Source organism: Mycolicibacterium mageritense (genome assembly GCF_010727475.1).
Taxonomy (GTDB): Bacteria; Actinomycetota; Actinomycetes; order Mycobacteriales; family Mycobacteriaceae; genus Mycobacterium; species Mycobacterium mageritense.
The window spans coordinates 4,879,040-4,936,011 of record NZ_AP022567.1; the positions used below are offsets into that span (position 1 = coordinate 4,879,040).

Here is a 56,972-nt window from a genome sequence, read left to right on the forward strand (position 1 = left end):
CATGATCGTCGCCGATGGAACGCGAATCATGTACCGCAGCACCGATGCTCGCGGAAACCCGATGGCCGTCACGGGTACCTACTTCGAGCCGCACAACGTATGGCCGGGGCAAGGCCCGCGCCCGTTGATCGTGTACGGGCCGGGCACCCAGGGGCAGGGCGACCAGTGCGCACCGTCACGGCAGTTCAATCAGGGCATCCATTGGTCACCGTGGCTGGACATCGCGTTCAACTACGAGGAGATGTTCGTCGCGACCATGGTGGCGCGCGGCTTCGCGATCGTGATGACCGACTATCAGGGGCTCGGCACGCCCGGGTTGCACACCTACGTCAACCGTGTCGCCGAGGGCAATGCGATGCTCGACGCGGGCCGCGCCGCACTCAAGCTTCCGGGAACCTCGCTGGATCCGCATGGGCCCGTGGCATTTTGGGGCTACTCACAAGGCGGGGGAGCGGCCGCGTCGGCCGCCGAACTGGCATCGTCGTACGCGCCCGAGCTGCACATCGTGGGCACCTACGCCGGCGCGCCACCGGCCGATCTCAAGGAGCTGTTCCCGTATGCCGACGGTAGTGCGCTGGTCGGCGTCGTGGGCTACGCACTGAATTCCGTCATCACCAGCTATCCGGAATTCGAGGACGTCATCCGTTCGAAGCTCACGCTCCGCGGCACGGACCTGCTGCAGAAAGTCCAGGATCAGTGCATCGCCGAGACGATCACCAAGTTCATGTTCCGCCACCTGCAGCCCTACTTCAACGTCGACATCTACCAGGCCGTGAACGAGGAACCGTTCAGCACGCTGTTCGACATGCAAAAAATCGGGAAGTACAAACCCGATGCGCCGGTGCTGATCCTGAGCAATCGGTACGACCCGCTCGTACCGTGGACCGCGGCCAACCAATTGGGACGTGATTGGTGTGCCCAGGGCGCCGACGTGCAGTTCTGGACCAACGAAGAGCCGCCGTTTCTGAACAAGCTGGTGATCAACCATGCGTTGCCGATGCTCGTCGACGGTGAGCGGGCCATGCAGTGGATCGCCGACCGGTTCAACGGATTACCGACGACGCCGAACTGCGGGGAGTTCTGACGATTTTGGTCGAATTCTACGAATATGCTGCAATCGCTCGCTCCGAGCGACACTTTCGTCGAGTTCGCGGATTTGCTGGGAAACGGGGTATCGCACGGTGCAGACGATCACCATTGCCTTCGACATCGACGGAACCTTGCGCGACAACACGATCACCGACGCGTACGTCGCCAACGAGCGCATCCGCACGCTGCTGATCACCCTCGCCGGCATGAAGAACACCCGCATCATGTTGTGGTCCGGCGGCGGTGCGGCGTACGCGCGGCGGGCCGCCGACGCCATGGGGATCACGAAGTACGTCGACGAATACGGCGACAAGGGCTACGGCGGCTACGACGCCGACGGCAAGCCCATCTTCCACACCGATCTCAGGCCCGACATCGCGTTCGACGACATCGAGGAATTCGGGCTCGCCACGTTCAACCTCATCGTGCAGGAGAAGGGATTCACGCCGGGCTACCCGCCGCCGGAGCGTCGCGGCACGTGACGACGGGTTAGGCTCGCCGCGTGCTGATCGTGATCGAAGGCGTCGATGGCGCGGGCAAACGCACTCTGACCAGCGGTCTGCGCTCGGTGTTCGAATCGACCGGCAAGTCCGTTGGCAGCCTGGACTTTCCGCGTTACCACCGTTCGGTGCCCGCTGATCTGGCAGCCGAAGCCCTGCACGGCGCTCACGGTGACCTGGCCGACTCGGTGTACGCGATGGCCACCCTGTTCGCGCTCGACCGGGCCGGCGCCAAGGACGAGATCGAGCATCTGCGCGACGCCTACGACGTCGTCATCCTGGACCGCTACGTGGCGTCCAACGCGGCCTACAGCGCAGCGCGGCTGCACCAGGGCGCCGACGGTGACGTCGTGGCCTGGGTGCGCGCGCTCGAGTTCGACCGGCTCAAGTTGCCCGTGCCGGACTGGCAGATCCTGCTCGACGTGCCGACCGAGCTGGCCGCGCAGCGGGCCGAGCATCGCGCCAACACCGAGGCTGATCGCGCCAAGGACGCCTATGAACGTGACGGCGGCCTGCAGCGGCGCACGGGTGAGGTGTACACGTCCCTGGCCGCCGCGCAGTGGTGCGGCCGATGGGCCGTCGTCGGCCCGGACGTGGATCCCGCGGCGCTGGCTCTGCAGTTGGGCTGAACCGGCCTGCCTGCAGAGAATCCGACGTTAAGGTCGGGCCGTGCCGACTGATCCGCGAGGGTTGCGCTCACACGCCCCGCTGTTGGATGCGTGGTTGCGGTTCCAGGAGGATCCGCCGACACCGTTCACCATCCCCGGCCACAAACAGCGGAGTGATGTCGTCGGCGACGTCGTTGCCGGCGACGTGCCGCTGTACGCCGGTCTGGACACGATGAAGCTGAGTCGCGGTGTGCTCGCCGACGCCGAGGCCAGGGCCGCCCGGCTGTGGGGTGCGGATATCTGCCGCTTTTCCGTGGGCGGCGCAAGCCACGGAAATCAGGCGCTGGCGCTGGCCGTCGCCCACGGTTCGGCCGACTCCGACGGCGGCGGCAACGGTTCGGTGATCGTCAGCCGCACCCTGCACCGGTCGATGCTGCTCGGCCTGGTGCTCGCCGGGCTCACGCCCGTGTGGGTACGCCCGGAGGTCGACCCGTCGATCGGGTTGCCGCGCGGCGTCTCGCCGGCCGGGGTGGCCGAGGCGCTGCGTCGTCATCCGGAGGCGAGGGCGGTGTTCGTCGGCGATCCGTCGTATGTCGGCACGGTCGGCGACGTCGCGGCGCTCGCCGACGTCGCGCATGCCCACGACGTGCCGCTGATCGTGGACTCGGCATGGGCCGCGCACTTCGGTTTTCATCCGCACCTGCCGAGGCATGCACTACAACTCGGCGCCGACGCCATGGTGGTCAGTGCCCACAAGACGCTGCCGGCCTGGAGCCAGGCGGCGCTGGTGTTGGTTCAGGGACGACGGATCGACCCGGCCCGGCTGGACGCGGGCGTGGAGGCGACGCATACGACCAGCCCCGCGGGCGCCATCCTCGCCAGCATCGACGCCTCGCGTGCGCTGTTGGAACGCCACGGGGAGGCGATGCTCGGTGAGGTGCTCACCGCGGTCGGCAAGGCCCGCGGCCGACTGGCAGGCGTCGAGGGGCTCGTCGTGCTCGACGGCCCCGGAGTCGATCCGCTCAAGTTGACGTTGGTGCTGTCGGGAACCGGTGCCGACGGGAACCTCGTCGAGGACGACTTACTCGCCGCGGGACTGCCGGTCGAGGCGGCCGAGCGCGACACGCTCGTCGCGCAGGTGTCGCTGGCCGATTCGGCGCAGACCCTCGACCGGTTCTCCGACGCCGTCGTCGCATCGGTGGAACGGCACCGCGCGGCCCCGCGACCCGTCGTCACCGGCGCCGCATACCAGGTGACCCCGGTGACGGCCATGCCGCCGCGGGCCGCGTTCTTCGCGCCGACCGAAACCGTCGGCCTCGACGAGTCCGTCGGCCGGGTCAGTGTCGAACTCGTCGCGCCCTACCCGCCGGGGATTCCCGTCCTGGCTCCCGGTGAGGAGATCACCGAATCCGTGCTCGCCGCCCTCGGCAAGGCGCGCGCCGACGGTATCCGCATCGCCTACGCCGCCGATCCCACGCTGCGAACGCTCCGCGTCGTCGGTTAGACGGATGCGACGTCGGGGCCGGACGCAGACAAACCCAAGATCACCGCGTGTGGTAGCCGAGTTTTATCGCGATCTGGTGACACCATGGACACCATGAGGCAAAGGATCCTTGTCGTCGACGACGACCCATCGCTGGCCGAGATGCTCACCATCGTGTTGCGTGGTGAGGGTTTCGACACCGCGGTCATCGGCGACGGCAGCCAGGCACTCACCGCGGTCCGGGAACTGCGGCCTGATCTCGTGCTGCTCGACCTGATGCTGCCAGGGATGAACGGCATCGACGTGTGCCGGGTGCTGCGCGCCGACTCCGGTGTGCCGATCGTGATGCTCACGGCCAAGACCGACACGGTCGACGTGGTGCTGGGCCTGGAGTCCGGTGCCGACGACTACGTGATGAAGCCGTTCAAGCCGAAGGAACTCGTCGCGCGGGTGCGGGCCCGGTTGCGCCGCAACGAGGATGAGCCGGCCGAGCTGTTGTCGATCAGCGATGTCGAGATCGATGTGCCCGCCCACAAGGTGACGCGCCAAGGTGAGCAGATTTCGCTGACACCGCTTGAGTTCGACCTGCTGGTGGCGCTGGCACGCAAACCGCGGCAGGTGTTTACTCGTGATGTGCTGCTCGAACAGGTGTGGGGATATCGCCACCCCGCCGACACCCGTTTGGTGAACGTGCATGTCCAGCGGTTGCGGGCCAAGGTCGAGAAGGATCCCGAGAACCCGCAGGTGGTACTGACCGTTCGAGGAGTGGGATACAAGGCCGGACCACCGTGATCTCACGGCTCGCCGTGCTTCCCACCCGACGGCGGTGCCCGTGATCTTCAGCTCCAGACGACGCATCCGTGGGCGCTGGGGAGGTACCGGCCCGCTGTTGCGCGGATTGGGGACGCTGGGCAGGGCCTTGAGTCTGGTGTGGCGTCGCTCGCTGCAATTGCGGGTCGTCAGCCTGACTTTGGGCCTTTCGCTCGCCGTCATCCTGGTGCTGGGTTTCGTGTTGACCAGCCAGATCACCGACCGGGTGCTCGAAGTCAAGGTCAAGGCCGCGACCGAAGAGGTCGAGCGGGCCCGAAACACCGTCAGCGGCATCGTCGGTGGGGAAGAGAGCCGGTCGCTCGACAGCAGCCTGCAGTTGGCCCGCAACACCCTGATCGACCGCAAGGCCGACGTGGGGGCGGATCTCGCCGGCGCGTTCGACGCCGTGCTCGTGGTCCCCGGCGACGGGCCACGTGCGGCGACCGCGGCAGGCCCGGTTCAGCAGGTGCCCAACGCCCTCCGGGATTTCGTCAAGGCGGGGCAGGTCAGCTACCAGTACGCGACCGTGCACACCGAGGGCTTCTCCGGCCCGGCGCTGATCGTGGGCAGTCCGACGTCGTCGTCGGTGCCCAATCTTGAGCTGTACCTGATCTTCCCGCTGAACAACGAGGAGAGCACCATCTCGCTGGTGCGCGGCACCATGCTGACCGGTGGCGTGGTGCTGTTGGGGCTGCTCGCCGCGATCGCCCTGGTTGTCGCGCGCCAGATCGTGCAGCCCGTACGGTCCGCATCGCGCATCGCCGAGCGGTTTGCCGAAGGCCATCTCACCGAACGCATGCCGGTGCGCGGCGAGGACGACATGGCGCGGCTCGCGGTGTCGTTCAACGACATGGCCGAAAGCCTGTCGCGGCAGATCCAGCAGCTCGAGGAATTCGGAAACCTGCAGCGGCGCTTCACGTCTGATGTGAGTCACGAGCTGCGCACGCCGCTGACCACGGTGCGCATGGCGGCCGATCTGATCTACGACCACAGTGAGGATCTCGACCCGGCGTTGCGCCGGTCGACCGAACTCATGGTCAACGAACTCGACCGGTTCGAAACCTTGCTCGCCGACCTGCTGGAGATCTCCCGTCACGACGCCGGTGTCGCGGAACTGTCGGTCGAGTCGGTGGATCTGCGCTCGACCGTGCGCAGCGCGCTCGACAACGTCGGGCACCTGGCGGCCGACGCCGACATCGAACTCGACGTCGACATGCCGACCGACGAGGTGATCGCCGAGGTGGATCCTCGCCGCGTGGAACGGATTCTGCGCAACCTCATCGCCAACGCCATCGACCACGCCGAGCACAAGCCCGTCCAGATCCGCATGGCGGCCGACGAGGACACCGTGGCCGTGACGGTCCGCGACTTCGGCGTCGGGCTGCGGCCCGGCGAGGAGAAGCTGGTGTTCAGCCGGTTCTGGCGCTCGGACCCGTCGCGCGTGCGCCGCTCGGGTGGCACGGGGCTGGGCCTGGCCATCAGCATCGAGGACGCGCGGCTGCACCAGGGCCGACTGGAGGCCTGGGGTGAGCCGGGCAAGGGCGCGTGCTTCCGGCTCACGCTGCCGCTGGTGCGCGGCCACAAGGTGACGACGAGCCCGCTGCCGCTGAACCCGATGTCACCCAAACGTGCTGTGCGGCGGCCGAACAGGGATCGGATTGTGGCGGAGGAGAACGTGTGAAGCGCCTGCTGACGGCGATGATCGTCGGTCTGGTACTGGTGAGCACCGGTTGCGCGGGGATCCCGAATTCGTCGTCGCCGCAAGCCATCGGCACGGTCGACCGGCCAGCACCTCCGAGCCTGCCCAAACCCGCGCCGGGCATGGATCCCGATGTGCTGTTGCGCGAATTCCTCAAGGCCACCGCGGATCCGGCCAACCGTCACCTGGCCGCCCGGCAGTTCCTGACCGAATCGGCCTCCAGTTCGTGGGACGACGCGGGCAGCGCACTGCTGATCGACCGCGTGGTGTTCGTGGAAACCCGCAGTGCCGACCGGGTTTCGGTGACCATGCGGGCCGACATCCTGGGATCGCTCTCCGATCTCGGTGTGTTCGAGACCGGCGAGGGAGCACTGCCGGATCCCGGGCCCATCGAACTGGTCACCACGCCGGGCGGCTGGCGCATCGACCGGCTGCCCAACGGAGTCTTCCTGGACTGGCAGCAGTTCCAGTCCACCTACAAGCGCTACACGCTCTATTTCGTCGACCCGACCGGAACCACCGTGGTGCCCGACCCGCGATACGTCGCGGTGTCCGATCAGGACCAACTGGCCACCGAACTGGTCTCGAAGCTGATCGCCGGACCACGCCCCGAGATGGACAAGTCGGTGCGCAACATGTTGGGCGCGCCCCTCAAACTGCGCGGACCGGTGACCCGGGCCGACGGCGGCAAGACGGGCGTCGGCCGGGGCTACGGTGGTGCCCGTATCGACCTGGAGAACGTCTCGGCCACCGACCCGCACAGCAGGCAACTGCTTGCCGCACAGCTCATCTGGACCCTCGCGCGGGCAGGGATCAGCGGGCCCTACGTCATCAACGCCGACGGCGCGCCCCTCGACGACCGATTCTCCGACGGGTGGGAGACCTCCGACGTGGCTGCCACCGACCCGGGCGCCGCGCCCGGGGCCGCCGCGGGCCTGCACGCGCTGGTGGGCGGTTCGCTGGTGTCGCTCGACGGGCAGCGGAGCACACGGCTGTCCGGCGCGTTCGGGCAGGCGCCCAACCAGGTCTCGGCCTCGGTGTCGCGCAACGGCCAGGATGCCGCTTCGGTGGTGGTGCTGCCCGGCGCACCGGAGCCGACGGCGGCGTCGCTGTGGATCGGGCCGCTCGGCGGCGGAACCGTGCAGGCCTTGGAAGGTCGCAGCCTGTCCCGCCCGAGTTGGTCGCTGGACCAGGCGGTGTGGGTCGTGGTCGACGGCATCAACGTGGTGCGGGCCATCAGGGACGCGTCGGGTGCCCCGGCCCGGATCCCGGTCGACACCACCGCGGTGTCCATCCGTTACCCGGGACCGATCACCGAATTGCAGTTGTCGCGCGACGGCACCCGCGCCGCGATGGTGATCGGCGGGCAGGTCATCCTCGCCGGTGTCGAGCAGACGCCGGACGGCCAGTTCCTGCTCACCTACCCGCGACGGCTCGGGTTCGGGCTCGGCAACACCGTGGTCTCGCTGTCCTGGCGCACCGGTGACGACATCGTCGTGAGCCGTACCGATCCCCAGCATCCGGTCTCCTACGTCAACCTCGACGGCGTGAACTCCGACGGGCCCAGCCGCAACCTGGTCATGCCGGTGACCACCGTGGCCGCCAATCCGTCGACTGTGTATGTGGCCGATCAGCGTGGCGTACTGCAACTTTCGGCCTCGGCGACCGATGACAACCCGGGCTGGTCGGAGGTGCGTCCGCTCATGGTGGCCGGCGCGATCCCGGTGCTGCCGGGCTGACGCGGCACCGGGAAATAGGCGTCCTCGGCTGCCTCGGACCGGTCTTAGGCTGGAGGCCGATAAGGGGGGTGGCATGGCAGACGAGCGCGACACCGCGTATCCGACGATGACGATGGACGAGATGGCGTATCTTCGGCGTCTCACCTTGCAGGCGTTGGCGGCTCGTGGGGTCGAGGCGGTCTTCACCGCCGACGGCACCACGGCGAAGTGTTCCAACGGATCGAGCTACGGTCTCGACAATCTGGCGCGAACGTGTCGCAACGCGGTGCACGAGGATTGGCCTGCGTTGGTGGACAAGCACTTCGCCGACATGCTGGCCGCGCGGGATCGTCCCGGCGTCGAGGACATGGACACGTCCGAACTGCTCGCGCGGGTACGGGCGCGGGTGCTCTCGACCGATCAGGTCGAGTCCGCACCCGGCGGGATGTTGTCGTACGGCTGGCCGATCGCCGACGGTCTGACCGAGGTGCTGTGCGTCGATCACCCCGATGTCGTCGCCTACCTCAACGCCGGCCAGATAGCCACGCGTGACGCAGGCGCACTGCGCGAAGCGGGTCGGCGCAACACCGGCGCCGAGCCGATCGACCAGGTGATCCCACGACAGACCGATGGTGCGGAGTTCCTGATCCTGGCCGGCGAATCGGTGTTCGTCGGCTCGAAGATTCTCGACGTCGGCGCCTTGGTGCCCGTATACCTGCCGGTCGCACCGAACGGCGTGATCGTCGGTGCGCCGTCGCGGAACCTGCTGATTGCTCACCACGTCCAGACCGCGACATCGACCATCGCCGCGGTGAATGCGATGGCTCGGCTGTGCCAGACCCTGAGCTCCGGCAATCCGGGCCCGATCAGCCCGGATCTCTATTACTGGAACGGCGCCCTGCAGCGGGTCACCTCGGTGAACCCGCAGACCCAGGCCATCGCGATCCTGGGTGACGGCGCGTTCGGCGACGTGCTCACCGCGTTGATGCAGTGACGTCGGACATATGCTCGACCTCATCCTGCCGCTGGAGTGCGGCGGTTGCGGGGCACCTTCGACGCGGTGGTGTCCGGACTGCGCCCGGGAATTGGCGGTGCGCCCCGACGAACCCCACGTGATCACGCCGCGCACGGATCCCGGTGTCCCCGTGTTCGCGCTCGGCCGCTACGCGGGTGCCCGACGGCGCGCGATCGTGGCGGCAAAGGAGCAGGGGCGCGCGGACCTGGTGGTTCCGCTCGGTGCCGCGCTGCGGACGGGCCTGGACCGGCTGCTCACGTGGGGCATCGTCACCGCGCCCGCGACCGTGGTCCCCGCGCCGACCCGGCGGCTGGCGGCGCGCCGCCGCGGCGGCGATCCCGTCGCCCGGATGGCCTCGGCGGCTGTCGCCGGACGGCAGGGGATCGGCATGACGCAGGCCCTGCGCACCAGGGCGTGGGTGCGCGACTCGGTCGGCCTGTCCGGCACCGATCGACAGCGCAACATCGCCGGTCGCGTCCGGCTTCTCCGACCGGTCGCCGACGAGGTGGTACTGGTCGACGACATCGTCACGACCGGCGCAACGGCCGCCGAGTCGGTGCGCGTTCTGCGTTCCGCGGGGGCTTGCGTGGTGGCGGTGCTCGCCATCGCCCATACCTGACGGAGCCGGAAATTACTTGTCAATCAAACCGATATGAAGAACTGAAAACACGTCCGCGAAATCGGTGGCACGATCCGGTTAACACGGACTACCGTCGGCACCAACCACCCGTGAACCACTCACGGCGGCGCTGGAGCACACGGCGCCACTTCACCGCACACCGGTAGGAGGTGAGTACTCGACACCTTGCGCCGATGGGCGGAGCGACAAATCTTGGCCCATCGCCGCAATTCGTTAAAGCCCGGCACGCAGACTGCGTGCAACGAGTGAGAGAAACGAGTTGCCAAGTATGTCAACCAATTCCCTGGATTCAGGCCGCACCATGGTGGTCGAGGATCGCGATACGGAAGCCACCCCGGAACCCAACGCAGAGGTCGTGGTCAAGGGGCGCAACGTGGAGGTTCCCGATCACTTCCGCATCTATGTCGCGGAAAAGCTGTCGCGCCTGGAGCGATTCGACCGGACCATATATCTCTTCGACGTCGAACTTGACCACGAACGCAACCGTCGGCAGCGCAAGAACTGCCAGCATGTGGAGATCACCGCCCGCGGGAGAGGCCCTGTCGTGCGCGGTGAGGCCTGCGCTGACAGTTTCTACGCCGCCCTGGAATCAGCAGCGGGCAAACTCGAGGCCAGACTGCGCCGTAGCAAGGACCGGCGCAAGATCCACTATGGCGACAAGACGCCCGTATCGCTGCACGAGGCCACCGCGCAAGATCCGCTGCAGGGCGCTTCGGCGCCGGAGCCGGTGGCGGAGACCGTCGAAACCGACGGCCTCGACGATCACGAACCCGGCCGGGTCGTACGCACCAAGGAACACCCGGCCAAACCCATGACCGTGGATGACGCCCTCTACGAGATGGAGCTCGTCGGCCACGACTTCTTCCTGTTCCATGACAAGGAGAGCGACAAACCTTCGGTGGTGTACCGCCGTCACGCATACGACTACGGCCTCATCCGCCTGGCCTGACCCGCAGGCAGGCACGAACGCACCCCGGAGCGCTCCGGGGTGCGTTTTCGTCTTCTGGGTGCCTTGGCAGGCGAGTGCAACCAGCGATTTCGACCGGTCACCTACGATGGACCTCGACTGAAGCCCGTGCGGTGTCACCCACGGGGTCCATCGATACCCACAGGGGAAATAGCGTGCTCTCGAAGTTGCTCCGTCTCGGTGAAGGCCGCATGGTCAAGCGCCTCAAGAAGGTCGCCGACTATGTCAATACCTTGTCCGACGACGTCGAGAAGCTCACCGACGAGGAGCTGCGGGCCAAGACCGACGAGTTCAAGAAGCGGGTCGCCGACGGCGAGGATCTCGACGACCTGCTGCCCGAGGCATTCGCGGTGGCCCGCGAGGCGGCCTGGCGGGTGCTGAACCAGCGGCACTTCGACGTCCAGGTCATGGGCGGCGCGGCCCTGCACTTCGGCAACGTCGCCGAGATGAAGACCGGTGAGGGCAAGACCCTGACCGCGGTGCTGCCGTCCTACCTCAACGCGCTCAGCGGCAAGGGCGTGCATGTCGTGACCGTCAACGACTACCTGGCCAAACGCGACAGCGAGTGGATGGGCCGCGTGCACCGCTTCCTGGGCCTCGACGTCGGCGTCATCCTGTCCGGGCTCACTCCCGAGGAACGCCGCGCGGCCTACGCCGCCGACATCACCTACGGCACCAACAACGAGTTCGGCTTCGACTACCTGCGCGACAACATGGCGCACTCGGTCGAGGACATGGTGCAGCGGGGCCACAACTTCGCGATCGTCGACGAGGTCGACTCGATCCTGATCGACGAGGCCCGCACGCCGCTGATCATCTCCGGCCCCGCCGACGGTGCCTCGAACTGGTACACCGAGTTCGCGCGCCTGGCTCCCCTGATGAAGAAGGACGTCCACTACGAGGTGGACATCAAGAAGCGCACCATCGGCGTGCACGAGGTCGGCGTCGAGTTCGTCGAAGACCAGCTCGGTATCGAGAACCTGTACGAAGCCGCGAACTCACCGCTGGTCAGCTACCTCAACAACGCGCTCAAGGCCAAGGAGCTGTTCGAGCGCGACAAGGAGTACATCGTCCGCGACGGCGAGGTGCTGATCGTCGACGAGTTCACGGGCCGCGTGCTGCTGGGCCGCCGCTACAACGAGGGCATGCACCAGGCCATCGAGGCCAAGGAACATGTCGAGATCAAGGCCGAGAACCAGACCCTGGCCACGATCACGCTGCAGAACTACTTCCGGCTCTACGACAAGCTCTCGGGCATGACCGGTACGGCCGAGACCGAGGCCGCCGAGCTGCACGAGATCTACAAGCTGGGCGTGGTGCCGATCCCGACCAACAAGCCGATGATCCGCGCCGACCAGTCCGACCTGATCTACAAGACCGAGGAAGCCAAGTACATCGCCGTCGTCGACGATGTCGCCGAACGCTACGAGAAGGGCCAGCCGGTCCTGATCGGCACGACCAGCGTCGAGCGTTCCGAGTACCTGTCGCGGCAGTTCACCAAGCGCAAGATCCCGCACAACGTGCTCAACGCGAAGTACCACGAGCAGGAGGCGAACATCATCGCCGAGGCCGGCCGGCTCGGCGCCATCACGGTCGCCACCAACATGGCAGGCCGTGGTACCGACATCGTGCTCGGCGGCAACGTCGACTTCCTGGCCGACAAGCGCCTGCGCGAGCAGGGCTTGGATCCGGTGGAGACGCCGGAAGAATACGAGGCGGCCTGGGAGGACACCCTCAAGGCCATCAAGGCCGAGGCAGGCAAGGAAGCCGAGAAGGTGGTCGAGGCCGGTGGGCTCTACGTCCTCGGCACCGAACGCCACGAGTCCCGTCGTATCGACAACCAGCTGCGCGGCCGCTCGGGTCGCCAGGGCGACCCGGGCGAATCCCGCTTCTATCTGTCGCTGGGGGACGAGTTGATGCGCCGGTTCAACGGCGCGACGCTGGAGTCGCTGCTGACCCGGCTCAACCTGCCCGACGACGTGCCGATCGAGGCCAAGATGGTCACGCGCGCCATCAAGAGCGCGCAGACGCAGGTCGAGCAGCAGAACTTCGAGGTCCGCAAGAACGTCCTCAAGTACGACGAGGTGATGAACCAGCAGCGCAAGGTCATCTACAAGGAACGCCGGATGATCCTGGAGGGCGAGAACCTTCAGAAGCAGGCGCACGACATGCTGGTCGACGTCATCACGGCATACGTCGACGGCGCCACCGCCGAGGGCTACGCCGAGGACTGGGATCTGGCCAAGCTCTGGGACGCGCTCAAGACGCTGTACCCGGTGGGTATCGATCACCACGATCTGATCGACTCCGACGCGGTCGGCGAGCCGGGCGAGCTGACCCGCGACGAGCTGCTCGACGCATTGATCAAGGACGCCGAGCGGGCCTACGCCGAGCGCGAGAAGCAGCTCGAGGAGATCGCCGGCGAGGGGGCCATGCGTCAGCTCGAACGCAACGTGCTGCTCAACGTGATCGACCGCAAGTGGCGTGAGCACCTCTACGAGATGGATTACCTCAAGGAGGGCATCGGCCTGCGCGCGATGGCGCAGCGTGACCCTCTGGTCGAATACCAGCGCGAGGGCTACGACATGTTCGTGGCCATGCTCGACGGCCTCAAAGAGGAGTCGGTCGGCTTCCTGTTCAACGTCCAGGTCGAGGCCGCGCCGGCCCCGGCGGTGGCCCCGGTGGCCGCACCGCAGGGCCTCGCGGAGTTCGCCGCGGCCGCGGCGGCAAAGGCTTCCGAGGCGTCGGAGCCCGGTGCCGAGCCGGCCGCCGAGCCCGCGGCGGCGGTGGCCACCAAGGAGCGCCCGCCGGCCCTGCGCGCCAAGGGGATCGAGAACGAGTCGCCGCAGCTGACCTACACCGGTCCGTCCGAGGACGGCACCGCCGCGGTGCAGCGGTCGGGCAACGGTGGGGGCCGGCATGCGGCACCAGCGGGTGGCAGTCGGCGCGAGCGGCGCGAAGCTGCCCGGCGGCAGGCCAAGGCGGGCAAGCCCAGCAAGTCGCACCGTAAGGGCTAGCCGAGCTGCAGCGCGGTCAATTGCCAACGGGTGCCGTCGAATTCGACCCTGGCGGCGATGGCGCGGACGCGGGGACCGCGCGTGTAGGTGGCGAACACCTCGGCCGCCGCGGCCGTCTCGGCGGCCCGCAGGCGTACCCGCCGTAGCGTGGCCGTCGTCGCGTGCCGTGCGTGCGTGAACGCGACGACCACGTCGACAAGCGGTGGCCTCATCAACGGCCGCAGTTGGGCGGGCGGGCGGCGCCGGTCGACCACCTCCAGCACGCGGCGCAGCGCCATGTCGGCGAACTGCGTGGCGCCGGTGTGCGGCGGATGCTCGCGCGGTGGTTCGACCAACCGCAACCGGCGCGGATTGTGCCGGTGCAGGTTGGTCGGGGCCGGGCACAATTCCGGCGTGCCGAGCCGGTGCGGCGGCGGTTCGTAGTCGATCACCGGTGAGGTGATCGGCGGTTGCTCGGGCGTTTTCTCGGGCATGGGCACGGCAGACTCCAGCGGGTCACAGGACAGGACACATCTGCTGGAGAGGTGCAGATCACCCCATCCTCGCACGCCCCGGCAGCGCTGGGCGCAGCAATGCTGGGCGGTCGCGGTGTACCCGTGATGCGGGTTGACAGGGCTGACGGTTACCGTGACGGGGTTCAACGCGAGTGAAGGGGAGGTTGGCGCCGCATGGTGAGCAGGCTGTCGGCGTCCGACGCATCGTTTTTCCACCTGGAGAACTCCTCCACGCCGATGTACGTCGGTTCGCTGTCCATCCTGCGTAAGCCGCGCGCCGGGTTGAGTTACGAGACCCTGCTGGCGACCGTCGAACAGCGGTTGCCGCAGATCCCGCGGTACCGGCAGAAGGTCCGCGAGGTCACGTTGGGCCTGGCCCGCCCGGTGTGGGTGGACGACCCGGACTTCGACATCACCTACCACATCCGCCGCTCAGCGCTGCCGTCCCCGGGCAGTGACGCCCAGTTGCACGATCTGGTTGCCCGGCTGGGTTCCCGCCCGCTGGACCGCACCCGGCCGCTGTGGGAGATGTACCTGGTCGAAGGGCTCACCAAGAACCGGATCGCGATCTACACCAAGACGCATCAGGCGCTCGTGAACGGCATGACCGCACTCGAGATCGGCCACGTCATCGCCGACCGGACGCAGAAGCCGCCCGAGTTCGGGGAGGACATCTGGATCCCGGCGCGCGAGCCGAGTGACCGGCAGCTGGTGATGGGCGCGATAGGGGAGTGGATCACCCGCCCGACGAGCCAGCTCGCGGCCGTGCGCGACGCGGTGACCGAGCTTGCCACCAATTCCAGCGAGCTGGCCGCGGTCGGCCGCCGGGTCGCCGACGTGGCCCGTACCGTCGCGCGCGGCACCGCGCCGAGCAGCCCGCTCAACACGAGGGTTTCGCGCAATCGCCGGTTCTCGGTGGCCAACCACCGGCTTGAGGACTACCGGCTGGTGCGGGCGCGCTACGACTGCGACATCAACGACGTCGTACTCGCGGTCGTCGCCGGGGCGTTGCGCAACTGGCTGCTGTCCCGCGGCGAACCGGTGACCCCCAGCACGACGGTGCGTGCGATGGCGCCCATGTCGGTCTATCCCGACGCCGAACTCGACTCGACCGGGCCCGGCCAGGCCATCAGCGAGGTGTCGCCGTTCCTGGTGGATCTACCCGTCGGCGAGGGCAACCCCGTGGTGCGGCTGTCGCAGATCGCCCATGCCACCGAATCCCATTCCACCGCAGCCAGTCTGGTCGACGCCCGGACCATCGTGACGCTGTCGGGGTTCGCGCCGCCGACCTTGCACGCCATGGGGATCCGGGTCGCGACCGGCTTTTCGGCCCGGCTGTTCAACCTGTTGATCACCAACGTGCCCGGCGCGCAGAAACAGATGTACGTCGCGGGCACCAAGCTGCTGGAAACGTATGCGGTGCCGCCGCTGCTGCACAACCAGGTGCTGGCGATCGGTGTCACGTCCTACAACGGGATGCTGTACTACGGCATCAACGCCGACCGTGACGCCATGAGCGATGTCGACGTGGTTCCGAGCCTGCTGAGGGAGTCGCTCGACGAGGTGTTGGAAGCGGCGCGGTGAGCGGCCGAACCGGTGCCGGCAAACGTCACGCCTATTTGACCTGAGGCCCGACTCGCGGTCTGATGAATTCACCATGACCGCTGAGATACGAAAAAGTAGATCCGCCAAGAACACGCAAGAAGCCAAGAAAACAGAAAAAGCACTCAAGTCGCCGACCGGTGAAGTGGTGCCGCACCACCCCGTGCTCGACGTACCGGTCGAGCACAAGGCCTACACCCGCTCAGAGGGGCTCGACTGGGTGGTTTTCGGGGTCACGGCCCTGATCGCGTTCGGATTCCTGGTGTGGGGATTCGTCAGCACCGATTCGCTCGCATCGGCATCGACCAGCGCACTGGCGTGGGTGATGGACAAGACGGGTTGGCTGTTCGTCCTGACGGCATCGGGATTCGTGGTGTTCGTGGTGTGGCTTGCGATGAGCCGCTACGGCAACATCCCGCTGGGCCGCGACGACGAGGAACCGGAATTCCGCACCGTGTCGTGGATCGCGATGATGTTCAGTGCCGGTATGGGTATCGGCCTGATGTTCTTCGGGGTCTCCGAACCGCTGTCGCATTTCGCCACCCCGCCGCCGGGAACCGGACCGGCAGGAAATCCTGACGCGGCGCAGACCGCGATGGCCACCACGATGTTCCACTGGACCCTGCATCCGTGGGGCATCTACGCCGTCGTCGGCCTGGCCATCGCCTACGGGGTCTACCGCAAGGGCAGGCTGCAGCTGATCAGCGCGGCGTTCGAGCCGCTGCTGGGGGAGCGCGCCAACGGGCCGTGGGGCAAGGTCATCGACATGCTGGCGATCTTCGCCACGCTGTTCGGGTCGGCGGCCTCACTCGGCCTGGGTGCGTTGCAGATCCGCAGTGGTCTGCACATCGTGGCAGGCGTCGGGGAGACCGGAAACGCCATCCTGATCGTGATCATCTCGGTTCTCACCGTCGCGTTCGTGCTGTCGGCGGTGTCGGGTGTCGCCCGCGGCATCCAGTGGCTGTCCAACATCAACATGGTCCTGGCCGTCACCCTTGCGTTTTTCATCTTCGTGGTCGGGCCGACCGTTTTCATGTTCAACCTGGTGCCCACGTCCATCGGCAGTTACGTGCAAGATCTGGCGATGATGTCGGCCCGCACCGGGGCCGAAGGGCCGGATGTCAACGCGTGGCTGCAGACCTGGACCATCTTCTACTGGGCGTGGTGGATCTCCTGGACCCCGTTCGTCGGCATGTTCATCGCCCGCATCTCACGGGGGCGCACCATCCGGCAGTTCGTCGCGGGTGTGCTGTTGGTGCCGAGTGTGGTGTCGCTGATCTGGTTCTGCGTCTTCGGCGGCGCGGCCATCCACGAGCAGCAGAACGGTGTGGACCTGGCCGGGGAGGGCAGCGTCGAACAGCAGCTGTTCAGCCTGCTCGACCAGTATCCGCTCGCGACGGTGGCAAGCATCCTGGTGATGCTGCTGGTGGCAATCTTCTTCGTGTCGGGTGCCGACGCCGCGTCGATCGTGATGGGCTCGCTGTCCGAGCGGGGCACCATCAAGCCGACGCGGCCGACGGTCATCTTCTGGGGTGTCGCGACCGGTGCGGTCGCGGCGGTCATGTTGCTGGTGGGCGGCGCCGACGCGCTCAACGGCCTGCAGACCATCACGATCATCGCCGCGCTGCCGTTCGTGGTGGTCATGATCGGGCTCGCGGTCGCGTTGGTGCGCGATCTGCGCAGTGACCCGCTGGTGGTGCGGCGGCGCTACGCGGTCGAAGCCGTCAACGACGCGGTGGTCGCGGGCGTGACGCAGCACGGTGACGATTTCGTGATCGCGGTCGAGAAGGATCCAGGCGCCGACAAAACCACGGACGGCTAATCTCGCGGGGTGCGTGTGTACATCCCGACGACCCTGGCCGCCCTGCAGCAACTCGTCGACGACCGGTCGTTGCGGGTGGTGAACGGGACGGCCTTTGCGGTCACCCCGACGCTGCGGGAGGCTTACTCCCACGGCGACGACGACGAGCTCGCCGAGGTCGCGTTGCGCGATGCCGCGCTGGCATCGCTGCGCCTGATCGCGACGGGCGGGCCGTCCGAGCTGCAGCCGCGGCGGGCCGTGGTGGTGGCCGATGCGGACGGTGTCACCGCGCGCCCGGACCTGGACGACGCCGTGGTGCGGCTGTCCGGCCCGGTGCCCATCGATGCGGTGGTCGCCGTCTACGTCGACAACGCCGATGCCGAGCCGGCTGTGCTGGCCGCGGTCGACGTCGTCGACGAAGCGGATCTGGGCGACGAGGATGCCGAGCTCACCGTCGGGGACGCGCAAGATCACGACCTGGCGTGGTACGCGCCGCAAGAGCTGCCGTTCCTGCTCGAGCTGCTCTGACCCGCTACGAGACAAGGGGATTCCGTTGCGGAATCTGCACATCATCGCGGCCCTCTCACTGATGCTCGCCGGCGTCGGATGTTCGCCCGGCGGCGACAGACCCGGAGCGACGAGTGCGCCACCACCGGCCGGATCGAGCCCGTCGGCGCGGACCCCCGGCCCGGGCGGCGACAACGCCGCGGCCGATGGCGATCCGGCGCCCGCGCCGGTGGAGTTCCGCAACGTGCGGATCTTCGACGGCCGCAGCGCCACCCTCTCGGCGCCGTCGAATGTCCTGGTGAAGGGCAACCGCATCGACAAGATCTCGACCGAGCCACTGCCGCCCGAGCCCGGCGCCACGGTCATCGACGGGGGCGGCCGCACGTTGATGCCCGGGCTCATCGACAACCACTGGCACACCATGCTCGTGCGCCCGCCGGTGACCCAGCTGACGACCTTGGATCCCGGATACCTGAACCTGTTGGCGGGCGCCGAGGCCACCGACACGTTGATGCGTGGCTTCACCACGGTCCGCGATCTCGGCGGTCCGAGTTTCGGCCTCAAGCGCGCCATCGACGAGGGCGTCATCGACGGCCCGCGCATCTTCCCGTCGGGCGCCATCATCACGGTCACGAGCGGGCACGGAGATTTCCGGACACCCGCGGACCTGCCGCGCAATCCCGGTGGGAACCTGTCGCATCAGGAGGAACTCGGTGCCGCAATGGTCGCCGACAGCCCAGACGAGGTGCGGATGCGCACGCGCGAGCAGTTGTTTCAGGGCGCGTCGCAGATCAAACTGACCGCGGGCGGCGGGGTGTCGTCGCCGCACAGCCCGCTCGACGTCACGACGTTCACCGAACCCGAGCTGCGGGCGGCCACCGAGGCCGCCGCAAACTGGGGCACGTATGTGACGGTGCACGCGTACACGCCGCAGACCATCCAGCAGGCGATCCGTGCCGGTGTGATGTGCGTCGAGCACGCGCACCTGATGGACGAGGCGACGGCAAAAGAGATGGCGGACAACAACATCTGGCTGAGTACTCAGCCCATCCCGGCCGAGATGATCGGCGCGTTCCCGCCGGGCTCCGATGAGGCCGCCAAGGCCAAGGAAATCGTCGACGGTGTCGCGAACGTCTATCAGTTGGCCCGCAAGTACAAGCTCAAGACGGCGTTCGGCACCGACATCCTGTTCTCGCCGCAACTCGCGCCCAAGCAGGGGGCGCTGCTGGCGGGGCTCGGCAGGTGGTTCTCGCCCGCCGAGACGTTGACGATGGCGACCGCCACCAACGGCGAACTGCTGGCGATGTCGGGCAAGCGCAGCCCGTACCCCGGGAAGCTCGGGGTGGTGGAGCAGGGCGCGCTGGCCGACCTGCTGCTGGTGGACGGGGATCCGCTGAGCAATCTGCAGCTGATCGCCGACCCGGGCCGCAACTTCAAGATCATCATGAAGGACGGAAAGGTGTACAAGAACACCCTGCCGGCGTAGCCCTGCCTCCGTAAGCTCAAGTCAGTACCGTTGATCAGGACCGTGGACTAGCTACGGCACCGTAGGTTACGGTACCGTAGGTTCCCGTGGCCAAGAACTACATCAAGGTCTCGGCCAATGTGGCCGACACCGTCCGACCCACAGTCGCAGGCGCCAAGCAGCGACCGGGTTGGCATGCGCTCCGGACCATCGCGGGACGGATCACCACACCGCTGCTGCCCGACGACTACCTGAAGCTGGCCAACCCGCTGTGGTCGGCCCGCGAGCTGCGCGGCCGCGTGCTGGAGGTCCGGCAGGAGACCGAGGATTCCGCCACGCTGGTGATCAAGCCGGGCTGGGGTTTCTCGTTCGACTACGAACCCGGCCAGTACGTCGGCATCGGTGTCCTGCTCGAGGGGCGCTGGCGCTGGCGGTCGTACTCGCTGACCTCGCCCGCCGAGAAGGGCTCTGCGGGCGGCCCGCGCACCATCACCATCACGGTCAAGGCCATGCCAGAGGGCTTCCTGTCCTCGCATCTGGTCAACGGGCTGGCGCCGGGCACCATCGTGCGGTTGGCCGCTCCGCAGGGCAATTTCGTCATGCCCGACCCGGCGCCCGCCTCGGTGATGTTCTTGACTGCGGGCTCTGGCATCACCCCGGTGATCTCGATGCTGCGTACCCTGGTGCGTCGCGATCAGATCACCGATATCGTCCACTTGCACTCGGCGCCAACGGAATCCGACATGCTGTTCGCCGAGGAACTGGCGGGGCTGGAGAAGTCCCATCCGGGCTACCGGCTACAGTTGCGCACCACACGGACCCAGGGCCGGCTCGACCTGTCCCGGCTGGCCGACGTGGTCGCAGACTGGCGGGACCGCCAGACCTGGGCGTGCGGGCCCGAAGGCATGCTCAACGACGCCGAAAAGGTGTGGGCAGGCGCGGGAATCCCGGACAATCTGCACCTGGAGCGGTTCGCGGTGTCGCGCGCCGCGCCACATGGTGCTGGCGGCACTGTGACCTTCGAGCGCAGCGGCAAGGAGATCGAGGTCGATGGCGCCACGCCGTTGATGGATGCAGGGGAGCAGGTCGGAATCCGGATGCCGTTCGGCTGCCGGATGGGCATCTGCCAATCCTGCGTCGTGGGTCTGGTCGACGGGCACGTGCGTGACTTGCGCACGGGCGTCGAACACGACCCGGGAACCCGGATTCAGACGTGCGTCTCGGCTGCTTCCGGCGACTGTGTACTGGACGTTTAGGTTTTACTGACTGGTAACCTACGCATTCGTAGGTTACGCTACCGTAGGTAGACGAGAGGAGGCTGACGATGGCTATCACCGACGTTCCCGCGTTCGCGCATCTGACCGATGCCGATATCGAGAACCTGGGCATCGAGCTCGATGCGATCCGTCAGGACATCGAAGACTCCCGCGGGGAGCGCGATGCGCGCTACATCCGCCGCACCATCGCCGCCCAGCGCGCCCTTGAGGTGTCCGGCCGGCTGATGTTGGCGGCCAGCTCGCGCCGCTCTGCCTGGTGGGCGGGCACCGTGACTTTGGGCGTGGCCAAGATCATCGAGAACATGGAGATCGGCCACAACGTCATGCACGGCCAGTGGGATTGGATGAACGATCCCGAGATCCACTCCTCGTCGTGGGAGTGGGACATGAGCGGGGCGTCCAAGCACTGGCGCTTCACCCACAACTTCATGCATCACAAGTACACGAACATCCTGGGCATGGACGACGATGTGGGCTACGGGCTCATCCGCGTCACGCGTGATCAGAAGTGGAAGCCGTTCAACCTGCTCAACCTGTTCTACAACACCATGTTGTGCACGTTGTTCGAATGGGGCGTGGGGCTGCAGCACCTGGAGCTCGGCAAGATCTTCAAGGGCCGCGACGATCGCAAGGCCACGTTGATCCGGGTCAAGGAGTTCGGCATCAAGGCGGGCCACCAGGTCGCCAAGGACTACGTGGTGTTCCCCGCGCTGACGTCGCTTTCGCCGGGAGCGACCTACAAGTCGACGCTCAAGGCCAACGCGGTGGCCAACATCATTCGCAACGTGTGGGCCAACGCCGTGATCTTCTGCGGTCATTTCCCCGACGGCGCAGAGAAATTCACCAAGACCGACATGGTCGGCGAGAGCCGCGGTCACTGGTATCTGCGGCAGATGCTGGGCAGCGCGAACTTCGAGAACGGGCCGGTGCTGCGGTTCATGAGCGGCAACCTGTGCCACCAGATCGAGCACCACCTGTACCCGGATCTGCCGAGCAACCGGCTCTACGAGATCTCGATCCGCGTCCGGGCGCTGTGCGACAAGTACGACCTGCCCTACACCACGGGATCGTTCCTGGTGCAGTACGGCAAGGCGTGGCGGACCATCGCCAAGCTGTCGCTGCCGGACCGGTTCCTGCGCGACACCGCCGACGATGCGCCCGAGACCCACAGCGAGCGGATGTTCGATCAGCTCGAGGGTGGTTACGGCATCACCGATCCCGTCACCGGGCGGCGGCGCGGTCTCAAGGCCGCGATGACGTCGGTGCGGGAGTGGCGCCGCGAGCGCACCGCGGCCAAGCGGGTTGCCAAGCGCGCCGCATAATTTCACCTCGAACGTGGGCTTGTGCCGAATCCGGCGCAAGCCCACGTTTTGTCGGTACCGAACCACTGCCACCGGAAGTTGGACCGGACTGTTCGGATTACAGTGAGGTGTGCCGTCCGAACAGGAGTCCACGACGCGGCCGCGGTTGACGTCGCGGGGCGTGGCGACCCGCAATCGCATCGTGGTGGCCGCGGCCGAGTTGATGTATGTGAAAGGCGTCGCGGCAACGACCATCGACGAGGTGCTGGCCGCCGGCGCAGCCAGCAAGTCGCAGTTCTACCAGCACTTCGACGACAAGTCGGAATTGGTGTACGAGGTCATCACGCTGCGTGCGGACGAGATCCTGTCCTGGCAGCGGCTGCGGCTGGAGAAGGTCGACACGCTGCGCGGTTTGGAACAGTGGCGAGACGCCATGGTCCAACGGTGCACCCTGCGCCGTGGCCTGTGGGGATGTGAGCTCGGCTCGCTCGCGGCCGAACTGTCCGACAGCGACGACAAGGCCCGCGTGTCGTTGGCCGAGCACTTCGCGCAGTGGCGGGATCTTCTGGCGGCGGCTCTGGAGCGCATCCGCGACGGCGGCGCGTTGCGCGCTGACATCGACGCGAAGGGGCTCGCCACCGGGTTGCTGGCTGCGGTCGAGGGCGGCTATCTGCTGTCGCAGACCGCCCACGACCCGCGCCTCATGCAGTCCTCACTCAATATGGCGATCGACCACATCAAGTCGTATCAGACTGTCTGACAATCGGTTTAGTGGCCGCCCTTGCCGCCGCCGGTGGGCGGTGCCGGCGTCACGACGTGGGTGGGCGTGAACAGATTGCCGCCGCCCGGGTTGATGCTCTTCTCGGTGGGCGCCACCGTCGGCGCACTGCTGGGCGCAGTCGTGGTCGTAGTGGTCGTCGTGGTCGTGGTCGGAGTGCTCGGCTCCTTCTCGCCGCCGGTGCCGCACGCGGTGAGACCGCCGAGGGTGATCAGTGCGGCCAGGCCTGCGGCCGCGGCGAGGCGGCGAGGTAAGTGATTTGTGGTCATCGTGCATTGTCCTGTCTTGAGCCGCCAAATACGGAATTGAACTTTATCGTCCAGTTTGTATGCCGTCAATTGTGATCGTTGCCGACTGACCTGTGATTTTGGCAATTCACTCGGACTCGAAAGTCCAATCGGGGGCAGTTCCAAGTAATCACCCCACCGACTCCCAGGGCCTTGACAGCCTCCGCTCATAATCTGCAGCTCTCACGAGATCGGAGGAGCGGGATGAGGAAGCTGCTTGGTATGGCTGCGATCGCCGTTGCGGCTGTCCCGGTGGGCATGGCTGCGACAGGTGTGGCTGCGGCAGACGACTACGCGGGCAAGACGTACGCCGACGCGTCCTCGGCCATCGCCGACGCGGGGCAGAAGGCCGTCATCGCGACCCGGTCGGGTGATTCCGAAGAGGACGACAAGTGCGTCGTGACGAGCTCCGAGCAGGCGCCGTGGATCAAGGGCGACGATTTCGCGCCGGTCACCGACACCGTGCTGCTCAATCTCAACTGCAACGCCGGCGTGGCCACTGCCAAGACTCCCGGCAATTCGGCTGCCAGCCCCGAGGGGCGGGCGGCGATCCAGGCGGCCAAGGATCAGGCCGCGCAGGAGCAGGAGCAGGCTGCCGCGGACGAGGCCAAGGGCAAGCACTGACGCGGACTCGTCACCTGTCGAGCTGCCACACCCTGGGCCAGTCCTTGCCGCGGAACGCGGCGTCGGTACCGCCGTCGACGAAGATGACCGAGCCGACGAAGTAACCCGCGTCGGGTCCGAGCAGGTACGCCACCAACGACGCGACCTCCTCCGGGCGGCCGCCGCGCCCGGCCGGGATGGTCTTGAGGAACTGCTCCATCGCCTCGCCCGTGAGGGGGTCTTTGCGGCCCTCCTGGGTCATCGGGGTGTCGATGAGTCCGGGCGCTATCGCGTTGAGCCGGATGCCGTCGGCGATGTACTCGGCCGACCTGGTGCGCGCGTAGTACGCGAGCGCGGCCTTGGTCGCCGGGTACGCCTGCAGGGCGCCGAAATCGCCGAACGAGTCGGCGATGGTGTTCGCGAGCTCCCCGTCGCCCGCCAGGCAGGCCTCCGCCATCTCGATCGGCCAGTTCGGTTGACTGGTCGTCGAATTAGAGCTGATCAGCACGACGGAGGAATTCTCCCCGGCGGCCAGCAGCGGCCGCAGCCCCTCGAGCAGCTCGATCGCACCGAAGTAGTTGACGGCGATCAGCAGCCGTGCCGGGCGTCCGGTCGCCGCGGCCAGGCCGGCGAACGGCACGAAACCGTCGATCCGGCCGTCGGCCATCTCGGTGACCCGTGCGACGGCCTCGGCGCGGCCGTCGGCGGTACTCAGGTCGACCGTCACGTCGGCATCCCTCAGGTCGACGCCGATCACGCGATGGCCGTCGGCCTCCAGTCGGGTCTTGGTAGCCGCGCCGAGTCCCGAGGCGCTGCCGGTGAGAACGTAGGTAGCCACGATCAGCGACCCTAGTGCGGCGTGCCGCCAGGTCGGCCTTCGGTACCGCACACCGGTACCCGGAACGCGATCAAGCGTCCTTGAGTGCCGCCAACAGGCGCCGGGCCGCCGCGACCCGCCCCGCCGCGGGACCGGACAGCGTGTCGAGTGCACATTCCGGGTCGGCGGGCGGGCCCATGTGCCCGCAGCCTCGGGGACAGTCCGCGATGGTCTCGGCCAGGTCGGAGAACGCCAGGAGCACGTCGTCGGGTTCGATGTGCGCCAGCCCGAACGACCGGATGCCCGGCGTGTCGATCACCCAGCCCTCGCCGTCGAGGGGCAGCGCGACCGACTGAGTCGACGTGTGCTTGCCCTTGCCCACACCCGACACTTCACCCGTTGCCCGATCCGCTTCCGGCACAAGGCGGTTCACGAGTGTGGACTTGCCGACGCCCGAATGGCCCAGCAACACCGTGACCTGGTCGGTCAACAACGGCGCGACCGCGTCCAGCGGGTCGTCGCGGCCCGCGGTGACCACGGTGAGATCCAGGTCGGCGAACTGCGCGGCGAACGGTTCGGGTGGGGCGAGGTCCGATTTCGTCAGGCAAAGAATCGGTTTCAGGCCTCCGGCGTACGCGGCGATCAGCGCGCGCTCGACAAGCCCGGTGCGCGGTGGCGGATCGGCCAGCGCCACCACGATGAGCAACTGGTCGGCGTTGGCGACCACAACGCGTTCGGTGGGGTCGGTGTCGTCGGCGGTGCGGCGCAAAACCGTCCGGCGTTCGCCGCGGCGCACGATGCGGGCCAGGGTGTCGGGTCGGCCGGACAAATCGCCGACCACGTCCACGTCGTCACCCACCACGATCGGCGTGCGGCCCAGTTCGCGGGCGCGCATCGCGGTGACTCGCTGTGCGGGGTCGCCGTCCAGCGCGCAACCCCACCGCCCACGGTCGACGGCGACCACCATCGCCGAACGGGCGTCGGCATGGTCGGGGCGGGTCTTGGTCCGCGGACGCGTGCCCCGACCCGGTCTGATCCGGACGTCGGACTCGTCGTAGTCCCGAGTGCCCCGTGCGCTCAACGTGAGGCGCCCGCCAGCATGTCCGCCCACATCCGCGGGAAATCGGGCAGTGTCTTGGCGGTCGTGGCGATGTTGTCCACCTCGACGCCGGGCGTCCGCAGTCCGACGATGGCGCCCGCGGTCGCCATCCGATGATCGGCGTAGGACCGCCACAGCCCGCCGTGCAGCGGCCGCGCGGTGATCAGCAGCCCGTCCTCGGTTTCGGCGCAATCGCCGCCGAGGCCGTTGATCTCGGCGCTCAACGCCGCGAGCCGGTCGGTCTCGTGGCCGCGCAGATGCGCGATGCCCCGCAGGCGTGACGTCGAGCCGGGGCGGGCCAGGGCCGCGAGCGCTGCCACCGTGGGCGCCAGCTCGCCGACATCGTGCAGGTCGGCCTCGAAGCCTCCGTAGCCCGCCGATCCCGTGACTTCGAGGTGCGAATCATGTTGGTGGACAACGGCGTCGACGGCCCGCACCAGCCCGAGGATGGTGTCGGCGGGCTGGATGCTGTCCTTGGGCCAGCCGGCGATCCGCACGGTTCCCCCGGTCACCAGCGCTGCCGCCAGGAACGGTGTGGCGTTCGACAGATCCGGTTCGATGTGCCACGTGCGGGCCGCCACCGGGCCGGGCGCCACCTGCCAGCGATTGGGTGTGGCGTCGTCGACCTGTACTCCGGCGTCGCGCAGCATGGCCACCGTCATCGCGACGTGCGGGGCCGACGGCACCGACTCGCCCGTGTGCACGACGGTCAGGCCCTCGGTGAACGCCGCACCCGACAGCAGCAGCCCGGAAACGAACTGTGACGACGCCGACGCGTCGATCTCCACCGTGCCGCCGCCGACCGTGCCGCGCCCCCGAACGACGAACGGGAGGCCGGAGCCGTCGATGTGCACGCCCAGACCGCCGAGACCTGCGAGCAGCGGCGTGATCGGCCGGGCGCGAGCCTGCTCGTCGCCGTCGAAGGTCACCGATGCGGTGCCCAATGCGGCCACCGGTGGGACGAACCGCAGCACGGTGCCCGCCAGTCCGCAATCCACGCGCGCACCGGGCGCCGGGTCGATCCGGCCGGCGACCGTCAACTCGGTGCCGTCACCGGTGACCGTCACGCCAAGCGTGCGGATCGCCTCGATCATGAGGTCGGTGTCGCGGCTGCGCAGCGCGCCGGAGACGGTCGAGGTGCCCTGCGGGGTGGCCAGGGCGGCGAGAACCAGGGCCCGGTTGGTCAGCGACTTGGAGCCGGGCACGGTCACGGTCGCATCGACAGGGCTGGTCGTCGACGGGGCAGGCCAGTGTTGTCCTTGCTCCTCGCGTGCGCGTTCGTCCACGTAGTACATCCTGCCTTGTCCGCGGTTTCTGCAAGCATGGGCTCTATGTGTGGACGTTTCGCGGTGACGACCGATCCGGCGCTGCTGGCGCAGAAGATCCAGGCGATCGACGAGAGCACGAGTGCCGGTGGCAATGCCGGTGACAAGGACACGCCGGGCCCCAACTACAACGTGGCGCCGACCACGACCATCAGCAGCGTGGTCAAACGCCACACCGAACCCGACGACGAATCGACACGGCGCGTGCGGTCGATGCGCTGGGGCCTGGTCCCACCGTGGGTCAAGACCGCCGAGGACGGTTCGCCCGACAACAAGGGCCCGCTGCTGATCAACGCCAGGGCCGACAAGGTGACCACGTCGCCGGCGTTCCGGAACTCGGCGAAGAACAAGCGCTGCCTCATTCCGATGGACGGCTGGTACGAGTGGAAGCCCAATCCGGCCGCGGGCACCAAGAAGGTCGCCAAGACGCCGTTCTACATGTACGGCGCCGACGGCGAGCTGTTGTTCATGGCGGGCCTGTGGTCCACGTGGCGGCCTGCCGGCGCGCCGAAGGACTCGACGCCGCTGCTGAGCTGCACGATCATCACCACCGATGCCGCGGGCCCGCTCGCCGACATCCACGACCGCATGCCGCTGACCATCAGCGAGCGCGACTGGGACCGCTGGCTCGACCCCGACGCCCCGATCGACGAAGGCCTGCTGCGGGGCCACGGCGATCTGGACCGCATCGCGATCCGCGAGGTGTCGCGATTGGTCAACAGTGTCCGCAACAACGGCCCCGAACTCATCGAGCCTGCCGAACCCGAGTCGGCACTGTTTTGAGCGAGCTTCTGGAACCCGGCGTGGTCGACGCGCTGGGCACCGACCTTCGGTCGGCGGGCTACTCGGTCGACGGCGTGGCCGAGATGTTGGGTGCCGACGCGAACGCGGCGTTGGGCAGGGGAGTGTGGTGGCCCGCGCTGCGTGCCAGCGGTGGCGCACCCGAGCATCGGCGCAGGCTGGCGACGCTGGTGCGGCTGTTCCTGCTCGGTACCGACGAGCCCGCCGACCGCGTCGAGGCCGCGCTGCCGTCGGTGAGCCTGGCCGCACTCGCGGCCAACGGCGTGGTCGACGTGTCGTCCGGCACTGCTCGCGCGATCCTCGACATCCGTCCGCACAGCGACGGCGAGCGCGATCATCTCGTCGTCTCGGATCAGGACGCCGCGCTGCGCAGCGCGCCGCTGCGCAGCGATCACGTGCTGGGCATCGGCGGAGCGTCGATCTCACTGGCCCGCGCCGTGATCCGTACGCCCGTGCAGCGCGCGCTGGACCTCGGCACGGGCTGCGGCATCCAGGCGTTGCACCTCGACTCTCACTGCGCCGAGGTGGTCGCGACCGACACCAACCAACGCGCGTTGTCGCTCGCCGCGGCGACCGCGCGACTCAACGGCATGTCGTGGGAGCTGCGCCACGGCAGCCTGTTCGAACCGGTGGCCGGTGAACGCTTCGACCTCATAGTGTCCAACCCGCCGTTCGTCGTGGGCTCGGGCACCCGCGACTACATCTATCGCGACTCCGGGGTGGCCGGGGATGGGTTGTGCCGGCAGCTCGTCGAACAGATCGGCGACCACCTGAATCCCGGTGGCACCGCCCAGGTGATGGCCAACTGGATTGTCCGCGAAGGTGATTGGCGCGACCGGATGCGCGGATGGCTGGCAGGCACCGGCCTGCACGCCTGGGTGGTCCAGCGTGAGCTGGCCGACCCGCTGAGCTACGTATCGCTGTGGCTGGCCGATGCCGGCGAGACCCCCGAGGCTGCCGCACGGCGGGGCGGCGAATGGCTGGACTGGTTCGCCGAGCAGGGCATCGTCGGCGTCGGGATGGGGCTGATCTCGTTGCGCGTGCCCCGCCCCGGTGAGGCGCCCGAGCAGATCCTGGAAGAGATCACCGACGAACCGATCACCGGAACCGAAGTCGACGCCTTCTTCGCGCGGCGGGCCTACCTGCGGGACACCACCGATGCCGAGCTGCTGGCGGCGCGACTGTCGACCGCGCCGGTTTTCCTGGAGGAGCAATCGTTGCCAGGGCCCGACGGATGGCAGCAGGTGGGTGCAGCGGTGCGCCGCCCTGGCGGGCCGGGCGCGGTGATCGGGGTCGACGAAGTGCTGCGGGCGCTGCTCGCCGGATGCCGCGGCGAAGTCCCCCTGGGGACGCTCATCGAGCTGCTGGCGACGCACCACGGTGTCGACACCGACGCGCTGGCGGCAGCCGCACTGCCCGAGGTCCGGGAAGCCATCGGGCGCGGGATCCTCTACCAGGCGCAATAAGCCCTTTTAGAGGATTCCTCTGTTTTGTTAGAGTGATCCTCGTGTCGCCGTCGAATGGCAGAAATGCCCGGGACCGGTTGCTGACGGTCGCGCGGCGGCGGTTCGCGGCCGACGGCACGATCGCCCCCACCCTCGACGAGCTGCGTCGCGAAGCCGGTGTCAGCGTCGGATCGCTGTATCACCACTTTCCCGACAAACCGGCGCTGGCGGCCGCGGTCTACGCGCAGGTCATGGCCGAATATCAGGCCGGCTTCGTGGCGATGCTGCGGGCCCAGGACTCCGCCGAGGCCGGGATCCGTGGCGGTGTGCGGCACCACTTGAACTGGGTTGCAGAACACCGCGGCGAGGCCGCGCTGCTTCTGGGTGACCGCCTCGACAGTGCCGCACTGCGGGCCGCCAACCGGGACTTCTTCGCAGCCATCGGCGATTGGTGGCGCCCGCACCACACCTACGGCGTGCTGGTCTCCATCCAGCCCGCCGTCACAGCAGCCCTGTGGTTCGGCGCGGCCCAGGAGTACGCGAGGCACTGGCTGGCGGGCAACGCCGACGAGATGGACCGCACGGTCATCGAGACGTTCGCCGATGCGGCCTGGAACGCATTGCGGGACAACCAGATCGAGGAGACGAGCAGATGAGTGAAGCCCTGTATCGCAGCATGGTGGCCGACGGCGACGATCCGGACGCGCCACGGCGCGTCAGGGTCGAGCACCGCGGCGACCGCGCGCTGGTCACGCTCGACGAACCCGACCGGCTCAACGTGTTGTCCGCGCCGTTGGTCCGTCAGTTGCGCCTGGCGCTGGCGGATCTGGTGGCCGACAACGACATTCGTGCCGTGGTGCTGACCGGAGCGGATCCGGGCTTCAGTGCGGGCGGTGACCTGCGGATGATGCGGGCTGCTATCGACAACCGGTACCGGGCCGAGGGCACGGCAGACGTGTGGCGGTGGATCCGGCGCGAATTCGGCGGTATCGCCCGGTTGATCGCCGGCTCGGACACCATCTTCGTGGCCGCGCTCAACGGCCCCGCGGCGGGCGTCGGGCTGGCCTGGGCGCTGACCTGCGACCTGACCATCGCGAGCGAGCGGGCCGTCATCGTGCCCGCTTTCGCGCGGCTCGGCCTGATTCCGGAGGTCGGTACCAGCTGGGCGCTGACCCGGCGGCTGGGCTACCAGGGAGCGTTGGCCTACTACCTCAAAGGCGAGCACATCGACGCCGAGGCCGCCCGGCGGCTTGGCCTCGTGCACGAGGTGGTTCCCCACGACCGGCTGCTCGCGGCGGCCGACGACTGGTGTTCGCGCGTCGCCGCGCTGCCGCCGCACGCCGTCGCGATGGCGAAACCACTGCTGCGCTCGGCGGCCGACGCCAGCTGGAACGACGCCCTCACGCTCGAGGAGTTCGCGGAACCGACCTGCTTCACCACTGCCGCGTTCGCCGAGAGCGTCGAGACCATGCTGCGGTAGCCGGCCGGGCCGTCACGTGCGCCGCGCGGTCGCCACGAGGTAGGGGCTCGGGAACGACACCCGGCCCGCGCTGTCGGTGTGCTCGCCGAAGGCCCGCTCGAAGGCCTGCACCAGTTGCGTGCGCTGCGGATCCTCTAGGTTGTGCAGCAGGTCGACGTGCATGGGCGACTCGTGCTTGAGAAAGTGCAACGCCGCCGGCAGGGAATCGAATTGCCACGTGTGCACGCGCTTTTCGATCTCGATGCCGTCGAACGCAGCGGCCAGCCGCGCCGCCACGACGTCGGGCTCGCCCCACTGGTCGGGGGAATAACCCGACGCGGGCGGTTGGCCCAGCGTCTCGACGATCGGGTTGTAGAACGGGTTGCCCGCGTCATCACGAATCCACGACGAGAACCCGAACACGCCGCCCGGCCGCACCAGCCGGGCAACCTCGCCGAGAAGGCTCTCCGGTTCGACGAAGATGATGCCCATGTTGGACACCGCGGCATCGAAGCCGGCGTCGGGCAGGCCCGTGTCGGCGGCGTCGGCCACCACCCAGGTGACGGCGTCGGCGCCGGGCCGGGCCGCGGCGATGTCGACGAGTTCGGCGGTCAGGTCGACGCCCGTGACACGCGCGCCCGCACCGGCCGCGGCCAGTGCCGCACTGCCGGTGCCGCACGCCAGGTCGATGACAGCGGCGTCGCGCACCGTCTTGCGCCGGTCGACCGCGGCGACGACCTCGGCCGCGATGGACGCAATGCGTTCCGCGACAGCTTCATAGCGGCCGGTGGCCCAGAGGGTCGGCTTGGAGTCAGGCACACACCGAGTATGCCTGTTGGCCGGTTACGGCTGGACGTATCCCGGCGGGTTGGGGGTGTCCACCCACAGGTCGACGCCGAGATCCGAGCCGGGCACGCAGTCGTACACCGACAGATCGGTCACGCCGGAATCCAGCAGCACGTCTTCGCACAGCAGGCTCTGGCCCGTGTATTCGCGCGCGGGCCTGTTGAAGATCGCGTACGCGGCATCGGCGTACACGGCGGGCTTGCGGGCCCGGGCCATGGCCTCGTCGCCGCCCAGCAGGTTCTGCACCGCGGCGGTGGCGACCAGGGTGCGCGGCCACAGCGTGTTCGACGCGATGCCGGCATCGCGCATCTCTTCGGCAATGCCCAACGCGCACAGCGTCATCCCGTACTTGGCCATCATGTAGGCGGTCGGCTTGAGCCACTTCGATTCCATCCGGATCGGCGGCGAGAGCGTCAGGATGTGCGGGTTCTCGCGGCCCTTCATGTGGGGGATGCAGGCCTGCGAGACGGCGTAGGTACCGCGGATCTGGATGCCGTTCATCAGGTCGAAGCGCTTGAGCGGCACCTCCTCGATCGAGCCGAGGTTGATGGCCGAGGCGTTGTTGACGCACAGGTCGATCCCGCCGAACTGCTCGACGGCCTTGGCCACGGCGGCGGCCACAGAGTCACCGTCACGGACGTCGCCGACGATGGGCAGGGCCTGTCCGCCGGCCTCCTCGATCTCCTTGGCGGCCGTGTAGATGGTGCCTTCGAGTTTGGGATGGGGCTCGGCGGTCTTGGCGACCAGAGCGATGTTGGCGCCGTCGGCAGCGGCCTTCTTGGCGATCGCCAGGCCGATACCGCGGCTGGCACCGGAGATGAACATGGTCTTCCCAGAGAGCGACATGGCTCACACCCTATGCGCGACGTCTCGCAAGACCGCAAGCACGTTGTCGATCAGTGGCGAGCGTTGCGCGCCGGCGGCCACCAGGTCGATGCCGAGCGCGGCGGGTGCCAACGGCACGTAGCGGACCCCGGCGATGTCGAGCGCCGCTGTCGGGTCGGGCACGATCGCGACGCCGAGGCCGGCCGCCACCAAGGTGACCAAGGTCGACGTCTCTGAGACCTCTTGCCGCACGCGCGGCACGAATCCGGCATCGGCGCAGATGTTCTCGACGAGGTTGCTCATCGTCGACCGGCCGTGTCCGGCATGCACGACGAAATCCTCGTCGCGCAGCGCGGCCACGGTCAGTTCGGTCTGGCCCGCCAGGCTGTGGTTCGTGGGCAGCGCGACCAACAGCCGGTCGCGGCGCACGGTCTCGGTGAAAATGCCTTCGCCGACGACCGGCGGGCGCAACAACGCGAGGTCGAGGGCGCCCGACCGGAGGGCCTCGAGCTGCGCGGGGGCCAGCATCTCGCCGCGCAGGCCGACCTCCACGCCCGGCAACGATTCGCCGAGGGCCCGCACGAGTTGCGGCAGCAGCGAGTAGGTGGCCGAGCCGACACAACCGATCACCAGGCGGCCCTCCACGCCTGCGGCGATACGCCGGGCCTGGCCGCCCGCGTCGCCCACGGCGTCGAGGATTTCGATCGCGCGCTGCAGGTAGGCGCGACCGGCCGGGGTGAGTTCGACGCTGCGGGTCGTGCGCGTCAGCAGCGATACGCCGAGCTCGCGCTCGAGCTGACGGATCTGTTGGGACAGTGGCGGCTGGGCGATGTGCAGCCGGTCGGCGGCCCGGCCGAAGTGCAACTCCTCGCCGACCGCGACGAAGTAGCGCAGATGACGCAACTCCACGATTAGAACTCTACAGATATCAATGTCCGCGATCTAAGTATTTCAAAATATCTGTGTGGGTATCTAACGTCGAAGGCATGACTTCTCCGGTCGTGATCTGCAGCCCCGTCCGAACCCCGGTCGGGCGGATGGGCGGGGCCTTGGCAGCGCTCACCGCGGCCGACCTCGCCACCGTGACGCTGCGCGCGCTCGCCGACCGCGTTGGACTGCGCGAAGGCGACGTCGACGACGTCGTCCTCGGCCATGGGTATCCCAGTGGCGAGGCCCCGGCCATCGGCCGCATCGCCGCACTCGACGCCGGTCTGGGCACCGGTGTGCCCGGACTGCAGATCGACCGGCGCTGCGGCTCCGGTCTGCAAGCGGTGCTGTACGCCGCGGGTCAGGTGGCCACCGGTGCGGCCCGCGTCGTGGTCGCAGGCGGCGCCGAGTCGATGTCCAATGTCGAGCACTACGCACTGGGCCTGCGCACCGGTGTGCGCCAGGGCGCCATCGCGTTGCAGGACCGGCTCGACCGGGCTCGCGAAACCGCGGGCGGCACAAACCATCCCATTGCGGGCGGCATGATCGAGACCGCCGAGAACCTGCGCAGGGAGTACGGCATCAGCCGGGATGAGCAGGACGAGCTCGCGGTGCGGTCACATCAGCGCGCGGTCGCCGCGCACGACGCCGGCCGGTTCGCCGACGAGATCGTCCCCGTCACGGTGCCCGGCAGGCGCGGCAAGCCCGACACCGTCATCGACCGTGACGAGCACCCACGCGCTGACATCACCGCCGAACAACTCGCCGCGCTGCGTGCCATCCGGCTCAAGGTCGACGCCGAGTCCACCGTCACCGCGGGCAACGCCTCGGGCCAGAACGACGGTGCGGCGATGTGCATCGTCACGACCCGCTCGGAGGCCGAAAAGCGGGGACTCACACCGGTTCTGGCGCTGCGGTCATGGGCCGTCACCGGATGCGCGCCCGAGACCATGGGCATCGGACCGGTCGGCGCCACCGCGACCGCGCTCGACCGCGCGGGTTTGACGCTCGACGATATCGACCTCATCGAACTCAACGAGGCGTTCGCCGCGCAGGTGCTGGCAGTTCTGGCCGAATGGAAGATCGACCCGCTCGACGAGCGCGTCAATCCGAACGGTTCCGGCATCTCACTGGGCCACCCGATCGGCGCGACCGGAGCGCGGATCCTGGCGACCGCCGCCTATGAGGCCGTGCGCCGGGACGCGCGATATGTACTGGAAACCATGTGTATCGGCGGGGGACAGGGCCTCGCCGCTGTTTTGGAGGTAATTCGATGAGTGTCCAGCGAGTAGTGAAGGTGGATCGCGCGTGAGCACCGTTGCCGTCCACCACGTCGTCACCGGGCGTGCCGACGGACCCGTTGTCGTGCTGTCCAATTCGCTGGGCTCCACCCATCGCATGTGGGACGCACAACTTTCCGCGCTCGAAGAGCGGTTCCGGGTCGTGCGGTACGACACGCGCGGCCACGGCGGGTCACCGGTGCCGGAAGGTCCGTACTCGATCGACGATCTCGCCGACGACGTCGTCGCGCTGCTCGACGCCCTCGGCGTGGAACGCGCCCACATCGTCGGGCTGTCGCTGGGCGGTATGACCGCGATGCGCGTGGCGGCCCGTAATCCAGAGCGGGTCGACCGGTTGGTCCTGTTGTGCACGGGGGCGCAGTTGCCGCCGGCCTCGGCATGGACCGACCGCGCCGCGGCTGTACGCGCCGACGGCAGCGAAGCCGTCGCGGAAGCCGTTGTGGCACGGTGGTTCACCCCCGAATTCCTCACCCGGAATCTCGACGCCAAGGCCGCCCACGAGGCGATGGTCGCCGCCACCCCGGCCGAGGGCTACGCGGGATGCTGCGAGGCGATCGCCGCGCTCGACCTGCGCGCCGACCTCCCGCTCATCAAGGCGCGCACGCTGACCATCGCCGGGGCCGACGATCCCGCGACCCCGCCGGCCAAGCTCGCCGAGATCACCGAGAACGTGCCGGATGCCCGGATGCTCGAGGTGCCTCACGCCGCGCATTTGGCCAACGCCGAACAGCCCGCGATCGTCACGCCCGCGCTGATCGACCATTTGGAGCAGCCATGACCCTCGACAAGGTGGTCGGCTCGGCCGCCGAAGCCGTCGCCGACATCCCCAGTGGCGCAAGCCTTGCCGTCGGGGGATTCGGCCTCGCCGGTATCCCGTGGTTCCTGATCGGAGCCCTGCTGGAGCAGGGTGCCGACGATCTCACGATCGTGTCCAACAACTGCGGTGTCGACGGCGCGGGCCTCGGCCTGTTGTTGGAAGCGGGCCGGATCAGCCGGGTCATCGCGTCCTACGTCGGCGAGAACAAGGAATTCGCCCGTCAGTACCTGGCCGGTGAACTGACCGTCGAACTCACACCGCAGGGCACGCTGGCCGAACGGATGCGGGCCGGCGGCAGCGGAATCGGCGCGTTCTTCACGCCGACCGGAGTGGGCACCATGGTGGCCGAAGGCGGTCTGCCGTGGCGGTACCACCCCGACGGCACCGTCGCACTCGCCTCACCGGCCAAGGAGGTGCGCACGTTCGGGGGCAAGGAGATGGTGCTCGAGGAGTCCATCGTCACCGACTACGCGCTGGTCCGCGCCGCGGTCGCCGACAAGGCCGGCAACTGCAAATTCCACGCCGCCGCACGCAATTTCAACCCGCCGGCCGCGATGTCGGGCCGGGTCACCGTGGTCGAGGCCGAGCAGGTGGTCGAGGTCGGCGAGCTGCATCCCGACGAAATCCATCTGCCGGGCATCTTCGTGCAGCGCGTCGTCGAACTCACCCCGGAACAGGCCGCGCACAAGGACATCGAGAAGCGCACCACCCGAGCCCGAGGAGCAGCCCGATGAGCTGGACCCGCGAACAGATGGCCGCCAGGGCCGCCGCCGAACTGCGCGACGGTGACTACGTCAACCTCGGCATCGGCCTGCCCACCCTGATTCCCGACTATCTGCCCGAGGGCTCGGACGTCACCCTGCACGCCGAGAACGGCATCCTGGGTGTCGGCCCCTTCCCGTACGACGACGAAGTGGATCCCGACCTGATCAACGCGGGCAAGCAGACCGTGTCGGTGGTTCCCGGCGCGTCGTTCTTCGACTCGGCGACGAGTTTCGCGATGATCCGCGGCGGCCACGTCGACGTCGCGGTGCTGGGCGGCATGCAGGTCGCGGCCAACGGCGACCTGGCCAACTGGATGGTGCCGGGCACCATGGTCAAGGGTATGGGCGGCGCGATGGATCTGGTCAACGGCGCGGGCCGGGTCATCGTGCTGATGGATCATGTCGCCAAAAACGGTGCGGCCAAGCTGGTCTCGTCGTGCGACCTGCCGCTCACGGGCAAGGCCGTGATCAGCCGCGTGATCACCGACCTCGGGGTCTTCGACGTCACCGGTGACGGGTTCCGCGTCATCGAACTGGCACCTGAGGTGGGCTACGACGACGTCGTGGCCAAGACCGGCGCGGCCCTCACCGACGGCCGGATGCCCAGCCTGGTCTAGCGCCGCAGCGCAGCCAACTCGGCGCGTGAGCGCACCCCGAGCTTCGCGTACACCCGCGTGAGGTGGTACTGCACGGTCTTGGGGGAGACGAACAGCTCGGCGGCTACCTCACGGTTGGACATGCCCTGCGCCACCAGGGCCGTCACGGCGTCCTCCTGCGGCGTGAGCTCGACGCTGTCGCGGGATCCCCGGAGTTGATGCAGGCCACCGGCTTTCAGCTCGCGCTCACACCGCGCCACGAGCGTCTGCGCCCCCAGCGACACGTAAAGCTCACGTGCGGTGCTGATCACGGCGTCGGCCTCCCGCCGCTTGCCGGCTCGCCGCAACGTCTGCCCGTACGCGAAATTCACCCGAGCCTGGTCGTAGCGCAGTGGCAGCCCATCCAGCAGTTGCAGGGATTCCTCGAACCGGGCGCGCGCCGCGGGCAGCTGTCCCATCGCGCCGAGCAACCTGCCGCGTGCATAGCCGAGCCGGGCCATCGCGGACCGGTGTCCACGTTCGGCGGCGCGGTGTTCGTGCGGCCGGAGGAACGCGTCTGCCCCATCGAGGTCGCCGTCGATCACCAAGGCGTTGGCCAGCATGTCCGGCCAGGGCCAGTACCCCGGTTCGGTGAGCGACGTGCCCGGCGCCATCCGCGCGAGGGGTTCCAGCGCGCGGCGCACCCTGGCGTAGTCCGCCTCGGCCTCGGCGACCTGGGCCCGGGCCAGAATGGTTGGGATACGCACCATCTCGTAGTCCTGCGTGACGACGTCCGCGGCCCGCACCGCCGTTTGTGCGGCATCCCAGTCGCCACGCAGCGCATGGATCTGGGCCGCGGTCAACTCCAGCAGCGGTGTGATGATCACGATGCCGCTGGATTCGGCGAGTTGACGGCCCGATTCGACGGTGGTCAGTGCGGTGTCCCAGTCCCCGGTCGCGAACTGCACCCGGGCCAGCCAACCCAGCGCCCACAGCGTGATGCGGGTCGACCCACCCAAACCGGCTGTGGCGACGGCGCTTTCCAGATTGCTGCGCGCGGCATCGACGTCGTCGCGGATCAGCTGCAGCCAACCGCGGCCCATCGTGACGCGCTGCGCCTGTGCGCCGTACCGTAGCCGGGCCGCGAGATCATCGTAGGCCGCGGTGGCCTCGTCCGGATGCCCGGCCGCGGCGAGGCCGAGACCGCGGATGGCTGCCGACTCGATTCCCGACGGCGAGTCGCGATCGGCCAATCGCAGTGCCGTGTCGGCCCACTCGACCAGCTCGTCCCCGCGGCAGCGCACGAGCGAGTGCAGCACATACCGCTGCGCAATGAGGGCCGCGGTCGCCGGATCCCGCTCGGCGTTGACGATGTCCCACGCCCGGCGCAGCCGCACGTCGGCCTCGGTCGCACGGCCCCGCAGGATCGCCAGGTAGGCCAGCACCGCGTTGCGCAACGGAGTTTCCCGCAGACTCTCGACGGCGGGGACCAGCGCAGCCGCGGCGCCACAGTCCCCGGCCGCCACCAGAGCGTCGACCGCGCGAGTCAGGCGTTCGTCGCGTAGCAGAGAATCCGCGGTGAGCCGGCTCGCATCGCGGAACAGCGTGGCGGCCTGCGCCCAGGCCCCGTCGGTGCCGCATTGCCGTGCAAGTGCTTCGATGTCGTCAGCCAGCTGCGCATCGGGCAGCGGCGCGGCGGCCACCCGGTGGTGTAGCCGCCGGTCTGGAGCGGTCACGATCTCCGCGGCCCGTCGGTGCGCGTCCGCGGTGGCCCGCGCCCCGAGAATGGTGAGCACCGCGGCCCGCGTCATGCGCCCGGCCAGCCGAGGTTCGAAGTCGACTGCGTGTGACACCAATTCGTGGTTCACCGCATCGTCGATGGCGCCCAATGGATCCACGAGCCCGGCCAGCTCCGCGGCCTCGGCAAGCGTCGCGTCGTCGCCGAGCACGGCCAAGGCCTCCACCAGGGCCCGGCCCTCGGCCCCGCACGCCGCGAACCGTGCGTCGACGTCCGCGACGGTGTGGCGGGGCGCGGGCAGCGCCGCGTCAGGTCGTGCCCACACCGGTGTGGGCACCTCGTCGAGGAGAGCCACCACGTCGCGCGCATTGCCGCCCGTGTGCGTGGCCAGCCTGGCTGCGACGGTGGGATGAACGATCACGCCGCGCAGCCGTGCGAGCTCGGTGACGGCCCGTGCTGACAGGCCGCCCAGCGACAGCACACTGCCGGTGAGTTCGACCGGCAGCGTTTCGGTGGCCGGCGCGCTGAGCACGATCAGCACCGGAAGATCGCGCTGGTGACGCACGAGTGTCGAGAGTGCCTGCACCGACTCGACATCCGCATGCTGAGCATCGTCGATCACCAGCAGCCGCACGCCTGCCGCGCGCAGGTGATCGACCAGATGCGCCGCGGCGAGCAGCGGGTCGGCGGGCACGTCGTCCTGCACCAGCTGGGCCAGTACACCGCCCGGCAGATCGGTTTCCCACGGCACCGCGTGTGCCCACCAGCCCCCGTACTGTGCGGCGAGCTGACGCAGCAGGGCCGTCTTGCCCACGCCGGGCTCACCGACCACCGCGACCATGCGCGCGCCCTGTTCGGTGGCAGCGAGCTCACGGGCGAGGTCGGCCAGTTCGCGATCCCGCCCGACACATGGGCCTTGGGGCACGATTCACATGGTAAATCGGCGGCGTCGCGAAAATCGCGCGACAGCCGCCGGGGGACCACGAATACTCTCGGAACGTGTTCCTGACGCTGTCCACCACGCACCGGCCTGCCACCGACCTGGGATATCTGCTGCACAAGCACCCCGACCGGGCGCAGGTTTTCCAGGTTGCGGGTGGAACTGCGCACGTGTTCTACCCGGAAGCCGGCGAGCATCGCTGTACGGCCGCGCTGCTGTGTGAGATCGATCCGGTGAACCTCGTGCGCGGTAAGCACAACACTGCGTTCTCCCTGGGTCAGTATGTCAATGACCGGCCGTACGCCGCGGGCTCGATGCTGGCGGTGGCGATCGGTGCGGTGTTCCGATCGGCGATGAAGGGTGTCAGTGCCAAACCGGAACTCGCCGAAGGCGCCCTGCCGCTGGAGTTCCACCTACCGGCGGTGCCTGGCGGAGAGTCATTGGTGCACAAGCTCTTCGAACCACTCGGCTGGGCGGTCGAGACGACGGCGCTGCCGCTCGATCCGCAGTTTCCGCACTGGGGCGCATCCGATTTCGTGGACCTGCGCCTCACCGGCACACACCGGCTCTCGGACGCGCTCAAACACCTCTACGTGCTGCTTCCCGTGCTCGACGACGCCAAGCACTACTGGATCGGCGAGGACGAGGTCGCCAAGCTGCTGCGCGCGGGTGACGGCTGGTTGGGCGAGCATCCCGAACGCGACCTCATCACACGCCGCTATCTGCGGCACCGGCGCGAGTACGTCAACGCCGCACTCGGCAGGCTTGCCGACAGTGACGACACCGACGGCTCGGCGCTCGACAACGCGCTCACATCTGCTCGCCCTGCCACGGAACCCCTTGCGGTACAGCGTCGTCGGCGAGTGGTCGAGTTGCTGACCGAGCTCGGAGCGCACAAAGTCGCCGACCTGGGCTGTGGCGGCGGTGCGCTGCTGCGTGACCTCGTTGGCCACCCGCAGTTCACCGAGATCCTCGGAGTCGACGTGTCCGCGTCCGCACTGCAGGCCGCGGCGCGATCGTTCGAGCGCACGGGCGAGCGGGTGCAGAACCGGGTGACCATGCGGCAATCCGCACTGACCTACGCCGACGCGACCCTGGCCGGGTACGACACGGCCGTGCTCATGGAGGTCGTCGAGCACGTCGACGAAAGCCGGTTGCCCGCACTCGAATACGCGGTATTCGCGGTGGCAAGGCCTCGGTCGGTCATCGTCACCACACCGAACGCCGAGTACAACGTCCGATACGACACGCTGCCCGCCGGGCAGTTCCGTCACACCGATCACCGCTTCGAGTGGACCCGCGCCCAGTTCGGCGCGTGGGCCGACGGCGTCGCGGCGCGGCACCGCTACACCGTGCGCTACGAGGGCATCGGGCCCGACGATCCGGAACTCGGACCGCCGACCCAGGCGGCGGTTTTCGAGGTGATCCCATGAAGATCGCGATCCCCGAGATGTCGCTGGTGGTGCTCGTCGGTGTGTCAGGTTCGGGAAAGTCGACGTTCGCGGCCAAGCACTTTCGGCCGACCCAGATCCTGTCGAGCGATTTCTTCCGCGGCTTGGTGTCCGACGACGAGAACAACCAGGCGGCGTCGGCTGCCGCGTTTGACGCGCTGCACTACGTCGCGGGGAAGCGGCTTGCCGCGGGCCGGGTCACGGTGGTCGACGCGACCAACACGCAGCGCAGCCCCCGGAAGGCGCTGATCGAGCTGGCCCGCGCCCACCACGTGCTGCCGGTTGCGATCGTGCTCGACATTCCCGAATCGGTATGCGTCCAACGCAACCGCGCCCGGGCCGATCGGCCCTTCGGTGACGGAGTCATCCGTCGCCAGCGCGACGAGCTGCGCCGCAGCCTGGCCGGGCTGGAGAAGGAAGGGTTCCGGCGCGTACATGTGCTGAGCAGTGTGGCCGACGTCGAAGCCGCAGCCATCAGCATCGAACCGCTGTTCAACGACAAGCGGTCCGAGACGGGGCCGTTCGACGTGATCGGGGATGTGCACGGATGCCGTGCCGAACTCGAGGAACTGCTGGCCGAGCTCGGCTACCGCGTCGAGCGTGACGCGTCGGGCCGGGCCGTCGGCGCCGCGCATCCCGAAGGCCGCCGCGCAGTCTTCGTCGGCGACCTGGTGGACCGCGGCCCCGACACGCCCGGTGTGCTGCGCCTGGCGATGGGCATGGTCGAGCGCGGCACCGCATTCGCGGTGTGCGGAAACCACGAGCACAAACTCGTCCGTGCGCTGCGCGGGCGCAAGGTGACCGTGAGCCACGGTCTCGGCGAGACGCTGGAGCAACTCGCGGCCGAACCGCCGGAATTCCAGGCCCGCGTGCAGTCGTTCTGCGACGCGCTAGTCGCGCACTATGTGCTCGACGGTGGCAGGCTCGTGGTGGCGCACGCCGGGTTGCCCGAGCATTACCACGGCCGGGCCTCGGGCGCGGTCCGCAGCTTCGCGCTCTACGGTGACACCACGGGTGAGACCGATGAGTTCGGCCTGCCGGTGCGCTATCCGTGGGCCGACGACTACCGGGGCCGGGCGACCGTGCTGTACGGCCACACGCCGACTCCGGTGGCCCAGTGGGTGAACAACACCATGTGCCTGGACACCGGGTGTGTGTTCGGCGGTCGGTTGACGGCATTGCGTTACCCCGAGCGCGAGGTGGTTTCCGTTGCCGCGCATCAAGTCTGGTATGAGTCCGTCAAGCCCTTGGTGGCGCCGGGCAGTCCGGCGCGCGCAGGCGACGTGCTCAAGGTCGACGACGTGCTCGGCAGGCGCGTGATCGAGACGCGACACCACGGCCGTATCACCGTGCAGCCGGAACAGTCGGCGGCGGCTCTGGAGGTGATGAGCCGGTTCGCGATCGACCCGCGCTGGCTGGTCTATCTGCCACCGACGATGAGCCCAGCGGACACCAGTGGCGACGAAGGGCTGCTGGAACACCCGCGGGAGGCCTTCACGTACTTCCGCAACGCCGGTGTCGATGCGGTGGTGTGCGAAGAGAAGCACATGGGTTCGCGGGCCGTGGTGCTGGTGTGCCGCGACTCCAGCCGCTTCGGTGTCGACGGACCGGGTGCGGTGTACACCAGGACCGGGCGATCCTTTTTCGACCCCGAGCTGACCGACGGGTTCCTGAGCCGTGTCGGCACGGCAGCCGGCGCCCTGTTCGACGAACTGCGCACCGACTGGCTGCTGCTCGACACCGAGATCATGCCGTGGAACGCCAAGGCGGCCGCGTTGGTGACCGGGCAATACGCGCCTGTCGGCGCGGCGGGCGCCGCAGCGCTGTCGGCCGCGGCCGAGGCTCTCGCCGTCGCGGTACGGCGCGGTATCGACGTATCGGAGCTCTTGGCGCGCACCAGATCCCGCGAGACAAACGTCGAGCGGTACCGCACCGCGTACGGTCGCTACTGCCGGCCGACCGACAGTTTGGCCGGGGTGACGGTCGCGCCCTTCGCGCTCTTGGCGGCCGAAGGTCAGTCGTTCGTCAGCCGGCCACACACCTGGCATCTGGACATCGCGGACAGACTCGTCGCGGCCGACCCCGAGTTGTTCGCCACGACCCGGCGCGAGATCGTGCACCCCGGCGACGATGCGTCGATGGCCGCAGGCACCGAATGGTGGGAGCGGCTCACCGCGGCAGGCGGTGAGGGGATGGTCGTCAAACCCGTGGCCGGCCTGGTGCGCGGTCCAAAAGGATTGGTGCAACCGGGCATCAAGGTTCGCGGTCGCGAATACCTGCGGATCGTCTACGGTCCGGACTACACCGAATCCGAGCACCTGGTGCGGTTGCGCAACCGCGGCGTGAACCGCAAACGTTCGCTGGCCGCACGGGAATACGCGCTCGGCGTCGAGGCGCTCGACCGGCTCGCTGCGGGCGAACCGCTGTGGCGCGTCCACGAGTGCGTGTTCGCGGTGCTGGCACTGGAATCCGAACCTGTCGATCCGCGCTTGTGAAAATGTCCTCGCGAGCAGACGTTCCGGTACCCCAAAACGCGCAAAGTGGGGTACCTGCGCGTCTGCTCGGCGAGGAATGTCTAGCCCTGGTCACCGCCCGCAACGGGAAGCACGGTGCCGGTGATGTAGGACGCCTCGTCGGAGGCCAGGAAACAGATCGCGGCGGCCTGCTCGTCGAGGGTTCCGTACCGGTGCATGAGCGACGATTCGACGGTCTGCTCGATATGTGCCTGATACCACGCGCGTTCGGTGTCGTTGGCCGGTTCCGGGGTGCCGCGCGTGATGCGCCGCGGCGGGGCCTCGGTGCCGCCGGGGGCGGTGGCGACGACCCGGATGCCCGCGTCGGCGTATTCGAGCGCCAACGAGGCCGTGATGGCGTTGATCCCGCCCTTGGCCGCGGAGTACGGGATGCGGTGGATGCCCCGGGTCGCGGCCGATGACACGTTGACGATCACGCCTTGGCCGTGCGCGACCATCGACGGCAGAGCCGCGCGGCACGCGTACAGCGTGGTCAGCAGGGAGCGGTCGAGCTCGGCACGGATCTCGGTTTCGGTGAACTCGGTGAACGGCTTGAAATTGATCGCGCCGCCCACGTTGTTGATCAGTACGTCGATGCGGCCGAACTCGGAAAGCGCCTGGCGGACGACGTTTTCCGCACCGTCGTAGTGTTCCAGGTCTGCGGTGACCGCAAGGGTGCGGGGGCCGCCCGTGGCCAGTTCGTCGGCGAGTTCCTTCACCAGGTCGGAGCGGTCGGCGAGCACGAGCACGCCGCCTTCGGCACTGATGCGCCGGGCGGTGTGCTCGCCGATGCCCTGCGCGGCACCGGTGACCAGCACGACCTTGCCGGTGAAGCGGCCCGGGGTTATGCACCTGGGCCTGCGGGCGGCTGCGGCTTTTTCATGGTCGGCCATGGCGCGGCGCATGGTCTGTTTGGACCGCTCGGCATGTGCAACGATCAACGTTCGGGCCGCGTCGCGGTCACCGGCCTCGAATGCGCTCACGATGTCCATGTGGTCCTGCGCGCACAGCGGATGACACCACGTGGCGTCGCGCAGCACCTCGGCCATGCGGCCCTTGACCCCGAGCGCCTGATACGCCTGCAACAGATGGTCGTTGCCGGTGAGGGTGAACAGGTAGTCGTGGAAGGCCGCGTTGGTCTCGGTGTACTGCGCGGCATCGACGAAGTGGTCGCCCTCGACGTAGGGCATGGTGGACTCGGCCAGCAACCGGTAGCCGGCGAGCTGGCGGCTCGACAAGCGCCCCAACGTCAGTTCGAGCGCACCGAGCTCGAGAGCCTGCCGCGCCTCGAACAGGGCATCGGATTCATGGACCTCGGGGTGCTCCTCGCCGATCTGGTAGCCGTCGTGCGAAACCTGTTCGGGCTCAGGTGCGGCGACGGGGCGCCGGACGAACAGCTCTTGACCCGCCACCGCACGTGCCCCCGAGGCGATCAACGCCCCGTCGTCGGCATCGAGGGGTATCCCTGCGCCGGTGGCGGGGTCTGCGATCCGCTGTCCGACGATGCGGCGGGCGTCGTCTTCCGGTGCCGCCACAATATCCGGCCACGGCGTCAGTGCCGCATCGGCGGCGAGCATCACCTGGCCGGCGACGCCGCGGGCGTCGACCGCGGGCAGCAGCGTCTCGGTGACCTCGCAGCGCGGCGAAGCGGCAGGCGCGGCTGCCGGGCCACCGTGGGCGAGTGCGAACTTCTCGTAATAGAAGCCGACGGGTTCGATACCCGCTTCGGCCACGTGGCTGCGCACCGATTCCACCATCGCGGGCGGGCCGCACAGGTACACCGCGACGTCGCCGTTGTACAGGTGCGCCGGCCGGATCAGCGTCATCACGCGGCCCTGGTTGGCGGCCGTGGTGCGGGGATCGGACACGCAATGCTCCCACGTGAATCCCGCGAGGCCCGAGGCGAGTTCGGCGAGTTCATCGAGCGCCACCACGTCGTCGTCGGTCTTGGCGCCGTAGATCAGATGGGCCTTGCGGGGGCTGCCGCTCTCGCGCATTGCACGCAGCATCGACAGGATCGGGGCCAGGCCCGTGCCGCCCGCCAGCAGCAGCACCGGTCGTTGCGCCTCACGGAGAAAGAACGAGCCGTTGGGCCCGGTGAACGTGATGGTGTCCCCGACAGCGGCCCGGTCGGCCAGGTAGCCCGACATCGCGCCGCCCGGCGTCAGCTTCACCAGGAATGTCAGGCGCTCTTCGTGGGGTGCGTTGGCGAACGAGTAGGACCGCGTGACGTCGGTGCCGGGTACCGCGATGTTGACGTATTGACCTGGGAGAAAGGCCAATTCGGACCGATTGGGTATCTCGACCGCGAACCGCACGATGGTGGGGGAGAGTCGCGTGAGCTCGACCAGCGTGCCGGTGTACGTAGCGGCCCGGGTCTTGGCGATGTCGGATGTGCTCGCGATCTGCAGCACCAGGTCCGAGCGCGGCTTCATGCTGCACGGCAGGACGTAACCGGCACGGGCCTCGTCCGCCGACAGGGCGTCCTCGATGTAGCTGCCGCCGTCGAACTCGCCGGATTCGCAGCGCGCCTTGCACGTTCCGCAGGCTCCGTCGCGGCAGTCCAGCGGAATGTTGATGCGTTGCCGGTACGACGCGTCGGCGACCGTCTGGTCGTCGCGGCACGTGATGAACCGGGTCACGCCGTCCTCGAAGGACAGTGCGACGGAATGGGTTACGGTCATGTCGCGGCCTCAGATGTGGTAGACGTCCACCACGTGGTGGATGTAGTCGTTCTTGAGCACCACGGTCTTGCGCCGGATCAGCGGGTGCTCGCCGGAGAAGTCGATGGTGTAGAAGGACGTGCCGTAGTACGGATCCACGGTTTTGTACCGGAAATACATGGTGTGCCAGTTGAACCGGACGTCCACGAGATCGCCGTGCCGTTCGATCACCTCGACGTTGGAGATGTTGTGGCTCGTGCGAGGTTCGGGTAGTGAGGTCGCCGACGACCGCTCGGTGCGGATCCGGAACACGCGGTCTTCCAGGCCACCCTTGTTGGGGTAGTAGATCAGCGAGATGTCGCGTTGCGGATCCTCGACCAGGCGGTCGTCGTCGGTCCACGACGGCATCCAGTAGACGACGTCGTCGGCGTAGCACGCCAGCCACTTCTCGAACTCGCGGTCGTCGAGGTAGCGGGCCTCGCGGTAGAGGAACTGCTCGATTGCGTTCTGGGTGATCAGTTTTGGTTCCTGCTGCAGGGTGCTTGTCATGACAACTCGCCTTCCAGTGCCGTCTTCATGGTTTCCAGCCAGTAGCCGTGCTGCACGGGGTAGAGGCCCTCGTCCTCGTTGCGGATGCCGGCCGACACGATCCCGTTCATGCCGAGCGATTCGGCCAGCGGGTCAGGGCCCGACAGCCAATGCTTGGCGCCGCGGCTCATGTCGTTCCACGGCGCGGCTTGGGCGCGGAAGGTCAGCTGGCACGACCGGAACTCCTCCAGGTCGTCGGGCGTGGCCATCCCGGATGCGTTGAAGAAGTCCTCGTACTGGCGGATGCGCAGGGCGCGGGCCGCGTCGCTCTCGCCCTTGGGCGCGATGCAGTAGATGGTGACCTCCGTCTTGTCCGGCGCGATGGGCCGGAAATGCCGGATCTGCGTCGAGAACTGGTCCATCACATAGACGTTCGGGTACAGGCAGAGGTTGCGTGAACCCTTGACCATGAACTCGGCCTTGGCTTCTCCGAAGCGGTGCTTGAGCTGGTCCAGCTGGTCCCACAGCGGCCGGTCCTGCGGATTGGCCGCCCACGTCCACAGGCACAGGTGTCCGTGCGGGAACGACCAGTATCCGCCGCCCGACTTGCCCCAGCCGCCGGCGTCGAGGGCCACGGTGGCGTTGGTCGATTCGCCCGTGCTACGCCGGCTCGTGGTGGCCGCGTAATTCCAGTGCGTCGCGGTGACGTGGTAGCCGTCGGCCCCGTTCTCCGCCTGGACCTTCCAGTTGCCGTCGTAGGTGTAGGTCGACGAACCACGCAGCACCTCAAGGCCTTCCGGCGACTGGTCGACCAGCATGTCGATCACGGTGGTGGTGTCTCCGAGGTGTTCGGCCAGCGGCAGCACGTCGGGGTTGAGGCTGCCGAACAGAAAGCCCCGGTAACTGTCGAAGCGCGCGATCTTCGTCATGTTGTGCGAGCCGCCCGAATTGAACGTGTCCGGGTAGCCCGCGCCGTCGGGATCCTTGACCTTGAGCAGTGTGCCGTCGTTGCGGAACGTCCAGCCGTGGAACGGGCAGGTCAGAGTCGTGCGGTTGTCGGTCTTGCGGCGGCAGATCATCGCACCGCGGTGCGCGCACGCATTGATGAGACAGTGCAGCTCGCCGTCCCTGGCGCGGGTGATCACCACGGGCTGCCTGCCGATGTAGGTGGTGAAGTAGTCGCCCGCATTGGGCAGCTGGCTCTCGTGGGCGAGATAGATCCAGTTGCCCTCGAAGATGTGTTTCATCTCCAGCTCGAAGATCTCCTCGTCGGTGAAGATCCGGCGGTTGGCGCGGAAGACACCCGCGGCCGGATCGTCGATCACGGCGTCGGCCAGAACAGCGGCGACGTGGGTGTGCGAAGCAGGGACGGTTGCGGTCATTGATGCCTCCAGGTGAGCGCGACAGGCGCGGTATTTGCACTGTGGCATCGCGTGGTGGGCGTCACACTAGGCAGTTTCCTAGTCCTGACCTAGGTCTCTATTGATAAATAAGGAAGATCAATCAGCCGTAAACAAGTCCTTGTTCTGTATGGATTGCCGCCTTACGGTCGATGTGTCAGCCATCACAGAGCAGGAGGTCACGGTGGAGCTCAGGCATCTTCGCTACTTCGTCGCCGTGGCCGACACGTGCCATTTCGGCCAGGCGGCCGAGCAGCTGCACGTCGCGCAGCCCGCGCTGTCGTACGCGATCCGGCAGCTCGAAGCCGAGCTCGACGTCACGTTGTTCAACCGCACCACGCGGCAGGTGTCGCTCACCGCGGCGGGAGAGTTCTTCCAGACCGAGGCGATCCGCATCCTCGCCGGCGTCGACGATGCCGAACGCGGTGTTCGCCGGATCGCGCGGGGCCGCGGCGGTCTGTTGCGCCTGGGCCTGACGGGTACCGCGGCGTTCTCTCATCTGCCGCGCATCGCCCGCATCGTCAAGCGTGAGCTGCCCGCCGTGGCCCTGGAGATCCAGGCCGACATGCTGACCCCGCTGCAGTGCGACGGACTGCGTTCCGGTGCATTGGATCTCGGCGTGCTGCGGCCGCCCGCGGTCGGCGAGGATCTCGACATGGTCACCATCGACGTCGAGTCGCTGGTGCTCGCGGTCTCGGTGGATCACCGGCTGGCGGTCGAACCTGTTGTCTCGCTTGCCGATCTGCGCACCGAACCGTTCGTCGCCTACGAGAGTCGCGATTCTGCCGTCAACGACGCGGTGTTGCGTAGTTGCCGTGGCGCCGGGTTCGTGCCTCACCGCGCCCACGCCGCACCGGGCACCGCAGTGCTGTTGGCGCTGGTCGCCGCCGATCTCGGGGTGGCCCTCGTGCCGGAATCGGTGCGCGCGCTGCCCCTTGCCGGCGTGGTCTTCCGTGACCTGGTGGACGGCGGGACCATCGAGCTCGCGCTGGCGTGGCGCCGCAACACCGACAACCCCCTGGTCGACACCGTCGTCGGCATTCTCGCCCCGGCACTGCGCCGCGATCCCGTCGAGGAGACGTCATGAAAATCACCGCGGTAGAAGCCATCCCGTTCGCCATTCCGTACACCAAGCCGCTGAAGTTCGCGTCGGGCGAGGTGCACGCCGCCGAACACGTGCTGGTGCGCGTCCACACCGACGACGGCATCGTCGGCGTCGCCGAGGCGCCACCCCGGCCGTTCACCTACGGCGAGACCCAGACCGGGATCGTCGCGGTGATCGAGCAGATCTTCGCGCCCGCTCTGATCGGGTTGACCCTGACCGAACGCGAGGTGGCCCACCACCGGCTGGCACGCACGGTCGGCAACCCGACCGCCAAGGCCGCCGTCGACATGGCGATGTGGGATGCGTTCGGGCACACCGTCGGTCTCCCGGTGAGCGATCTGCTGGGCGGCTACACCGATCGCATGCGCGTCAGCCACATGCTCGGTTTCGACGATCCCGCCAAGATGGTCGCCGAGGCCGAACGCATGCACGACGCCTACGGCATCACGACGTTCAAGGTCAAGGTCGGCCGGCGGCCGGTTTCGCTCGACACCGCGGTCGTGCGCGCCCTGCGGGAGCGCTTCGGCGACGCCGTCGAACTCTATGTCGACGGCAACCGGGGCTGGTCGCCGTCGGAGTCGCTGCGCGCGATGCGGGAAATGTCCGATCTGGGACTGCTTTTCGCCGAGGAGCTGTGCCCGGCCGACGATGTGTTCGGCCGGCGGTGGCTGGTCGGGCAACTCGACATCCCGTTCATCGCCGACGAATCCGTACCGACCCCGGCCGACGTGACCCGAGAGGTGCTCGGCGGCTCGGCCACCGCGATCAGCATCAAGACGGCCCGCACGGGCTTCACGGGGTCCGCGCGCGTGCACCACCTCGCCGAAGGCCTCGGGCTTGAGGTGGTGATGGGCAACCAGATCGACGGCCAGATCGGCACCGCGTGTGCCATCGCATTCGGCACGGCATACGAACGCACAGCGCGGTATGCCGGCGAGCTGTCCAACTTCCTCGACATGAGCGACGATCTGCTGACCATGCCCCTGCAGATCAGCGACGGCCAACTGCACCGCAGGCCCGGCGCGGGCCTTGGCATCGCGATCGACCCGGACAAGCTCGCCCGGTACCGCACAGACCTGTGAGCCGTCGTACCGGTCATCAGCCCGGCCGGCAAACACAAATCGCGCCAACCAGAAGGGAATTCACATGACAACCGTTGAAAAAGCCTCCGCCGCAGCATCCGGAGCCTCGGCGACCGAGCGGTTCCACGCCGACAAGTCGCCCTTCGATGCGGTCCGGGACGTGCCCGCCGAACGGGTCGACATGCTCGCGCGGGAGGTGCTCGACGCGGTGCACGAAACCATCCGCAAGCACAAGGTGACCTATGACGAGTACAACGCGCTCAAGGCGTGGCTCATCAGTGTCGGTCAGGACGGCGAATGGCCGTTGTTCCTCGACGTGTGGGTCGAGCACGTCGTCGAAGACGTCGCGACGGCGCACCGGCACGGCAACAAGGGCAGCATCGAAGGCCCGTACTACGTGCCGGATGCGCCCGAGCTGGGCGCCGACGCGACCCTGCCGATGCGCGCCGGGGAGGCCGGTACGCCGCTGGTGTGGGAGGGCACCATCACCTCGACCGACGGGAGCCCGCTGGCCGGGAAGGTGGAGCTGTGGCACGCCGATTCGGACGGCTTCTATTCACAGTTCGCGCCCGGTATCCCGCAATGGAATCTCCGCGGCAGCATCTCGACCGGGCCCGACGGCAGGTTCCGGATCGCCACGATCCGGCCCGCGCCGTACCAGATCCCGACCGACGGCTCGTGCGGCAAGCTCATCGCGGCCGCAGGCTGGCACGCGTGGCGCCCGGCTCACCTGCACGTCAAGGTTTCCGCCCCGGGGCACGAACTGCTCACCGCGCAGCTGTATTTCCCCGGCGATCCGCACAACGGCGACGACATCGCGACAGCGGTCAAACCGGAACTGATGCTCGACCCGGTCGAACAGCCCGACGGCAGTGTGAAGGTGCAGTACGGGTTCGTGCTCGATCCGGAGCAGCGCTGATGTTGTTTCACGTGCGGATGGATGTCCGGCTGCCGCACGACATGGACCCAGATCTCGTCGCGCAGACCGTCGCGCGGGAGAAGGCCTACTCGCAGCAACTGCAGCGGTCGGGCAAGTGGCCACACATCTGGCGGATCGTCGGCGAGTATTCGAACTTCTCGATCTTCGACGTCGAGTCCAACGACGAGCTGCACACCCTGATCTCGGGTCTACCGCTGTTCCCGTACATGGACATCCACGTGACGCCGCTGGCGCATCACCCGTCCGACATCCACTAGGCCGTGATGTCGGCGGTCACGGCGTCGGTGGCCTTGATCAGATCCGCCGGCGCGAGCGCCACATCCCAGCCGCGCTTGCCCGCGCTGCACAGCACCTTGTCGAACAGCAGCGCCGAGCTGTCCACAACCGTGGGCAGCGGTTTGCGCTGGCCGAGCGGTGAGATGCCGCCGACCACGTAGCCGCTGGACCGCTGGGCGGCGGCCGGATCGGCCATCTCGGCCTTGGGAACGCCCAGTGCGGCCGCGGCGGCCTTGAGGGAAAGCTTGCTCGGCACCGGCACCACCGCGACCGCGAGTCCTTTCGGGAGCGCGATCACCAGGGTCTTGAACACCTGCTCGGCGACGATGCCGTCGGCGGCCAGCTGAGCGACTGCCTCGGCGCCGAACGATTCATTGCGGGGATCGTGGTGGTACTGCACCACTTCGTGCTGGATTCCGGCGGTGACCAGAGCCGCGATCGCGGGGGTTGCTGCGCGTGCCACCGGGCCAGCTTAGGCCGGGAACAGTCCACCCCTGTATGCCGTTATTGCTCTCAGCGTCAGCCCGGTGGCGTGCGGCGGGCGCGAGGTGTCGGTAGCACGCTCTAGGATCGGAAGGAGATCTTTGGTGCCAACTGTGTGCCTGGAGCGTCCGGCGGATACCGGGTGGTATCCCGGGCTGCCAGGGGGTGCCGCGACAGAAGGGACGGTGTTGCCCACCATGACCGACGTCGACCGGGTCGAACCCGAGACGCCACCCGAGACCGATGCCGAGCTGACCGCACGGTTCGAACGCGATGCCATTCCGCTGTTGGACCAGCTCTACGGCGGTGCGCTGCGCATGACCCGCAACCCTGCCGATGCCGAGGATCTGCTGCAGGAAACCATGGTCAAGGCCTACGCGGGGTTCCGTTCCTTCCGCGAGGGCACCAACCTCAAGGCGTGGCTGTACCGCATCCTGACCAACACCTACATCAACAGCTACCGCAAGAAGCAGCGGCAGCCGTCGGAATACCCGACCGACGAGATCACGGACTGGCAGCTCGCGTCCAATGCCGAACATTCGTCGACCGGTCTGCGGTCGGCTGAGGTTGAGGCGCTGGAGGCATTGCCCGACACTGAGATCAAGGCAGCACTGCAGGCTCTGCCCGAGGAATTCCGGATGGCGGTGTACTACGCCGACGTCGAAGGCTTCCCGTACAAGGAGATCGCCGAAATCATGGATACGCCGATCGGGACCGTGATGTCCCGGCTGCATCGTGGGCGCAAGCAGCTCAGGGATCTGCTGGCCGATGTCGCGCGGGATCGTGGCTTCATCCGGGGACAGCAACTCGGTGAGCCGGAGGAGGTGTCGTCGTGAGCGAGTCATTCGACGAAGGTGAGCGCTGGACCCCTCCCATCGGCCCGGTGGATCCGGAGCACCCCGAGTGCGCCGCGGTGATCGCCGAGGTATGGACGCTGCTCGACGGCGAATGCACGCCCGAGAGCCGCGACAAGCTCAAGCATCACCTCGAAGAATGCCCGGCCTGCCTGCGCCACTACGGCGTGGAGGAGCGGGTCAAGCGCCTGATCGCCAGCAAGTGCAGCGGCGAGAGGGCTCCTGACAGCTTGCGTGAGCGGCTACGCATCGAGATCAGCCGCACCACCATCATCCGGGGCTGACGTTTTGTCCGGCCGGCGGTCGCACGCAACCGTCGGCCGTTGACGTATGAGGCCCTGTGCCCGCCAAAGGTGTCTGGGCGGGCCCGTGCGGCCTGCAAATCGCCCCTTCGAATGCACGAAGGCCGGGCTGTCGGCCCGGCCTCCGGATGGCGATCTGCGCGGTTATCGCACCGACTTCGAACCGGCGTTGGGGCGCTTGCCGTGGTTCGCCTTCGAGTGCTTGCGGTCACGCTTCTTGCGGCCACGCTTGGCCATGATGTTCCTCCAGACGTCTTAGAGCTTGCTCCCTAGTGTCTCACGGCCCACCGGCAGCGATGACCACCCGGGTTGTGGTTCGATATAGGCCGGTGGGCAGTAGCCGCCCGGAGTCGAAGTGAGTGGGGTGAAGATGGCCGAAGACGTTCGCGCAGAAATCGTGGCCAGTGTGCTCGAGGTCGTGGTTCACGAGGGCGATCAGATCGGCGAAGGGGACACCCTGGTGCTGCTCGAGTCCATGAAGATGGAGATTCCGGTGCTCGCCGAGGTGGCAGGCACCGTCACCAAGGTCAACGTCGCTGAGGGCGACGTGATCCAGGCCGGCGACCTCATCGCGGTGATCGACTGACCCTGCGGAAGTTGACTGATGTCAACCCTCGGTGATCTGCTCGCCGAGCACACGGTTCTGCCCGGAAATGCCGTCGACCACCTGCACGCGGTGGTCGGGGAGTGGCAGCTGCTGGCGGACCTGTCGTTCGCGGACTACCTGATGTGGGTCCGTCGCGACGACGGGGTGCTGGTGTGTGTCGCCCAGGTCCGGCCCAACACCGCCCCGACCGTCCTGCTCGCCGACTCGGTGGGCACGCTGGCCGCCGCCGACGATCTTCCCGTCGTCACGGCCGCGTTCGAATCCGGTGCGATCGGACGGGGAAGTGATGGCGCGCAACAACATTCGCAGGAAGTGCCGGGCCTGAACGTGGAAGCGGTGCCGGTGCGGCACCGCGGTCAGCTGGTTGCGGTGCTCACCCACCAGACAGCGTTGGCCGCGCGCCGCATGGCCAGCCCACTGGAAGGCGCCTACCTCGACTGTGCGGGCGACCTGCTGCACATGCTGGCCGAGGGCACCTTTCCCAACGTCGGCGATCTGGCCATGTCACGGTCGAGTCCTCGCGTCGGTGACGGGTTCATCCGGCTCGACGAGGTCGGCGACGTGGTGTTCGCCAGCCCCAACGCGATCTCGGCCTATCACCGCATGGGGCTGGCCTCGGAGCTCGACGGCCACAATCTGGTGACCGTGACACGTCCGTTGATCTCGGATCCGTTCGAAGCCCAGGAACTGGCCAACCACGTCCGCGATTCCCTGGCTGGGGGGTCCAGCATGCGTATGGAGGTCGATGCGGGCGGCGCGGCCGTGCTGCTGCGCACGCTGCCGCTCGTGGTGCACGGCGACGCGGTGGGCGCGGCGGTCCTGATCCGCGACGTCACCGAGGTGAAGCGGCGGGATCGGGCCCTGCTGAGCAAGGACGCCACCATCCGCGAGATCCATCACCGGGTGAAGAACAACCTGCAGACCGTCGCAGCGCTGCTGCGCCTGCAAGCGCGGCGCACCAACAACGTCGAGGCCCGCGAGGCCCTCATCGAATCCGTTCGGCGGGTGTCGTCGATCGCCCTCGTACACGACGCGTTGTCGATGTCGGTCGACGAAGAGGTCAACCTCGACGAGGTGGTCGACCGGATCCTGCCGATCATGAACGACGTGGCATCCGTCGACACACCCATCCGGATCAACCGCGTAGGTGATCTCGGTGTGCTCGACGCCGACCGCGCCACCGCACTGATCATGGTCATCACCGAACTGGTGCAGAACGCGATCGAGCACGCTTTCGACGCGAAAACCCCGCAGGGGTGTGTGACCATCCGATCGGAACGGTCGGCGCGCTGGCTCGACGTCGTGGTGCACGACGATGGCCGCGGCCTGCCCGACGGCTTCAGCTTGGAGAAGTCCGATCGGCTCGGCCTGCAGATCGTCCGCACGCTCGTGTCGGCCGAGCTGGACGGCTCGCTGGGGATGCACGACGTTCCCGATGGCGGCACCGATGTGGTGCTGCGGGTTCCCATCGGCCGGCGCAGCCGCGGCGCGTCCTAGGTTCCGGGGCCCCGTCTATGGTCGTGACCGGTCAGCGGACCGTGTGACCGAATAGACATTGCCGTCAATGCGGATTGTGATCCCCATTACGACAATTTGCTGCCGAATTCGTTCTCAGAAAGAGTTACGGCCCCGACATTTCGTCGGGGCCGTAGGACGCTTCCTATGTGGGCTGGCGGCGTCAGACTCCCGTGCGGGCCTTGGTGCGCGCGTTGCGGCGCTTGAGCGCGCGACGCTCGTCCTCGCTCATGCCACCCCACACACCGGCATCCTGCCCGGACTCCAGTGCCCAGCTCAGGCACTCGGTGGTCACCGGGCACCGGTTGCAGACGAGCTTCGCGTCAGCGATCTGGGCAAGGGCCGGCCCACTGTTTCCCACCGGGAAGAACAGCTCGGGATCCTCGTCGCGACAGACCGCCTTGTGGCGCCAATCCATTTGTCTAACTCCTTACTGAGTGCGCAGCAGAGCGCACGAGCTTTTTCTTCGGCTGTTAACGCGTGCACACGAAATGTTTCTGCACTGTTGCATCCGATGTTTTCACAGGCTGAACAGATGTCAATAGTGGCGCGTTAACTCGTGGGCAATGTCACTACCGAGGCCTGTTCCCAGAGCCCTCACTCGTTTGTACTACACTGAACCCACTTGCGCCCTAAATTAACCGCAATCGCAGCGTTTTAGCAGGTCAGAGGGCTTTCGCAGGGGGCGCCACGATGCTCAGAGCGTCCCGAACCGCCGTGAACGTCATGGTTTCCCGCAGTCCGGCGTAATCACCGTCGATCTGACATGCCACCGGAGTGGTGCTCGTCACGGTGACGGTCGACACGTCGTCGTTACGGATCAGATGCTTGGCCGCAATGCGTGGTTTACGCGACACCATCTGGCGGACGAGCCGCAGGTTGGCCCAGACGTTCATGCTGGTCGTGGCGAACACCCCGAGACCGGTCTCGAACGTCGTGTCGGGGTTCGTCCACACCGGGCGGGTGTTGGCATACGTCCACGGGCTCGCGTTGGACACGAACGCGAAATGCACGCCCGTGATCGGTTCGCTGTCCGGCAGGTGCAGCGTCAGTTGGGGTTCCCGACGTGCGCTTGCGAGCACCTCGCGCACCGCGACCCGGATATAGCGGGCCGCGGTGACCTTGCGGCCCTTGGCGCGTTGCGCCTCCACGGCCGCGACCACGTCGCCGTCCACGCCCATGCCGGCGGTGAACACCGCCCACCGTTCGCCACAGTCCATGAGGCCGATGCGCCGCCATTGCGCACCTCGTCGATAGTCCCCGAGCAGGTCGACCAGCTGGTTCGTCGCCACGATGGGATCGGGGCTGATGCCGAGGGCGCGCGCGAAGACGTTCGCCGACCCGCCCGGAACCACCGCGACAGCCGGTGCTGCCGCGGCGTCGGGGCGTCTGCCGCAGTCGCCGAGCACTCCGTTGACCACCTCGTTCACGGTGCCGTCGCCGCCGTGGACGATCAGGACGTCGACACCGTCTCGTGCCGCGGCACTGGCGATCTCGATGGCGTGGCCGCGGTGGTCGGTGTGCTCGACGGTGAGCTTGACGCGGCTTTCCAGCGCGTGCGCGAGCAGGTCGCGCCCGGCCGGGGTGGTGGAGGTGGCGTTCGGATTGACGATCAGGACGGCGCGCACGGGGGATGAGCCTAACCGGGCGCGCGTCAGCCGGCCGCGTCGACGAGCAGCGGCGGGCAGGTGCCTGACGGGTCGGTGGCCAGTTCGAAGTGCCAGAGTTCGTTGGCGTAGATGCGGCACAGGCCGAACCGTGCGCCGTTGGCGATGAGCCATTGGTCGGCGCCGGATCCGCCGACGTCCACGGCGTCGCCGGTGACGTGGCGCGACGCTTCCGGGGTCTGCACGTACTGGCGTGCGGCCGCGTAGCTGCCGTAGGTCTGCACGGCGTTGTCGAGCAGCTGCTGC

Annotated in this window: 54 protein-coding genes (2 of these 54 running past the window's edge); 37 read left to right on the top strand and 17 right to left on the bottom strand. The window is 67.9% G+C overall.

The features are described 5' to 3' along the window. The 11 genes from G6N67_RS23555 to secA form a co-directional block, all read left to right on the top strand. Positions 1-1,084 carry the 3' portion of an alpha/beta fold hydrolase gene (locus G6N67_RS23555; protein ID WP_036428437.1) on the top strand. It extends 224 nt beyond the left edge of the window, so the window shows 1,084 of its 1,308 coding nt (coding positions 225-1,308); its start codon lies off the left edge, out of view; the stop codon is at positions 1,082-1,084. Between the two features lie 97 nt (positions 1,085-1,181). After that, the gene (locus G6N67_RS23560; protein WP_036428434.1) at positions 1,182-1,571 is read left to right on the top strand and encodes a hypothetical protein; all 390 of its coding nucleotides are present in this window, start codon (positions 1,182-1,184) and stop codon (positions 1,569-1,571) included. Between the two features lie 20 nt (positions 1,572-1,591). Beyond that, on the top strand, positions 1,592-2,218 hold the full coding sequence (locus G6N67_RS23565) for a dTMP kinase (RefSeq protein WP_036428431.1): 627 nt from the start codon (positions 1,592-1,594) through the stop codon (positions 2,216-2,218). Positions 2,219-2,258: 40 nt separating this feature from the next. Then, positions 2,259-3,701, top strand: coding sequence for an aminotransferase class I/II-fold pyridoxal phosphate-dependent enzyme (locus tag G6N67_RS23570; RefSeq protein ID WP_036428429.1), 1,443 nt, complete (start codon positions 2,259-2,261; stop codon positions 3,699-3,701). Positions 3,702-3,785: 84 nt separating this feature from the next. Beyond that, a complete protein-coding gene (gene mtrA / locus G6N67_RS23575) occupies positions 3,786-4,472 on the top strand; it encodes a two-component system response regulator MtrA (protein WP_018601429.1) in 687 nt (228 codons plus the stop codon). A gap of 40 nt (positions 4,473-4,512) precedes the next feature. Beyond that, complete coding sequence (mtrB, locus tag G6N67_RS23580) at positions 4,513-6,171, top strand: MtrAB system histidine kinase MtrB (protein WP_036434220.1); 1,659 nt, start codon at positions 4,513-4,515, stop codon at positions 6,169-6,171. Next, on the top strand, positions 6,168-7,928 hold the full coding sequence (lpqB, locus tag G6N67_RS23585; RefSeq protein ID WP_036428425.1) for an MtrAB system accessory lipoprotein LpqB: 1,761 nt from the start codon (positions 6,168-6,170) through the stop codon (positions 7,926-7,928). The genes mtrB and lpqB overlap by 4 nt, the downstream gene beginning before the upstream one ends. Positions 7,929-8,001: 73 nt before the next feature. Further along, the gene (locus tag G6N67_RS23590; protein WP_036428423.1) at positions 8,002-8,901 is read left to right on the top strand and encodes a hypothetical protein; all 900 of its coding nucleotides are present in this window, start codon (positions 8,002-8,004) and stop codon (positions 8,899-8,901) included. 10 nt (positions 8,902-8,911) lie between these two features. Continuing rightward, complete coding sequence (locus tag G6N67_RS23595) at positions 8,912-9,541, top strand: ComF family protein (protein WP_036428421.1); 630 nt, start codon at positions 8,912-8,914, stop codon at positions 9,539-9,541. A 289-nt stretch (positions 9,542-9,830) separates the two neighbouring features. Then, positions 9,831-10,511, top strand: coding sequence for a ribosome hibernation-promoting factor, HPF/YfiA family (gene hpf / locus G6N67_RS23600; protein WP_036428420.1), 681 nt, complete (start codon positions 9,831-9,833; stop codon positions 10,509-10,511). Positions 10,512-10,684: 173 nt separating this feature from the next. Continuing rightward, a complete protein-coding gene (secA, locus tag G6N67_RS23605) occupies positions 10,685-13,546 on the top strand; it encodes a preprotein translocase subunit SecA (protein ID WP_036428419.1) in 2,862 nt (953 codons plus the stop codon). Here secA and G6N67_RS23610 read toward each other — a convergent pair. After that, a complete protein-coding gene (locus G6N67_RS23610) occupies positions 13,543-14,019 on the bottom strand; it encodes an Rv3235 family protein (protein ID WP_036428417.1) in 477 nt (158 codons plus the stop codon). The two genes, secA and G6N67_RS23610, sit on opposite strands and share 4 nt — an antisense overlap. 195 nt (positions 14,020-14,214) lie before the next feature. On the opposite strand from G6N67_RS23610, the gene G6N67_RS23615 reads away from it, so the two are divergent. From G6N67_RS23615 to G6N67_RS23645, 7 genes are all read left to right on the top strand, one after another. Beyond that, complete coding sequence (locus G6N67_RS23615) at positions 14,215-15,624, top strand: WS/DGAT/MGAT family O-acyltransferase (protein WP_036428415.1); 1,410 nt, start codon at positions 14,215-14,217, stop codon at positions 15,622-15,624. A gap of 73 nt (positions 15,625-15,697) precedes the next feature. Beyond that, positions 15,698-17,464, top strand: coding sequence for a BCCT family transporter (locus G6N67_RS23620; RefSeq protein ID WP_036428413.1), 1,767 nt, complete (start codon positions 15,698-15,700; stop codon positions 17,462-17,464). 9 nt (positions 17,465-17,473) lie between these two features. Further along, positions 17,474-17,971: a DUF6912 family protein gene (locus tag G6N67_RS23625; protein WP_036428411.1), complete on the top strand. Its 498-nt coding sequence runs from the start codon at positions 17,474-17,476 to the stop codon at positions 17,969-17,971. Between the two features lie 25 nt (positions 17,972-17,996). Then, positions 17,997-19,436 carry a metal-dependent hydrolase family protein gene (locus G6N67_RS23630; RefSeq protein WP_235684057.1) on the top strand — a complete coding sequence of 480 codons (1,440 nt, stop codon included), beginning with the start codon at positions 17,997-17,999 and terminating at the stop codon, positions 19,434-19,436. An 86-nt stretch (positions 19,437-19,522) separates the two neighbouring features. Continuing rightward, positions 19,523-20,671, top strand: a complete 1,149-nt coding sequence (locus G6N67_RS23635) for a ferredoxin reductase (protein WP_036428409.1) — start codon at positions 19,523-19,525, stop codon at positions 20,669-20,671. 68 nt (positions 20,672-20,739) lie between these two features. Continuing rightward, positions 20,740-22,014 (top strand): fatty acid desaturase family protein, encoded by a 1,275-nt coding sequence (locus G6N67_RS23640; RefSeq protein WP_036428407.1) that lies wholly within the window; start codon positions 20,740-20,742, stop codon positions 22,012-22,014. 109 nt (positions 22,015-22,123) lie between these two features. Further along, complete coding sequence (locus tag G6N67_RS23645; RefSeq protein ID WP_036428405.1) at positions 22,124-22,753, top strand: TetR/AcrR family transcriptional regulator; 630 nt, start codon at positions 22,124-22,126, stop codon at positions 22,751-22,753. Between the two features lie 8 nt (positions 22,754-22,761). On the opposite strand, the gene G6N67_RS23650 is transcribed toward G6N67_RS23645, so the two are convergent. After that, complete coding sequence (locus tag G6N67_RS23650) at positions 22,762-23,040, bottom strand: hypothetical protein (protein ID WP_036428403.1); 279 nt, start codon at positions 23,038-23,040, stop codon at positions 22,762-22,764. Positions 23,041-23,262: 222 nt separating this feature from the next. Here G6N67_RS23650 and G6N67_RS23655 point away from each other — a divergent pair, with 222 nt between their 5' ends. Continuing rightward, positions 23,263-23,682, top strand: coding sequence for a hypothetical protein (locus G6N67_RS23655; RefSeq protein WP_036428401.1), 420 nt, complete (start codon positions 23,263-23,265; stop codon positions 23,680-23,682). 10 nt (positions 23,683-23,692) lie between these two features. On the opposite strand, the gene G6N67_RS23660 is transcribed toward G6N67_RS23655, so the two are convergent. From G6N67_RS23660 to aroA, 3 genes are all read right to left on the bottom strand, one after another. Next, complete coding sequence (locus G6N67_RS23660; protein ID WP_036434217.1) at positions 23,693-24,499, bottom strand: SDR family oxidoreductase; 807 nt, start codon at positions 24,497-24,499, stop codon at positions 23,693-23,695. A 70-nt stretch (positions 24,500-24,569) separates the two neighbouring features. After that, the gene (gene rsgA, locus G6N67_RS23665; protein ID WP_036434215.1) at positions 24,570-25,559 is read right to left on the bottom strand and encodes a ribosome small subunit-dependent GTPase A; all 990 of its coding nucleotides are present in this window, start codon (positions 25,557-25,559) and stop codon (positions 24,570-24,572) included. Next, positions 25,556-26,863: a 3-phosphoshikimate 1-carboxyvinyltransferase gene (aroA, locus tag G6N67_RS23670; RefSeq protein WP_036434212.1), complete on the bottom strand. Its 1,308-nt coding sequence runs from the start codon at positions 26,861-26,863 to the stop codon at positions 25,556-25,558. The genes rsgA and aroA overlap by 4 nt, the downstream gene beginning before the upstream one ends. 45 nt (positions 26,864-26,908) lie before the next feature. Between aroA and G6N67_RS23675 the strand changes: the two genes are divergently transcribed. Genes G6N67_RS23675 through G6N67_RS23690 form a run of 4 tightly spaced genes read left to right on the top strand, consistent with a single transcriptional unit; the run spans position 26,909 to position 30,628 of the window. Next, entirely contained in the window at positions 26,909-27,685 is a 777-nt protein-coding gene (locus tag G6N67_RS23675; protein WP_197747929.1) for an SOS response-associated peptidase, read from the top strand. Next, a complete protein-coding gene (locus tag G6N67_RS23680) occupies positions 27,682-29,169 on the top strand; it encodes a DUF7782 domain-containing protein (protein WP_036428398.1) in 1,488 nt (495 codons plus the stop codon). Before G6N67_RS23675 ends, G6N67_RS23680 begins: the two co-directional genes overlap by 4 nt. 41 nt (positions 29,170-29,210) lie before the next feature. Next, a complete protein-coding gene (locus G6N67_RS23685; protein ID WP_036434209.1) occupies positions 29,211-29,804 on the top strand; it encodes a TetR/AcrR family transcriptional regulator in 594 nt (197 codons plus the stop codon). Continuing rightward, positions 29,801-30,628, top strand: coding sequence for an enoyl-CoA hydratase/isomerase family protein (locus G6N67_RS23690; protein WP_036428396.1), 828 nt, complete (start codon positions 29,801-29,803; stop codon positions 30,626-30,628). Before G6N67_RS23685 ends, G6N67_RS23690 begins: the two co-directional genes overlap by 4 nt. Before the next feature lie 12 nt (positions 30,629-30,640). Here G6N67_RS23690 and G6N67_RS23695 read toward each other — a convergent pair whose 3' ends face one another. Genes G6N67_RS23695 through G6N67_RS23705 form a run of 3 tightly spaced genes read right to left on the bottom strand, consistent with a single transcriptional unit; the run spans position 30,641 to position 33,187 of the window. Then, a complete protein-coding gene (locus G6N67_RS23695; protein ID WP_036428395.1) occupies positions 30,641-31,426 on the bottom strand; it encodes a class I SAM-dependent methyltransferase in 786 nt (261 codons plus the stop codon). 24 nt (positions 31,427-31,450) lie between these two features. Beyond that, positions 31,451-32,299, bottom strand: a complete 849-nt coding sequence (locus G6N67_RS23700) for an SDR family oxidoreductase (RefSeq protein WP_036428394.1) — start codon at positions 32,297-32,299, stop codon at positions 31,451-31,453. A 3-nt stretch (positions 32,300-32,302) separates the two neighbouring features. After that, positions 32,303-33,187 (bottom strand): LysR substrate-binding domain-containing protein, encoded by an 885-nt coding sequence (locus G6N67_RS23705; RefSeq protein ID WP_036428393.1) that lies wholly within the window; start codon positions 33,185-33,187, stop codon positions 32,303-32,305. Between the two features lie 77 nt (positions 33,188-33,264). Here G6N67_RS23705 and G6N67_RS23710 point away from each other — a divergent pair, with 77 nt between their 5' ends. The 4 genes from G6N67_RS23710 to G6N67_RS23725 are packed head-to-tail and all read left to right on the top strand — an operon-like array spanning position 33,265 to position 36,704. Further along, positions 33,265-34,482 (top strand): acetyl-CoA C-acetyltransferase, encoded by a 1,218-nt coding sequence (locus tag G6N67_RS23710; protein ID WP_036428391.1) that lies wholly within the window; start codon positions 33,265-33,267, stop codon positions 34,480-34,482. A gap of 31 nt (positions 34,483-34,513) precedes the next feature. After that, entirely contained in the window at positions 34,514-35,284 is a 771-nt protein-coding gene (gene pcaD / locus G6N67_RS23715; protein ID WP_036428389.1) for a 3-oxoadipate enol-lactonase, read from the top strand. Further along, on the top strand, positions 35,281-36,057 hold the full coding sequence (locus G6N67_RS23720) for a CoA transferase subunit A (protein ID WP_036428387.1): 777 nt from the start codon (positions 35,281-35,283) through the stop codon (positions 36,055-36,057). Before pcaD ends, G6N67_RS23720 begins: the two co-directional genes overlap by 4 nt. Continuing rightward, positions 36,054-36,704, top strand: coding sequence for a CoA transferase subunit B (locus G6N67_RS23725; protein WP_036428386.1), 651 nt, complete (start codon positions 36,054-36,056; stop codon positions 36,702-36,704). Before G6N67_RS23720 ends, G6N67_RS23725 begins: the two co-directional genes overlap by 4 nt. Here G6N67_RS23725 and G6N67_RS23730 read toward each other — a convergent pair. Further along, a complete protein-coding gene (locus G6N67_RS23730) occupies positions 36,701-39,325 on the bottom strand; it encodes a LuxR C-terminal-related transcriptional regulator (protein ID WP_110798319.1) in 2,625 nt (874 codons plus the stop codon). The two genes, G6N67_RS23725 and G6N67_RS23730, sit on opposite strands and share 4 nt — an antisense overlap. A gap of 74 nt (positions 39,326-39,399) precedes the next feature. On the opposite strand from G6N67_RS23730, the gene G6N67_RS23735 reads away from it, so the two are divergent. Together G6N67_RS23735 and G6N67_RS23740 are read left to right on the top strand one after the other, a co-directional pair. Next, positions 39,400-40,773: a 3' terminal RNA ribose 2'-O-methyltransferase Hen1 gene (locus tag G6N67_RS23735; protein WP_036428384.1), complete on the top strand. Its 1,374-nt coding sequence runs from the start codon at positions 39,400-39,402 to the stop codon at positions 40,771-40,773. Next, complete coding sequence (locus tag G6N67_RS23740) at positions 40,770-43,286, top strand: polynucleotide kinase-phosphatase (protein ID WP_036428382.1); 2,517 nt, start codon at positions 40,770-40,772, stop codon at positions 43,284-43,286. The genes G6N67_RS23735 and G6N67_RS23740 overlap by 4 nt, the downstream gene beginning before the upstream one ends. 80 nt (positions 43,287-43,366) lie before the next feature. Here G6N67_RS23740 and benC read toward each other — a convergent pair whose 3' ends face one another. The 3 genes from benC to benA are packed head-to-tail and all read right to left on the bottom strand — an operon-like array spanning position 43,367 to position 47,877. After that, positions 43,367-45,988 carry a benzoate 1,2-dioxygenase electron transfer component BenC gene (gene benC, locus G6N67_RS23745; protein ID WP_036428380.1) on the bottom strand — a complete coding sequence of 874 codons (2,622 nt, stop codon included), beginning with the start codon at positions 45,986-45,988 and terminating at the stop codon, positions 43,367-43,369. 9 nt (positions 45,989-45,997) lie between these two features. Next, positions 45,998-46,516: a benzoate 1,2-dioxygenase small subunit gene (benB, locus tag G6N67_RS23750; RefSeq protein ID WP_036428378.1), complete on the bottom strand. Its 519-nt coding sequence runs from the start codon at positions 46,514-46,516 to the stop codon at positions 45,998-46,000. Beyond that, complete coding sequence (gene benA / locus G6N67_RS23755) at positions 46,513-47,877, bottom strand: benzoate 1,2-dioxygenase large subunit (RefSeq protein ID WP_036428375.1); 1,365 nt, start codon at positions 47,875-47,877, stop codon at positions 46,513-46,515. The genes benB and benA overlap by 4 nt, the downstream gene beginning before the upstream one ends. 202 nt (positions 47,878-48,079) lie before the next feature. On the opposite strand from benA, the gene G6N67_RS23760 reads away from it, so the two are divergent. The 4 genes from G6N67_RS23760 (at position 48,080) to catC (ending at position 51,279) form a co-directional block, all read left to right on the top strand. Continuing rightward, positions 48,080-48,982 carry a LysR family transcriptional regulator gene (locus tag G6N67_RS23760; RefSeq protein ID WP_036434207.1) on the top strand — a complete coding sequence of 301 codons (903 nt, stop codon included), beginning with the start codon at positions 48,080-48,082 and terminating at the stop codon, positions 48,980-48,982. Continuing rightward, positions 48,979-50,082 carry a mandelate racemase/muconate lactonizing enzyme family protein gene (locus G6N67_RS23765; RefSeq protein WP_036428373.1) on the top strand — a complete coding sequence of 368 codons (1,104 nt, stop codon included), beginning with the start codon at positions 48,979-48,981 and terminating at the stop codon, positions 50,080-50,082. The genes G6N67_RS23760 and G6N67_RS23765 overlap by 4 nt, the downstream gene beginning before the upstream one ends. Before the next feature lie 64 nt (positions 50,083-50,146). Further along, the gene (gene catA / locus G6N67_RS23770) at positions 50,147-51,001 is read left to right on the top strand and encodes a catechol 1,2-dioxygenase (RefSeq protein WP_036428372.1); all 855 of its coding nucleotides are present in this window, start codon (positions 50,147-50,149) and stop codon (positions 50,999-51,001) included. After that, a complete protein-coding gene (gene catC / locus G6N67_RS23775) occupies positions 51,001-51,279 on the top strand; it encodes a muconolactone Delta-isomerase (RefSeq protein WP_036428370.1) in 279 nt (92 codons plus the stop codon). Before catA ends, catC begins: the two co-directional genes overlap by 1 nt. Here catC and ybaK read toward each other — a convergent pair. Beyond that, positions 51,276-51,761, bottom strand: a complete 486-nt coding sequence (gene ybaK, locus G6N67_RS23780) for a Cys-tRNA(Pro) deacylase (protein ID WP_036428369.1) — start codon at positions 51,759-51,761, stop codon at positions 51,276-51,278. The genes catC and ybaK overlap by 4 nt on opposite strands. 217 nt (positions 51,762-51,978) lie before the next feature. Here ybaK and sigH point away from each other — a divergent pair, with 217 nt between their 5' ends. Together sigH and rsrA are read left to right on the top strand one after the other, a co-directional pair. Continuing rightward, a complete protein-coding gene (gene sigH, locus G6N67_RS23785) occupies positions 51,979-52,617 on the top strand; it encodes a sigma-70 family RNA polymerase sigma factor SigH (protein ID WP_036428367.1) in 639 nt (212 codons plus the stop codon). Further along, positions 52,614-52,919 (top strand): mycothiol system anti-sigma-R factor, encoded by a 306-nt coding sequence (rsrA, locus tag G6N67_RS23790; RefSeq protein WP_036428366.1) that lies wholly within the window; start codon positions 52,614-52,616, stop codon positions 52,917-52,919. Before sigH ends, rsrA begins: the two co-directional genes overlap by 4 nt. A gap of 162 nt (positions 52,920-53,081) precedes the next feature. Here rsrA and G6N67_RS39700 read toward each other — a convergent pair whose 3' ends face one another. Next, positions 53,082-53,174, bottom strand: a complete 93-nt coding sequence (locus tag G6N67_RS39700) for a 50S ribosomal protein bL37 (RefSeq protein ID WP_003882799.1) — start codon at positions 53,172-53,174, stop codon at positions 53,082-53,084. 133 nt (positions 53,175-53,307) lie between these two features. On the opposite strand from G6N67_RS39700, the gene G6N67_RS23795 reads away from it, so the two are divergent. After that, positions 53,308-53,523 carry a biotin/lipoyl-binding carrier protein gene (locus tag G6N67_RS23795; protein ID WP_029373615.1) on the top strand — a complete coding sequence of 72 codons (216 nt, stop codon included), beginning with the start codon at positions 53,308-53,310 and terminating at the stop codon, positions 53,521-53,523. An 18-nt stretch (positions 53,524-53,541) separates the two neighbouring features. Then, positions 53,542-55,041 carry a two-component system sensor histidine kinase PdtaS gene (locus G6N67_RS23800; RefSeq protein ID WP_036428365.1) on the top strand — a complete coding sequence of 500 codons (1,500 nt, stop codon included), beginning with the start codon at positions 53,542-53,544 and terminating at the stop codon, positions 55,039-55,041. Between the two features lie 181 nt (positions 55,042-55,222). On the opposite strand, the gene whiB1 is transcribed toward G6N67_RS23800, so the two are convergent. The 3 genes from whiB1 to G6N67_RS23815 all read right to left on the bottom strand — a co-directional run. Next, complete coding sequence (whiB1, locus tag G6N67_RS23805) at positions 55,223-55,477, bottom strand: transcriptional regulator WhiB1 (protein ID WP_003893300.1); 255 nt, start codon at positions 55,475-55,477, stop codon at positions 55,223-55,225. A 247-nt stretch (positions 55,478-55,724) separates the two neighbouring features. After that, entirely contained in the window at positions 55,725-56,687 is a 963-nt protein-coding gene (locus tag G6N67_RS23810; RefSeq protein WP_036428362.1) for a diacylglycerol/lipid kinase family protein, read from the bottom strand. 26 nt (positions 56,688-56,713) lie between these two features. Next, positions 56,714-56,972, bottom strand: the 3' portion of a protein-coding gene (locus G6N67_RS23815; RefSeq protein ID WP_081812385.1) for a M15 family metallopeptidase. Its footprint extends 254 nt past the window's final position; 259 of the gene's 513 nt are visible here — the last part of the coding sequence; the start codon falls outside the window, past its right edge; its stop codon occupies positions 56,714-56,716.

What these genes read in the sequence shown, in the direction of transcription:
- G6N67_RS23710 (WP_036428391.1), top strand. Translation starts at nt 33,265, where the DNA reads ATGACTTCTCCGGTCGTGATCTGCAGCCCCGTCCGAACCCCGGTCGGG.
- G6N67_RS39700 (WP_003882799.1), bottom strand. Translation starts at nt 53,174, where the DNA reads ATGGCCAAGCGTGGCCGCAAGAAGCGTGACCGCAAGCACTCGAAGGCG.
- G6N67_RS23725 (WP_036428386.1), top strand. Translation starts at nt 36,054, where the DNA reads ATGAGCTGGACCCGCGAACAGATGGCCGCCAGGGCCGCCGCCGAACTG.
- G6N67_RS23675 (WP_197747929.1), top strand. Translation starts at nt 26,909, where the DNA reads ATGTGTGGACGTTTCGCGGTGACGACCGATCCGGCGCTGCTGGCGCAG.
- benB (WP_036428378.1), bottom strand. Translation starts at nt 46,516, where the DNA reads ATGACAAGCACCCTGCAGCAGGAACCAAAACTGATCACCCAGAACGCA.
- G6N67_RS23595 (WP_036428421.1), top strand. Translation starts at nt 8,912, where the DNA reads ATGCTCGACCTCATCCTGCCGCTGGAGTGCGGCGGTTGCGGGGCACCT.
- G6N67_RS23690 (WP_036428396.1), top strand. Translation starts at nt 29,801, where the DNA reads ATGAGTGAAGCCCTGTATCGCAGCATGGTGGCCGACGGCGACGATCCG.
- benC (WP_036428380.1), bottom strand. Translation starts at nt 45,988, where the DNA reads ATGACCGTAACCCATTCCGTCGCACTGTCCTTCGAGGACGGCGTGACC.
- G6N67_RS23740 (WP_036428382.1), top strand. Translation starts at nt 40,770, where the DNA reads ATGAAGATCGCGATCCCCGAGATGTCGCTGGTGGTGCTCGTCGGTGTG.
- catC (WP_036428370.1), top strand. Translation starts at nt 51,001, where the DNA reads ATGTTGTTTCACGTGCGGATGGATGTCCGGCTGCCGCACGACATGGAC.
- G6N67_RS23720 (WP_036428387.1), top strand. Translation starts at nt 35,281, where the DNA reads ATGACCCTCGACAAGGTGGTCGGCTCGGCCGCCGAAGCCGTCGCCGAC.
- G6N67_RS23615 (WP_036428415.1), top strand. Translation starts at nt 14,215, where the DNA reads ATGGTGAGCAGGCTGTCGGCGTCCGACGCATCGTTTTTCCACCTGGAG.
- hpf (WP_036428420.1), top strand. Translation starts at nt 9,831, where the DNA reads ATGTCAACCAATTCCCTGGATTCAGGCCGCACCATGGTGGTCGAGGAT.
- sigH (WP_036428367.1), top strand. Translation starts at nt 51,979, where the DNA reads ATGACCGACGTCGACCGGGTCGAACCCGAGACGCCACCCGAGACCGAT.
- G6N67_RS23800 (WP_036428365.1), top strand. Translation starts at nt 53,542, where the DNA reads ATGTCAACCCTCGGTGATCTGCTCGCCGAGCACACGGTTCTGCCCGGA.
- G6N67_RS23655 (WP_036428401.1), top strand. Translation starts at nt 23,263, where the DNA reads ATGAGGAAGCTGCTTGGTATGGCTGCGATCGCCGTTGCGGCTGTCCCG.
- catA (WP_036428372.1), top strand. Translation starts at nt 50,147, where the DNA reads ATGACAACCGTTGAAAAAGCCTCCGCCGCAGCATCCGGAGCCTCGGCG.
- whiB1 (WP_003893300.1), bottom strand. Translation starts at nt 55,477, where the DNA reads ATGGATTGGCGCCACAAGGCGGTCTGTCGCGACGAGGATCCCGAGCTG.
- G6N67_RS23650 (WP_036428403.1), bottom strand. Translation starts at nt 23,040, where the DNA reads ATGACCACAAATCACTTACCTCGCCGCCTCGCCGCGGCCGCAGGCCTG.
- mtrA (WP_018601429.1), top strand. Translation starts at nt 3,786, where the DNA reads ATGGACACCATGAGGCAAAGGATCCTTGTCGTCGACGACGACCCATCG.
- G6N67_RS23795 (WP_029373615.1), top strand. Translation starts at nt 53,308, where the DNA reads ATGGCCGAAGACGTTCGCGCAGAAATCGTGGCCAGTGTGCTCGAGGTC.
- G6N67_RS23700 (WP_036428394.1), bottom strand. Translation starts at nt 32,299, where the DNA reads ATGTCGCTCTCTGGGAAGACCATGTTCATCTCCGGTGCCAGCCGCGGT.
- G6N67_RS23640 (WP_036428407.1), top strand. Translation starts at nt 20,740, where the DNA reads ATGGCTATCACCGACGTTCCCGCGTTCGCGCATCTGACCGATGCCGAT.
- G6N67_RS23620 (WP_036428413.1), top strand. Translation starts at nt 15,698, where the DNA reads ATGACCGCTGAGATACGAAAAAGTAGATCCGCCAAGAACACGCAAGAA.
- G6N67_RS23610 (WP_036428417.1), bottom strand. Translation starts at nt 14,019, where the DNA reads ATGCCCGAGAAAACGCCCGAGCAACCGCCGATCACCTCACCGGTGATC.
- G6N67_RS23765 (WP_036428373.1), top strand. Translation starts at nt 48,979, where the DNA reads ATGAAAATCACCGCGGTAGAAGCCATCCCGTTCGCCATTCCGTACACC.
- benA (WP_036428375.1), bottom strand. Translation starts at nt 47,877, where the DNA reads ATGACCGCAACCGTCCCTGCTTCGCACACCCACGTCGCCGCTGTTCTG.
- G6N67_RS23590 (WP_036428423.1), top strand. Translation starts at nt 8,002, where the DNA reads ATGGCAGACGAGCGCGACACCGCGTATCCGACGATGACGATGGACGAG.